Origin of the sequence: uncultured Methanobrevibacter sp. (assembly GCF_902788255.1) — an archaeon.
In the GTDB taxonomy this organism is placed as follows: domain Archaea; phylum Methanobacteriota; class Methanobacteria; order Methanobacteriales; family Methanobacteriaceae; genus Methanocatella.
Genome location: NZ_CADAJR010000006.1, coordinates 1 through 56,937 on the forward strand (window position 1 = coordinate 1; position 56,937 = coordinate 56,937).

At 36.8% G+C, this 56,937-nt stretch carries 65 protein-coding genes, 1 tRNA gene and 1 pseudogene (1 of these 67 only partly in view); 47 read left to right on the top strand and 20 right to left on the bottom strand.

Translation table 11 applies throughout. The features are described 5' to 3' along the window. The first annotated feature begins 227 nt into the window (after positions 1–227). On the top strand, positions 228–578 hold the full coding sequence (locus QZV03_RS02255) for a carboxymuconolactone decarboxylase family protein (RefSeq protein WP_296874087.1): 351 nt from the start codon (positions 228–230) through the stop codon (positions 576–578). Between the two features lie 41 nt (positions 579–619). Here QZV03_RS02255 and QZV03_RS02260 read toward each other — a convergent pair whose 3' ends face one another. After that, positions 620–1,516 carry a CPBP family intramembrane glutamic endopeptidase gene (locus QZV03_RS02260; protein WP_296874088.1) on the bottom strand — a complete coding sequence of 299 codons (897 nt, stop codon included), beginning with the start codon at positions 1,514–1,516 and terminating at the stop codon, positions 620–622. Between the two features lie 145 nt (positions 1,517–1,661). Here QZV03_RS02260 and QZV03_RS02265 point away from each other — a divergent pair, with 145 nt between their 5' ends. The 5 genes from QZV03_RS02265 to QZV03_RS02285 all read left to right on the top strand — a co-directional run bounded on the left by QZV03_RS02265 (position 1,662) and on the right by QZV03_RS02285 (position 6,593). Then, positions 1,662–1,940, top strand: a complete 279-nt coding sequence (locus tag QZV03_RS02265; protein ID WP_296874089.1) for a 4Fe-4S dicluster domain-containing protein — start codon at positions 1,662–1,664, stop codon at positions 1,938–1,940. Between the two features lie 357 nt (positions 1,941–2,297). After that, the gene (locus tag QZV03_RS02270) at positions 2,298–2,564 is read left to right on the top strand and encodes a DUF6110 family protein (RefSeq protein WP_296874090.1); all 267 of its coding nucleotides are present in this window, start codon (positions 2,298–2,300) and stop codon (positions 2,562–2,564) included. Between the two features lie 43 nt (positions 2,565–2,607). After that, positions 2,608–4,755, top strand: a complete 2,148-nt coding sequence (locus QZV03_RS02275; protein WP_296874091.1) for a heavy metal translocating P-type ATPase — start codon at positions 2,608–2,610, stop codon at positions 4,753–4,755. 327 nt (positions 4,756–5,082) lie between these two features. Further along, positions 5,083–5,832, top strand: coding sequence for an ABC transporter permease (locus QZV03_RS02280; RefSeq protein WP_296874092.1), 750 nt, complete (start codon positions 5,083–5,085; stop codon positions 5,830–5,832). An 8-nt stretch (positions 5,833–5,840) separates the two neighbouring features. Then, positions 5,841–6,593 (top strand): ABC transporter ATP-binding protein, encoded by a 753-nt coding sequence (locus tag QZV03_RS02285; protein WP_296874093.1) that lies wholly within the window; start codon positions 5,841–5,843, stop codon positions 6,591–6,593. A gap of 17 nt (positions 6,594–6,610) precedes the next feature. Here QZV03_RS02285 and QZV03_RS02290 read toward each other — a convergent pair whose 3' ends face one another. The 4 genes from QZV03_RS02290 to proS are packed head-to-tail and all read right to left on the bottom strand — an operon-like array spanning position 6,611 to position 9,814. Beyond that, complete coding sequence (locus QZV03_RS02290; protein ID WP_296874094.1) at positions 6,611–6,988, bottom strand: putative zinc-binding protein; 378 nt, start codon at positions 6,986–6,988, stop codon at positions 6,611–6,613. 7 nt (positions 6,989–6,995) lie between these two features. Continuing rightward, entirely contained in the window at positions 6,996–7,730 is a 735-nt protein-coding gene (gene thiD, locus QZV03_RS02295; protein ID WP_296874095.1) for a bifunctional hydroxymethylpyrimidine kinase/phosphomethylpyrimidine kinase, read from the bottom strand. A 1-nt stretch (position 7,731) separates the two neighbouring features. Next, complete coding sequence (gene cofC, locus QZV03_RS02300) at positions 7,732–8,403, bottom strand: 2-phospho-L-lactate guanylyltransferase (RefSeq protein ID WP_296874096.1); 672 nt, start codon at positions 8,401–8,403, stop codon at positions 7,732–7,734. 7 nt (positions 8,404–8,410) lie between these two features. Further along, positions 8,411–9,814 carry a proline--tRNA ligase gene (gene proS / locus QZV03_RS02305; protein ID WP_296874097.1) on the bottom strand — a complete coding sequence of 468 codons (1,404 nt, stop codon included), beginning with the start codon at positions 9,812–9,814 and terminating at the stop codon, positions 8,411–8,413. Positions 9,815–9,941: 127 nt separating this feature from the next. Here proS and QZV03_RS02310 point away from each other — a divergent pair, with 127 nt between their 5' ends. The 6 genes from QZV03_RS02310 to QZV03_RS02335 all read left to right on the top strand — a co-directional run bounded on the left by QZV03_RS02310 (position 9,942) and on the right by QZV03_RS02335 (position 13,144). Beyond that, on the top strand, positions 9,942–10,988 hold the full coding sequence (locus QZV03_RS02310) for an NAD(P)-dependent glycerol-1-phosphate dehydrogenase (protein ID WP_296874098.1): 1,047 nt from the start codon (positions 9,942–9,944) through the stop codon (positions 10,986–10,988). Further along, positions 10,985–11,422, top strand: a complete 438-nt coding sequence (locus QZV03_RS02315; protein ID WP_296874099.1) for a UPF0179 family protein — start codon at positions 10,985–10,987, stop codon at positions 11,420–11,422. The genes QZV03_RS02310 and QZV03_RS02315 overlap by 4 nt, the downstream gene beginning before the upstream one ends. A 1-nt stretch (position 11,423) precedes the next feature. After that, entirely contained in the window at positions 11,424–12,110 is a 687-nt protein-coding gene (gene rpiA / locus QZV03_RS02320) for a ribose-5-phosphate isomerase RpiA (RefSeq protein WP_296874100.1), read from the top strand. A 7-nt stretch (positions 12,111–12,117) separates the two neighbouring features. Further along, positions 12,118–12,333, top strand: a complete 216-nt coding sequence (locus tag QZV03_RS02325; RefSeq protein WP_296874101.1) for a hypothetical protein — start codon at positions 12,118–12,120, stop codon at positions 12,331–12,333. A 109-nt stretch (positions 12,334–12,442) separates the two neighbouring features. After that, positions 12,443–12,844: a secondary thiamine-phosphate synthase enzyme YjbQ gene (locus tag QZV03_RS02330; protein ID WP_296874102.1), complete on the top strand. Its 402-nt coding sequence runs from the start codon at positions 12,443–12,445 to the stop codon at positions 12,842–12,844. Between the two features lie 36 nt (positions 12,845–12,880). Beyond that, positions 12,881–13,144 (top strand): transcriptional regulator, encoded by a 264-nt coding sequence (locus QZV03_RS02335; RefSeq protein ID WP_296874103.1) that lies wholly within the window; start codon positions 12,881–12,883, stop codon positions 13,142–13,144. Positions 13,145–13,322: 178 nt separating this feature from the next. Here QZV03_RS02335 and pheT read toward each other — a convergent pair whose 3' ends face one another. Together pheT and QZV03_RS02345 are read right to left on the bottom strand one after the other, a co-directional pair. Further along, positions 13,323–14,981 carry a phenylalanine--tRNA ligase subunit beta gene (pheT, locus tag QZV03_RS02340; RefSeq protein ID WP_296874104.1) on the bottom strand — a complete coding sequence of 553 codons (1,659 nt, stop codon included), beginning with the start codon at positions 14,979–14,981 and terminating at the stop codon, positions 13,323–13,325. 17 nt (positions 14,982–14,998) lie between these two features. Beyond that, positions 14,999–15,355 carry a hypothetical protein gene (locus QZV03_RS02345; protein WP_296874105.1) on the bottom strand — a complete coding sequence of 119 codons (357 nt, stop codon included), beginning with the start codon at positions 15,353–15,355 and terminating at the stop codon, positions 14,999–15,001. A gap of 191 nt (positions 15,356–15,546) precedes the next feature. Here QZV03_RS02345 and QZV03_RS02350 point away from each other — a divergent pair, with 191 nt between their 5' ends. Beyond that, the gene (locus QZV03_RS02350; RefSeq protein ID WP_296874106.1) at positions 15,547–18,261 is read left to right on the top strand and encodes a valine--tRNA ligase; all 2,715 of its coding nucleotides are present in this window, start codon (positions 15,547–15,549) and stop codon (positions 18,259–18,261) included. A gap of 30 nt (positions 18,262–18,291) precedes the next feature. On the opposite strand, the gene QZV03_RS02355 is transcribed toward QZV03_RS02350, so the two are convergent. From QZV03_RS02355 to QZV03_RS02365, 3 genes are all read right to left on the bottom strand, one after another. After that, complete coding sequence (locus tag QZV03_RS02355) at positions 18,292–19,494, bottom strand: DUF7017 domain-containing protein (protein ID WP_296874107.1); 1,203 nt, start codon at positions 19,492–19,494, stop codon at positions 18,292–18,294. Positions 19,495–19,785: 291 nt separating this feature from the next. After that, positions 19,786–20,352, bottom strand: a complete 567-nt coding sequence (locus tag QZV03_RS02360) for a sugar O-acetyltransferase (protein WP_296874108.1) — start codon at positions 20,350–20,352, stop codon at positions 19,786–19,788. A gap of 55 nt (positions 20,353–20,407) precedes the next feature. After that, positions 20,408–20,830 carry a hypothetical protein gene (locus tag QZV03_RS02365; RefSeq protein ID WP_296874109.1) on the bottom strand — a complete coding sequence of 141 codons (423 nt, stop codon included), beginning with the start codon at positions 20,828–20,830 and terminating at the stop codon, positions 20,408–20,410. Between the two features lie 135 nt (positions 20,831–20,965). Here QZV03_RS02365 and aroA point away from each other — a divergent pair, with 135 nt between their 5' ends. From aroA to QZV03_RS02450, 17 genes are all read left to right on the top strand, one after another. Beyond that, a complete protein-coding gene (gene aroA, locus QZV03_RS02370) occupies positions 20,966–22,288 on the top strand; it encodes a 3-phosphoshikimate 1-carboxyvinyltransferase (protein ID WP_296874110.1) in 1,323 nt (440 codons plus the stop codon). Next, on the top strand, positions 22,281–22,910 hold the full coding sequence (nth, locus tag QZV03_RS02375; protein WP_296874111.1) for an endonuclease III: 630 nt from the start codon (positions 22,281–22,283) through the stop codon (positions 22,908–22,910). The genes aroA and nth overlap by 8 nt, the downstream gene beginning before the upstream one ends. 457 nt (positions 22,911–23,367) lie before the next feature. Then, positions 23,368–24,315, top strand: a complete 948-nt coding sequence (gene cysK / locus QZV03_RS02380; RefSeq protein WP_296874112.1) for a cysteine synthase A — start codon at positions 23,368–23,370, stop codon at positions 24,313–24,315. Positions 24,316–24,375: 60 nt separating this feature from the next. After that, positions 24,376–25,095, top strand: coding sequence for a serine O-acetyltransferase (gene cysE / locus QZV03_RS02385; RefSeq protein ID WP_342764220.1), 720 nt, complete (start codon positions 24,376–24,378; stop codon positions 25,093–25,095). Beyond that, positions 25,092–25,466: a transcriptional regulator gene (locus tag QZV03_RS02390; RefSeq protein WP_296874114.1), complete on the top strand. Its 375-nt coding sequence runs from the start codon at positions 25,092–25,094 to the stop codon at positions 25,464–25,466. The genes cysE and QZV03_RS02390 overlap by 4 nt, the downstream gene beginning before the upstream one ends. Before the next feature lie 73 nt (positions 25,467–25,539). Then, positions 25,540–25,610: transfer RNA gene (locus QZV03_RS02395), tRNA-Cys, on the top strand. A 31-nt stretch (positions 25,611–25,641) separates the two neighbouring features. Further along, on the top strand, positions 25,642–26,988 hold the full coding sequence (gene cysS / locus QZV03_RS02400; protein WP_296874115.1) for a cysteine--tRNA ligase: 1,347 nt from the start codon (positions 25,642–25,644) through the stop codon (positions 26,986–26,988). 270 nt (positions 26,989–27,258) lie between these two features. Then, positions 27,259–27,837: a hypothetical protein gene (locus QZV03_RS02405; protein ID WP_296874116.1), complete on the top strand. Its 579-nt coding sequence runs from the start codon at positions 27,259–27,261 to the stop codon at positions 27,835–27,837. Between the two features lie 13 nt (positions 27,838–27,850). After that, complete coding sequence (locus QZV03_RS02410) at positions 27,851–28,459, top strand: hypothetical protein (RefSeq protein WP_296874117.1); 609 nt, start codon at positions 27,851–27,853, stop codon at positions 28,457–28,459. A gap of 273 nt (positions 28,460–28,732) precedes the next feature. Then, a complete protein-coding gene (locus QZV03_RS02415; RefSeq protein ID WP_296874118.1) occupies positions 28,733–30,031 on the top strand; it encodes an O-acetylhomoserine aminocarboxypropyltransferase/cysteine synthase family protein in 1,299 nt (432 codons plus the stop codon). A gap of 50 nt (positions 30,032–30,081) precedes the next feature. After that, positions 30,082–31,290, top strand: coding sequence for a cysteine desulfurase family protein (locus tag QZV03_RS02420; protein WP_296874119.1), 1,209 nt, complete (start codon positions 30,082–30,084; stop codon positions 31,288–31,290). A gap of 1 nt (position 31,291) precedes the next feature. Further along, positions 31,292–31,663 carry a Fe-S cluster assembly scaffold protein NifU gene (nifU, locus tag QZV03_RS02425; RefSeq protein WP_394350672.1) on the top strand — a complete coding sequence of 124 codons (372 nt, stop codon included), beginning with the start codon at positions 31,292–31,294 and terminating at the stop codon, positions 31,661–31,663. A gap of 58 nt (positions 31,664–31,721) precedes the next feature. Then, a complete protein-coding gene (locus QZV03_RS02430; RefSeq protein ID WP_296874121.1) occupies positions 31,722–32,087 on the top strand; it encodes a desulfoferrodoxin family protein in 366 nt (121 codons plus the stop codon). 78 nt (positions 32,088–32,165) lie between these two features. Beyond that, the gene (locus tag QZV03_RS02435; protein WP_296874122.1) at positions 32,166–32,672 is read left to right on the top strand and encodes a hypothetical protein; all 507 of its coding nucleotides are present in this window, start codon (positions 32,166–32,168) and stop codon (positions 32,670–32,672) included. Positions 32,673–32,680: 8 nt separating this feature from the next. Beyond that, the gene (locus QZV03_RS02440) at positions 32,681–34,942 is read left to right on the top strand and encodes a DHH family phosphoesterase (RefSeq protein ID WP_296874123.1); all 2,262 of its coding nucleotides are present in this window, start codon (positions 32,681–32,683) and stop codon (positions 34,940–34,942) included. Continuing rightward, entirely contained in the window at positions 34,939–35,829 is an 891-nt protein-coding gene (locus QZV03_RS02445; protein ID WP_296874124.1) for a zinc ribbon domain-containing protein, read from the top strand. Before QZV03_RS02440 ends, QZV03_RS02445 begins: the two co-directional genes overlap by 4 nt. An 8-nt stretch (positions 35,830–35,837) precedes the next feature. Further along, complete coding sequence (locus QZV03_RS02450) at positions 35,838–36,815, top strand: zinc ribbon domain-containing protein (RefSeq protein WP_296874125.1); 978 nt, start codon at positions 35,838–35,840, stop codon at positions 36,813–36,815. Between the two features lie 4 nt (positions 36,816–36,819). Here QZV03_RS02450 and QZV03_RS02455 read toward each other — a convergent pair whose 3' ends face one another. Then, a complete protein-coding gene (locus tag QZV03_RS02455; protein ID WP_296874126.1) occupies positions 36,820–37,107 on the bottom strand; it encodes a winged helix-turn-helix domain-containing protein in 288 nt (95 codons plus the stop codon). 150 nt (positions 37,108–37,257) lie between these two features. Between QZV03_RS02455 and QZV03_RS02460 the strand changes: the two genes are divergently transcribed. From QZV03_RS02460 to rrp42, 8 genes are all read left to right on the top strand, one after another. After that, positions 37,258–37,902, top strand: a complete 645-nt coding sequence (locus QZV03_RS02460; RefSeq protein WP_296874127.1) for a zinc ribbon domain-containing protein — start codon at positions 37,258–37,260, stop codon at positions 37,900–37,902. 70 nt (positions 37,903–37,972) lie between these two features. Continuing rightward, on the top strand, positions 37,973–38,683 hold the full coding sequence (rnp3, locus tag QZV03_RS02465) for a ribonuclease P protein component 3 (RefSeq protein WP_296874128.1): 711 nt from the start codon (positions 37,973–37,975) through the stop codon (positions 38,681–38,683). Beyond that, entirely contained in the window at positions 38,673–39,029 is a 357-nt protein-coding gene (locus tag QZV03_RS02470; RefSeq protein ID WP_296874154.1) for an Rpp14/Pop5 family protein, read from the top strand. The genes rnp3 and QZV03_RS02470 overlap by 11 nt, the downstream gene beginning before the upstream one ends. A gap of 215 nt (positions 39,030–39,244) precedes the next feature. Continuing rightward, positions 39,245–40,021, top strand: a complete 777-nt coding sequence (psmA, locus tag QZV03_RS02475) for an archaeal proteasome endopeptidase complex subunit alpha (protein ID WP_296874129.1) — start codon at positions 39,245–39,247, stop codon at positions 40,019–40,021. Positions 40,022–40,054: 33 nt separating this feature from the next. Then, positions 40,055–40,756 carry a ribosome assembly factor SBDS gene (locus QZV03_RS02480; protein WP_296874130.1) on the top strand — a complete coding sequence of 234 codons (702 nt, stop codon included), beginning with the start codon at positions 40,055–40,057 and terminating at the stop codon, positions 40,754–40,756. Positions 40,757–40,781: 25 nt separating this feature from the next. Further along, positions 40,782–41,708 (top strand): exosome complex RNA-binding protein Rrp4, encoded by a 927-nt coding sequence (gene rrp4 / locus QZV03_RS02485; protein WP_296874131.1) that lies wholly within the window; start codon positions 40,782–40,784, stop codon positions 41,706–41,708. 22 nt (positions 41,709–41,730) lie between these two features. Continuing rightward, positions 41,731–42,426, top strand: a complete 696-nt coding sequence (gene rrp41, locus QZV03_RS02490) for an exosome complex exonuclease Rrp41 (protein ID WP_296874132.1) — start codon at positions 41,731–41,733, stop codon at positions 42,424–42,426. 12 nt (positions 42,427–42,438) lie between these two features. Beyond that, positions 42,439–43,224 carry an exosome complex protein Rrp42 gene (gene rrp42 / locus QZV03_RS02495; protein ID WP_296874133.1) on the top strand — a complete coding sequence of 262 codons (786 nt, stop codon included), beginning with the start codon at positions 42,439–42,441 and terminating at the stop codon, positions 43,222–43,224. Here the strand turns inward: rrp42 and QZV03_RS02500 are convergent. Genes QZV03_RS02500 through QZV03_RS02525 form a run of 6 tightly spaced genes read right to left on the bottom strand, consistent with a single transcriptional unit; the run spans position 43,221 to position 47,308 of the window. Continuing rightward, the gene (locus tag QZV03_RS02500; RefSeq protein WP_296874134.1) at positions 43,221–43,850 is read right to left on the bottom strand and encodes a molybdenum cofactor guanylyltransferase; all 630 of its coding nucleotides are present in this window, start codon (positions 43,848–43,850) and stop codon (positions 43,221–43,223) included. The two genes, rrp42 and QZV03_RS02500, sit on opposite strands and share 4 nt — an antisense overlap. 17 nt (positions 43,851–43,867) lie before the next feature. Beyond that, a complete protein-coding gene (locus tag QZV03_RS02505) occupies positions 43,868–44,626 on the bottom strand; it encodes a hypothetical protein (RefSeq protein WP_296874135.1) in 759 nt (252 codons plus the stop codon). A 14-nt stretch (positions 44,627–44,640) separates the two neighbouring features. After that, complete coding sequence (cbiT, locus tag QZV03_RS02510; protein ID WP_296874136.1) at positions 44,641–45,204, bottom strand: precorrin-6Y C5,15-methyltransferase (decarboxylating) subunit CbiT; 564 nt, start codon at positions 45,202–45,204, stop codon at positions 44,641–44,643. Next, positions 45,205–45,753: a UbiX family flavin prenyltransferase gene (locus QZV03_RS02515; protein ID WP_296874137.1), complete on the bottom strand. Its 549-nt coding sequence runs from the start codon at positions 45,751–45,753 to the stop codon at positions 45,205–45,207. 8 nt (positions 45,754–45,761) lie between these two features. Further along, positions 45,762–46,988 (bottom strand): HD domain-containing protein, encoded by a 1,227-nt coding sequence (locus QZV03_RS02520; protein ID WP_296874138.1) that lies wholly within the window; start codon positions 46,986–46,988, stop codon positions 45,762–45,764. Further along, positions 46,985–47,308 (bottom strand): hypothetical protein, encoded by a 324-nt coding sequence (locus QZV03_RS02525; protein WP_296874139.1) that lies wholly within the window; start codon positions 47,306–47,308, stop codon positions 46,985–46,987. The genes QZV03_RS02520 and QZV03_RS02525 overlap by 4 nt, the downstream gene beginning before the upstream one ends. A 226-nt stretch (positions 47,309–47,534) precedes the next feature. On the opposite strand from QZV03_RS02525, the gene QZV03_RS02530 reads away from it, so the two are divergent. The 4 genes from QZV03_RS02530 to QZV03_RS02545 all read left to right on the top strand — a co-directional run bounded on the left by QZV03_RS02530 (position 47,535) and on the right by QZV03_RS02545 (position 50,617). Continuing rightward, a complete protein-coding gene (locus tag QZV03_RS02530; protein WP_296874140.1) occupies positions 47,535–48,749 on the top strand; it encodes an ammonium transporter in 1,215 nt (404 codons plus the stop codon). A 15-nt stretch (positions 48,750–48,764) separates the two neighbouring features. Next, complete coding sequence (locus QZV03_RS02535; protein ID WP_296874141.1) at positions 48,765–49,103, top strand: P-II family nitrogen regulator; 339 nt, start codon at positions 48,765–48,767, stop codon at positions 49,101–49,103. A 163-nt stretch (positions 49,104–49,266) separates the two neighbouring features. Next, entirely contained in the window at positions 49,267–49,434 is a 168-nt protein-coding gene (locus QZV03_RS02540; RefSeq protein ID WP_296874142.1) for a 4Fe-4S binding protein, read from the top strand. 4 nt (positions 49,435–49,438) lie between these two features. Next, the gene (locus tag QZV03_RS02545; protein ID WP_296874143.1) at positions 49,439–50,617 is read left to right on the top strand and encodes an NAD(P)/FAD-dependent oxidoreductase; all 1,179 of its coding nucleotides are present in this window, start codon (positions 49,439–49,441) and stop codon (positions 50,615–50,617) included. 78 nt (positions 50,618–50,695) lie between these two features. Here the strand turns inward: QZV03_RS02545 and QZV03_RS02550 are convergent, their stop codons facing one another. Then, positions 50,696–51,298 carry a S24 family peptidase gene (locus QZV03_RS02550; RefSeq protein ID WP_296874144.1) on the bottom strand — a complete coding sequence of 201 codons (603 nt, stop codon included), beginning with the start codon at positions 51,296–51,298 and terminating at the stop codon, positions 50,696–50,698. Positions 51,299–51,302: 4 nt separating this feature from the next. After that, positions 51,303–51,980, bottom strand: coding sequence for a type I 3-dehydroquinate dehydratase (gene aroD / locus QZV03_RS02555; RefSeq protein WP_296874145.1), 678 nt, complete (start codon positions 51,978–51,980; stop codon positions 51,303–51,305). 127 nt (positions 51,981–52,107) lie between these two features. On the opposite strand from aroD, the gene QZV03_RS02560 reads away from it, so the two are divergent. The 5 genes and pseudogenes from QZV03_RS02560 to QZV03_RS02580 all read left to right on the top strand — a co-directional run bounded on the left by QZV03_RS02560 (position 52,108) and on the right by QZV03_RS02580 (position 56,344). After that, a complete protein-coding gene (locus tag QZV03_RS02560) occupies positions 52,108–52,833 on the top strand; it encodes a hypothetical protein (protein ID WP_296874146.1) in 726 nt (241 codons plus the stop codon). Positions 52,834–52,847: 14 nt separating this feature from the next. Beyond that, positions 52,848–53,711 (top strand): succinate--CoA ligase subunit alpha, encoded by an 864-nt coding sequence (gene sucD, locus QZV03_RS02565; protein ID WP_296874147.1) that lies wholly within the window; start codon positions 52,848–52,850, stop codon positions 53,709–53,711. After that, a complete protein-coding gene (gene hmgA / locus QZV03_RS02570; protein ID WP_296874148.1) occupies positions 53,712–54,914 on the top strand; it encodes a hydroxymethylglutaryl-CoA reductase (NADPH) in 1,203 nt (400 codons plus the stop codon). Position 54,915: 1 nt separating this feature from the next. After that, positions 54,916–55,119, top strand: a complete 204-nt coding sequence (locus QZV03_RS02575; RefSeq protein ID WP_292896029.1) for a hypothetical protein — start codon at positions 54,916–54,918, stop codon at positions 55,117–55,119. A gap of 442 nt (positions 55,120–55,561) precedes the next feature. Continuing rightward, positions 55,562–56,344, top strand: a pseudogene (locus tag QZV03_RS02580) (transposase). A gap of 145 nt (positions 56,345–56,489) precedes the next feature. On the opposite strand, the gene QZV03_RS02585 reads toward QZV03_RS02580, so the two are convergent. After that, positions 56,490–56,937 carry the 3' portion of a DUF116 domain-containing protein gene (locus QZV03_RS02585; protein ID WP_296874149.1) on the bottom strand. The gene runs 194 nt beyond the window's last position, so 448 of the gene's 642 nt are visible here — the last part of the coding sequence; its start codon lies off the right edge, out of view — the gene reads right to left on this strand; its stop codon occupies positions 56,490–56,492.

Here is a 56,937-nt window from a genome sequence, read left to right on the forward strand (position 1 = left end):
CATAAATGGTTGTTAAACCGATGTTTCCGCGGGGATAGCCTAGAAAATACTCAATAAACGATTGAGCAATAAAAATAAAACTCTAGGAATCCTCACCTTTTATAAGGCGAGGTTGTTCAAACAAATATTTTGAATTAATATTCATGAAAAGAAAAAGTAGCTATTAATTATATATAACTTAAAAATTAAATCATTAATTAATTAAAATTATTTTGGAGAGAGATTATATGAAAGGAGATGTATATTACGGAAAAGGAATTAGGGAACTTGAAGGAGAGTATCCTGATTTGTATAAACTGGTATCTGACTTGAACAATACTGTTTGGGACGGTAAGGTCATTGACTATAAAACCCAAAAATTGATCGCTATTGGAATTACAGCATCACGTGCAGATCCAAGGGCTACCAAAAAGCAAATGAGAAGTGCAATTGAAGTACTGGGCATCACAAAAGACGAAATCGTTGATGTTTTAAGAGTAGTTCTTCTAACTTCAGGTATGCCTGCATTTTCCAAATCACTTCAAATCTTGAATAGTGTTGTTGAGGCTATTGAAGAGGAAAGAGAAGATAAATCCTAGTTTTTCTCTTTTTTTTATCTTTTTTTTTACTTAAATAATATTTAGGCTAATATTTGACGCAATATCTCAAATATAAAGAATCCAATAAAACATACCATCCCATAATTTAGGAATATTGTCTTTAAGGGCAGTTCTGTTTTTTTCGGTCTGAATTTGGCGATACCGTAAAAACCGATTATTAATGTTATGAAAATTATCAGTAGGTAACCCATAATCAGTGATGCGTCTAAGAGTGTGCCTCCTGTTTGCAGGTGCATTGCGGATTGTCCAACAAATAGGCTCACAACCGAACCCATAAAATTCACGATTCCATGCAGTATAATTGAATATTTGATGTTTCCTGTTTGTGTATATACATATGCCAAAAATCCTCCAAGAAGCAATGCATAACAGAATTGGTTCAGGTTTCCATGGAAAAGTGCAAACAGCACTGCGGACAATACAATTGAAACATTTGCTCCGTATTTTATTGTTCTGTCAATCAGGATCTTTCTGAAAAACAGCTCTTCAAATATTGGGGCAATTATGCTTATTATTATTAGATTAAACCAGATGTTAGTATTGTTTATGAGATTTTGAACTGGATTTGCAATGTTATTGTGGATTGCACCACTTAACAGGTCTGTAATGAATAATCCCACGGTATTTCCAACCCACATCAGGCTCAATGCAATCCCTGCATATAATATGAATGTTTTTATGCTTAGGGTTTGTTTTTCCATATTTTGTACTTCTATCTTTTTCATTAGCCAGTAGAATATTGGAAACGGCAGTAGATAATTGCAGACTGATGTTATGGCGGTTAGGATGTTGATGTCCTGTAGGACAGTCGGATTTGTTAAATGTATGATGTTGACTATAATTATTTGACATATTATTGCAACTATTGCCATTGTCAGATAATTAAATCCTATTTTTGAGAAAACATTGTTGGTCATTTCCAATTTTTCACCTTTTGTTTTTTTAATCATTATTTTACATTAATCTATATAAAAGTGCCTATTAAATTTTTAGGCATACCAAAATATTTATATATCATATGGCATAAAGTTAGGTATACCTAAAAATTGGAGGATTGTATTTATGGGAAGACATGGTAGGGGACATGGATCTATCGGATTGGAATTGGGAATGCACTTGTTTTCTGAATTTTTGAAATCATCACATAAGTCTCGCTGGCGTATCGGCAATGATATAAAAAGATGCACATTGTGCGGTAAATGTGAATTTGTGTGTCCTGTAAATGCGATAACAGTCAGTGTACACAATAAAACATGGACTTTAAACAACAGAAGATGCACACAATGTCTGAAATGTGTAATGAAATGTCCGACCCGTTGTCTTGACCAGGTTCGACTATAATTATTTTTAATGAAATATTTTTTTGGCATCACTAAAAATTATTTTGATGCACGTAAATTATTTTTGTATTTAACTCCATAATTATTCTTTGATTTACCTAAAAATATCTTAAAAACGAATACTTTAAATATAATGAATTATTTAATACCTATTGTCTGATAACTAATGTAAATCGCAATTATTTTTTAGGTTTGCATAAGTTTTGAGATCAGGTTCAAATATCTTCTAGTTGAGCGGAAGTTTTTGTTTCCAGCAATAAAAATTTTTTAGGTATGCCTAAAATTATATATATATTTAAAAACAAATATTGAAGATGCTGAGTAATTCAATTTTAAAAAATTATTAGGAGAGTATAAAATGTTAAGAGACGATATTTTAAAAACTTGTACAGAACATAAACATGCTTTAATATTTGCAGCAGGAGTTGCAACCGCTTTAGTCGGAACCAAAATTATTAAATCCAAAGCTTTCAAAGATGCAACAACCAAAGGAATGGCTACTGTAATGTCTGCTAAAAAAGATGCTGAAGAATGCTTCCAGGACATGAAAGAAAACGCTGAAGACATTGTTGTTGATGCAAACGCTGAAACCAAAAAAGAAATCTACGTTGAATCAAAAGAATAGATAAGTTCTTTCATTAAATTTTATTTTTTCTTAAGTGGTAAGAATGAAATATAAAGTAATGCATGATAATGGCTCTCGTTTAAGAGTCCGTGCCGGCCAATGGGCCTTCACCAAGGAGGAAGGTTATGGTCTCGCTTCATTACTTTTAGACCAAGGTTTTATCCATGAGGTATTCACATCCCATAGGAATGGTAGTATCTTAATTTACTATGATGGAAGCATTGAAAACAAGCAAAAGATTTTTGATATCTTGGATTCAATCACTCTTGATGATTTGTTTGAATCCGAACCGACTCAAACTCAGGTTTCAAAGGAAATCAGTGAAGACTTCTATCTAAGGCTGACAAAAATGATCTTGCATAGGGGAGTATATAAGCTATTCCTGCCAATGCCTATCAGAAATGCTTTAACAATTTACCATGCTATGGAATATGTCTGGCACGGATTGGACAGCTTGACCAGTTTCCGTGTTGATGTGGCCTTACTTGATGGAGCAGCAGTTGCTGGTGCATTATTACATAAACAGTATCAACCGGCAAGTTCAATGATGTTCTTATTGTCCATCTCCGACGCTTTGGAAGATTATACAATACAAAAAGCCAAAAGCACATTGAAAGACAGTTTGGCTTTAAATATTGATGCTGTCTGGGTAGTCGGAGAAGATGGTGAGGAAAAACAATGCCCTGCTGTAGACATCGACAAGGGTGATAAAATCAAAGTCCATATGGGAGATGTAATTCCTGTGGATGGTAAAGTAGTTGAAGGAGACGGAATGGTTAATGAGGCTTCAATGACAGGAGAACCATTGGCAATCCATAAAAGCCCTGGTAAAACAGTTCACGCAGGAACTGTTATAGAAGAGGGTAATCTGATTATTGAAGTCTACTCAATGAACAAGGAAACAAGATTGAATAAAATCATCGACTTGATTGAAAATTCAGAGGAGCTCAAAGCTGAAACACAAAGTAAGGCTGAAAAACTCGCAGATTCAATCGTGCCGTACAGTTTCCTTGCAACAGCGCTGACCTATCTGATTACCAGAAACCCAACCAAGGCATTGTCTGTTCTGATGGTTGATTTCTCATGTGCAATCAAGTTGACAACTCCATTGTCAATCATATCTGCAATGCGTGAGGCATCAGACAACAGGATGATGATTAAGGGTGGTAAATTCCTTGAGGCATATGCAAATGCCGACACAATCGTATTCGATAAGACCGGAACATTGACCAATGCAACCCCTAAGGTTGTTGAAGTCATTCCAATGTCCAAAAGATATGACCGTGATGAAATCCTTAGAATGGCAGCATGTATCGAGGAGCATTTCGCACACAGTATTGCAACAGCAATCGTGAAACAGGCTGAAGAGGAAGGCCTCAAGCATGAGGAGGACCACAGTGAAGTACAATATATTGTGGCTCACGGTATTGCAACAGAATACGATGGAAAACGTGCCGTAATCGGATCCAAGCACTTCCTGTTCGATGACGAGAAAGTCAAGATGACCAAGACTCAAGAGAAGAAAGTCGAAAAAGAAGCAAAAGAACACTCTGTTGTTTACCTGGCAATTGACGGAAAACTTGAAGGACTCATCTGCATCGATGACCCTGTGCGTGAAGAGGCAAAATATGTCATCGAGGAGCTCAGGAGCTTGGGCATTGAAAATGTCATAATGCTTACAGGTGACAGTGAAAGCGGTGCCAAGGCCGGAGCTAAGGCATTAGGAATCACTGAATACAGATCACAGGTACTTCCTGAAGACAAATCAAGAATTGTTGAAGAGCTTAAGGCTGAGGGTAAAACTGTAATCATGGTTGGAGACGGTATCAATGATTCTCCTGCACTTGCAGCCGCTGATGTGTCAGTTTCAATGAAAAACTCATCAGACATTGCACGTGAAGTTGCAGACATATCCCTGCTTTCAGATGACTTATACGACCTTGTAACCTTAAGGAAACTAAGTACAGGAATGTTGGATAAGATCAACACCAACTACCGCAACATTGTGGCCGTTAACGGTTCACTTTTAGTGCTTGGTGTGGTAGGTTTGATTTCACCGTCAACATCATCAATGATACATAACCTGTCTACAATGATGTTCGGTGCATTGAGTACAAGATCTGTACTTAAGGACAGAGATTTTACAAATGACATTGAAGTAGAGGCCGTTGAAGTGGCTGACGCTTCATAATTTTTTTCTTTTTTTCAAAGTTTTCATACTTTCACAAAATACAAATTATATTTCTAATCTTAAATCACATATTTTAATCTATAAAAGATGCATGTAAGTGCTTACTTGCATAATTCTTTAATAAATAGTTTATTCAAAAAATAAGGTGCAAGCAAGTGCTTACTTGCAAAAATACTTACAAATTTTCCAAAAAAGCCATTATTTTTTTGATTTTCAATCCCATTTTTCTACAAGATGTGAATTTCAAATTATTACCTCACAACTATAAATTATAAAAAGCAGTAAGTCATAATTATTAATGTATAAAAATTTTAATTAAGTGATTAGATGTTAAAAAATTATAATAATAAGTTTATTCCATTAATTTTACCAATATGTTTAATCATTTTTTGGTATTTAATAACTGAAGGATTAGGCCTTGTCAATCCATATATTCTACCTGGTCCAATAACTGTTGTTGAATCAGCATGGACCCTAATATTAAATGGAAAGCTTCTCACAAATACCTTGGATACTTTATACAAAGTGTTTGGAGGTTTAATATTGGCATCTGTTGTAGCTATTCCGCTGGGTATACTGCTTGGTTGGTATAAGACTTTAGAGGATATTGCTACTTTGGTTATCAGTATTTTGAGACCGATTCCTCCTGTTGCATGGATTCCATTTTCAATTTTATGGTTTGGTATAGGAATGTTTCCTGCGGTATTCATTATTTTCATGGGTTGTGTATTCCCGATATTGGTTTATACAATTGATGGAGTTAAAAGAACAGATAAGGTTTTAATTGAATCTGCTCAGACACTGGGAGCAAGTGATTGGAATGTTTTAAGAAGGGTAATATTGCCTTCAACAGTTCCATACATCGTTTCAGGTTTGAAGGTTGGAATAGGTATTGCATTGATGTGTACAATTTCAGCTGAGATGGTTGGTTCAAGCAGTGGTTTGGGTTATATGATTTTAACAGCTACAAGTTTATTTGATCCAGGTACAACTGTAGTCGGTATGTTAGATATTGGTATAATTGGTATTGTATTTGATTATGTGTTTACCAAAGCACAAGATAGGATATTCTGGTAGGTGTTATAGTGTCAATTGAGGTAAAAAATATTAACAAATCATTCAAAAGTAAAAAAACCAATCAATTATCTGTTTTGGAAAATATTAATTTAACCATTGATGACGGCGAATTGGTCTGTCTTTTAGGTCCTTCCGGATGCGGTAAAACAACTCTTTTGAGACTTATTGCTGGTCTTGACCAGCCTACTTCCGGTGAGATCGTTGCAAATGGGGAAGTTGTTGAAAAGCCGTCCGGTGACAGGGCAGTTATTTTTCAGCAGTATTCACTATTCCCATGGCTTACTGTATTGCAGAATGTTACCTTCGGTTTGGAGATGACAAAGAAGGGTTCCAAGGAAGAAAACATTGCTGCCGCTGAAAGATATTTGACAAGTGTCGGTTTAATTGACTTTAAGGATAGCTATCCGCATGAACTTTCAGGTGGTATGAAGCAGAGGGTTGCAATTATTAGATCTTTGCTTAATCATTCACCAATCTTGCTCATGGATGAACCGTTTTCTGCATTGGATATGCAAAATAGACATAAGCTTCAGGAACAGCTTATAGGGGTTTGGAAAAGATTTGAAAACACAATCGTTTTTGTAACTCACGATGTCGATGAGGCGGTATTTCTTGCGGATAAGATTGTTATTCTTGACAGGAACCCTGGAAGAATAGCAAATATAATTGAAGTGGATATTGAAAGGCCAAGAAAAAGAGACTCTCCGGAGTTTATTGCCCTTCAGGAATCCATTGTTGAGAATTTGGATATGGGAGATTAGTTTTGTAACTAATTTTCTTAAATTTCTTTTTTTATTTTTAATATTTCATTTTTAACAATTTCAACGCATTTTTCATCGTTTTCATTTAGTCTTACAGTATTTTCGGCTTGCATATCATGCTTTTTTAATAATTCGAAAACATTTAAGTTGTATTCTACACTTGCATCCTTTGTTTTCAGTATTGTTTCGGGACAGCAGTTGTCACAACCGTTGACTGCAATAACTGTGTTTTGACGGGCCAAATCTATGAATTTCTTGAAGTTTCCGCCACTTGCAACAACACAGCAGTATTCAATGTCATCGTTTTCAACACTTAAATCGTAGACGCTTGCACGTGAAACCTCACCTCGTGGGTTCATTCCGCTGCATGCGCATAAAACTGTTTTTTCACTCATTCTATCACTATAATTTGGCTATTAATGTTCCATGATTTCCGTTTTTTATTCCTTCATAGACATAGTCAAGTGCCTTTTGAATGGATGTGTGCAAATCATTTTCTTTTGAAAGGTAGGCGACGATTGCAGCTGAGAGATTGCAGCCGGTACCATGGAGGTTATCGGTTTCAATAAGTTCCTGCTTTTTAAAGGTGGTTTTGCCGTTGATGTTGATGGTGTTCCATCCGTCTAGATGTCCTCCGGTAATCAGGCTGTCACATTTAATCATTTCGGATGCCTTTGCTGCATCCTCCTTATTTTCAATTTTTATTCCGCTTAGCTTTTCTGCTTCAGAAACGTTGGGTGTGGTAAGGATGGATTTTGGAAGAAGATATCTGTTGAATGCGTCGGCAATGTCCTCTTTTGTCAGGTTTCCTCCGGATGTTGCAACCATAACAGGATCAACAACTGCCTTCAGGTTGTATTCCTTGATCTTTTTTGACACTAACCTGATTATTTCAGGTGAGTAGAGCATTCCTGTTTTTATGAATTCAACATCATATGAATCGAGAACGGCATCAATCTGTTCTGAAATGTAATCCGAATGCACAGGTTCTGTTGAAAAGAATTTATAGGGATTCTGTGCAGTAAGGGCAGTTACAATGCCCGTACCGTAAACTCCTATTGCCTGGAATGTTTTCAAATCTGCAAAAACCCCTGCTCCTGCAGACGGGTCAACCCCTGCGATGCTCATCACAATCATATTATCCTCTTGTAACGTTTATTCTTGTGATTTCTCTTGAGGGTTCAAACTGCACCTTAAGCTCTTTAAGGTATTTTCTGGTGTGTGTTTTTTCACCATGAATCATGATTTCTCCCAGATCTTCAGCGGTATTGACATCCAATGCCATAAAGAATGAATCATGCACCTGAGGGTTTAATTTTTTCCTTTCGGCGGCCTGCACATGTTCCTTATAGCTGAAACCTTCATATCTTGTATGGATTGCCATAGGCTTCATGATTATCATGTTTGTTCCTCCCCCTTTGGCCGGAACAATGATGAAATCCAGATTTTTTGAAGCGTCAATCAGTATTTTTATATTTGTCTTGCCGATTAGCGGGATGTCTGACGGGACAATCATTATTTTTCTGGTCTTTCCCTTGCAGTATTTCATTGCCTGTGTCAATGCCTTGTTCAGGTTTGAATTTTCATTTTCAAGGATTGTGTCCACATTAAGCTTTTTGGCGTAATCCAGCACGTCCTCATCCCTGCTGATTATGAAAATTTTGTCAACATGTTTTTTCAGGGCATCAGTTACGTCCTGAAGCATTACCTTTAATAGTTTTTCCCTTTCATCGGGTGATAAGAATGGGGATAATCGAGTTTTAGCATTTTTGAACTGTGTTACTGGTATTATTGCATAAATGTTATCCATATTATCACTAGTAAGTTTTAGCTATCAGTGCAATGTATTTGGCATCCTTTCCGCTGGCTATACATTTGCCTTCAGAGACTTCCTCCTGAATACCCAATACGTCATATCCTGTTTTTTCCTCGATTTCATGGCCGACTTCCTCTTCACCGCACCAGTAGAATCTGACTACATTTCCTGATTCTACAAGTTCAGGAATTTCTTCAAGGGTGTTTGCGAATTTAACATGTTCCGCCTGGAAGTCCCATGATTGTTTGGAAAGGCTTTCGGATGATTGTTCTAATAAATCAATAACGTTGTCAGCGAGATTGTCATCCAATGCAAGTTCTATTTTCTCTTCAATGTCCCTTTGCATGGCAACTGTGATGTTGTTTTCCAAATCCCTTGGACCCAATTCAAGTTTGATTGGTGTTCCTTTAAGTTCCCAGTCATTGAATTTTTTACCAGGTCTGATGTCACGGTCATCGAGATTTACTCTCAGACCTTTTGCTTCAAGTTGCTCCTTGATTTCAGCGCATTTTGCAAGAACTTCCTCTTTTCCTTTTTTAAACAATATAGGAATGATTGTCACTTGATTTGGTGATACTTTAGGTGGCAGGCGCAATCCTTTATCGTCCCCGTGCATTCCGATGACTGATGCGATTACCCTGTCGGATACTCCTGCACAGGTTTGATAGACAAGTTTGTGCTCTCCGTCCTTGTCCTCAAAGGTTATGTCAAATGTTTTTGCAAAGGTTTGACCTAGATTGTGGATTGTACCAATCTGAAGTGTTTTACCGTTTGGCATGATTACATCAAAAGCCATGGTGTAGTCTGCACCTGGGAACTTGTCCCATTCAGGTCTTTTGGAAATCAGATATGCAATGCCCAAATCATCAAAGAATTCCTTGTAAATTTTAAGGAAGTCTTCAACTTGTTCGTCTGATTCCTCTTTTGTAGCATGAGCTGTATGCGCTTCCTTGAATGTTGTGATTTCACGGACCCTTATTAATGGTCTGGTGTGTTTTGTTTCGTATCTGAAAGTGTTGACGATTTGATACATTTTGATTGGCAAGTCAATGTGGGTTCTAATCCATAATGAGTACATAGGATAGATTGCTGTTTCACTGGTAGGTCTGAGTGCAAGGTGTTCGTTCAAGTCCCTTTGGCCTCCTTTGGTTACCCAGTATACCTCGTCTTCAAATCCCTTAACATGTATTCCCTCTTTTGCAAGTTCACTTTCAGGAACAAGCATTGGGAACAGCACTTCATCATGGTCCTTGTCCAATAATTTTTTTATAATGTTCATGGAATGTTTTCTTATCTGAAAACCGTATGGTCTCCAAACTGCCATTCCTTTAATAGGATATCTTGAATCTGTTATATCTGCTTGTTCTAAAATATCATGAAACCATTCATCAAAATTTTCCACCATATCACCTAAAATATTTTTATAATATTAAATATTCTGTTTTTAATAAGTATTAAAGTTATTTAAAGAAAAGTTATTTATAACTACTTTTTACATATATATTAATGTATAATTTTTTTTAGGAGATAATATGAGCAATAGGAAAATACAAATGCCTCGTGAAGTTTACATCGATCCGGGTATTATAAAGGATACCGCTGAGATTTGTAAGAATCTACGTTTGGATAAAAAGATTTTAATTGTTACAGGCAAGCATACCTATGATGTAGGGGCCATGCCTGTGATGGAAAGCCTTGAAAGGGCAGATATTGAATTTGATGTTACAACAGTGGACAGGGCAACCTATGAATCAATATCTGAAGTCGAAGAACTAATCACACCCGACACCACCGTTTTGGGAATTGGTGGCGGAAAGGTCATTGATGTGGCCAAGCTGTCTTCACACAATCAGGGCGTTTACTTCGTATCCATGCCTACAACCGCTTCACATGATGGAATTGTATCTCCTTTAGCTTCAATAAAAAATCCTAATACTTCAACTTCCGCCAAAGCTCAGTCTCCAATAGCGGTAATAGCAGATACCGAAATCATTGCACAGTCTCCTTTCAGACTGTTGTCTGCAGGATGTGCGGATTTGATTGCAAACTTTACTGCAATTAAGGATTGGGAATTGGCCCACAGGCTAAAGCATGAGCCGATAAGTGAATCCGCAGCCGCATTGTCAATAATGTCAGCTCATCTGATTACCGATAATGTTGCAAACATCAAGCCGAACCTGGAGGCCAGCGCAAGAATTGTCATGAAATCCCTTTTCAGCGGTGGAATGGCAATAAGCATCGCAGGTTCATCAAGGCCTGCAAGCGGATCCGAACATCTCTTTTCACATGCATTGGATAAGATTTTGGATAAGCCTGCCCTGCATGGTGAGCAATGTGGTATTGGTACCATACTGATGATGTACCTTCATGGCGGTGATTGGAAGGCAATAAAAAGGGCACTTGAAGCTGTACAGGCTCCAACTACTGCCAAAGAAGTTGGAATTAGTGATGAGGATATTATTGAGGCATTGGTGATGGCTCATAAAATCAGGCCTGAAAGATACACAATACTTGGAGACAATGGAATTTCAAAAGAAGCAGCATATGAATTGGCTCAAAAAACAGGGGTGATTGAATGATTACATTAATAGGAAAAGATTTAGCGAAAGAAGGTCAGGAATTTGTATTTCTGGGTCCTGCTGATGAGTGTGAAAACTGTAGATTCAAATCATCCTGTATTGGAAACTTGGAGCCTAACCGCAAATATGTCGTTAAGGAAGTTAAGGAAAACGAACAGAACTGCCCAATACACTCTCAGGGTAAAGTAATACCTGTAAGTGTGGATTTGGCACCAATCGATTTGCTTACAACCTCTAAAAATATTTTCGAAGGATCAACATTTACATATAATGCTCCAGATTGTGATGAAAAATGTGATTTTCACGATTTGTGTTTCCCTGATGGATTGATCGAAAACGACAAGTGCATCGTTTTGGACAATCTGGGAAAACATGAGGGTAAATGTAAAAAAGGATATAAACTCAATAAGCTTACTTTAGGATTTGTGATTTAAGATGAAAAATACCAGTAGTAATAGTTCCAGTAAGAAAAATGCAGGGTATAAGGCTGCAGAATATGTTGAAGATGGAATGGTTTTAGGTCTCGGTACCGGTTCAACCACACATTTTTTCATTGAAAAAGTCGGAATGCGTATTAAAGAGGAAGGCATAAAAGTAATGGGAATTCCAACATCTTTCCAGTCATTGTTAATCGCTAAGGAATGGAACATTCCAATTACCACTCTTGAAGAGCATGACATCGACCTTTCAGTTGACGGTGCAGACGAGGTTGACAGTGAATTCAACCTGATTAAAGGTGGAGGGGCAGCACATACCAAGGAAAAAATCGTTGATTATGCTGCAGATAAATTCATAGTCATTGTGGATGAGTCCAAAGTCGTTGATGAACTCGGAACATTCCCTGTGCCTGTAGAAGTATTGCCTGATGCGTCCCGTATGGTAATGAAGACTCTCGAGGATATGGGTGCCACTTGTGAGATAAGGATGGCTCAAAGAAAGGATGGTCCCGTAATCACCGATAACGGAAATTTCGTCATTGATGCCAAGTTTGATGAGATTGAATCACCTGCCCATTTGGAAATTGATTTGAATTCAATTCCAGGGGTTGTTGAAAACGGAATATTCTCACAGATGGTTGATAAGGTAATCGTTGGAACTGATGACGGCACAAAAGAGTTATAGTGATATCATGAACATGTTCATTCCTCCTGAATTGAAGGATATGTTATATAAAATCGCAATCGTCTTCGGTGCTTTGATAGTGCTTTATGGTGTGTTGTGGTTACTTGTTACATTGGGAATAATTCCAGCTCTTATTGCAGCCATATTTCCACAGATAGTTCTCATAATCATAGGATTATTCATAATCTATGCTGCAATGGAGAGAAAAAACAAATATTATTAATTATTTTTTAAAAAAAAATTTAAGAAGAGAATTGATCTCTTCTATTTTTTAACTAACTTTTTCCTTTTTTCTTTTTTTATTTATAATACTTTTTACAGATTATTAATTAATGATAATTCAAAAATCTTTAAAATTAAACACTTCTAAAAACTTTGAAATAATCGACATTACCTCCGCAATCAACGATCTAATAGATATAGACAACGGAATCATATCAATTTTTTCAAGGCATTCCACAACTGCCATTGTCGTAAATGAAAATGAAAGTGGCCTTTTAAGCGATTTTGAGTTCATGCTGGAGAATCTGGTGCAGGATAAGTTCACCTATGAGCATGACAGGATTGACAATAACGCACGTTCTCATCTGAAATCATTTCTTTTGTCATCAAGTGAGTGTCTGCCTATTAGAAATTCCAGACTTGATTTGGGCACCTGGCAGTCAGTGTTTTTCGTTGAACTTGACGGACCCAGAAGCAATCGAACATTAAGTTTAACTATTATAGGAGAGTAATATATTAATAATGTGTGAATAAATGGAAGTGGTATTATGGTAGATGATGATGTATTAAAGGTATATGGCTATATATTGAGCTCTTCTTATAGGAGCAAATCTGTAAAATCTCTCAGCAAATCCGATAAAATTCCAACGGAATTGGCTCATGATATTGGAATAAGATCCAATCATATATCTAAGGTTTTGCATGAACTGAAGGATTGTGGTGTTGCCGAGTGCATCAATGAGGAAAAACGCAAAAACAGAATATACAAGCTGACACCTAAGGGTGAAAGTATAGCTAAACTCATTGAATAACCTTGTTTTTTTCAAGTGGTGATGAGAAATTGAGGCGATGGACAATAATTCTAATACTTTTCATAGTATTTCTACTAATTCTGATATTTCTTTTCAATAATTATGATGCCTCGCCTACAGTTGACCATTACTCATATATGGATACCCAAATGAGAAAATTGTGGTATTGAAAAAGAATCTATTTGTTGATAAATTCAATTTCAAAAGCAATTACCGGATATTCCAATGTGAAATTGCTGATAACTTCAGGGGATACCTCACCAAAGAAACCTTCAATCCTACCGTTTAAGGCTTCACCTGCAACGTCGGCAGCTCTTCCTTCAATGAATGTCATGTTTTCACTGTCACTGATTTCCATACTGTATCCAAGATTGGACAATATGCTTGTAACGACAGACTTGATTTCAGTAAAGTTTGCAGTTGAGTGACAAATTAAACCTGCTAATTTTTTGGATGAAACGGTCTTGTTTTCTTTTGTTTCATCAAGATATAAGACATCTCCGATTTCAAATATCTTTTGAGGCAAGTCCTCATGCTTGTTGTCCTCTAAAAATTCCATAAGGCTATTGATCAGACTTGTTCTAATCATTGTTCTGTCGATAGTGATTGGTTTTGCAACCTGCACGTGAGGCTTTTCTTCCTGATTCATTTTGGTGTAGTGTGCATCCTCACTGGTAAGCATCAGACTCATTACTTCCTGGAATCCCATACCAATCATTACTTCACGGATTGTTGATTCTGCACTAAACCAGTTGTTTTCATAGGCTACTGTATTGATGTTTGGAAGTTCAGCTTCAATTGCATTGATGTGGTACTGAACCGCAATGTTTTCGACGATATCGACTTCATGAAGAATGTCTACCCTGTAGGCAGGTATGATTGCCTTTACCTCATTGTCGTTTAAGATTTCAGCATCGAAACGTGCCTTTTCAAGCAGTCCTTTTATGTCTTCTGCAGTCAATTCGGTTCCGCCAATCAATTCATTGGCTGTATCAACATGAACGTTCATCTCTTGAGGGGTCAAATCTGGACTTATGATTGTCTTGTCTTCATATTTGACTTCCATACTTTTTATCTGACCTCCAACTTCAGCAAATGATGAACAGATGATGTTTAAAGCCTGGTTGACTGCTCTTTCATCAGTACCGGTTACATCAACAATGATGTTATGGGTGTCTTCCTTGATTTTGGTAAGTTCACCGTTGATGATTGGTGGCATGGACAATACCTGATCGTCCTTGTCCAGAATTAATGGATACTTGTCAAAGTTTTCAATTAAATGAGCGTAATCCTTACCTTTGTCATGTTCGGTTAGGATTTCATCAGGAGTCATTTCGCTGTCCTTTTCTAATGGAACAAATGCATTTGCGTCTTTTGGAGTTGCAATGTATTTGAATGGAGCGTTAACAACATCTGCATTGTGGATACCGATTGCAACCTTTTTCCTGTCTCTTCCGATAACCCAATGGAGGTTTTCCTGGAAATCCATAATGTATTTTAATTTATCGCCAGTGAAGTCAACATTATCAATTTTTGCAAATGCAATATATGGTCTGATTTCGGCAACTTCCGCTTCAACAATCACTTCCTCATTGGAAGGCACTACCTTATAGTCTGGAAGTCCTGTTTCCTGACCGATAAAACCTTTAAAAGATCTAGCCACACCTTCAACGGACAGGTTGTCCGGACGGTTTGGGAAGAATTCGACCTTGATTTCCTCATCGTCGAAATCCTCGATATCACTTGACATCATAGGTAAAGTGTCTATCAGTTCATCTTTTTCCATATCTATTCCTAAATCTTTTAAATCTTCGTATTTGAATGTTATAACTGGCATTTAATAACTCCATTAATTTATAATCCATATATTAAAATGAAAAATAGAGATTCAACTACAAAATGAAGGGCTCTATGTTCCAACTCGCCCATGTCCCTTATGAGGATGGTGTGAGTTACATCTATAAAAAAGTGAATGAGAGCTGCAAGAATTCCTATGGTCGGATTGAGGAAAACTATGGATACAACTATGAAATGAAATCCTGCTTCCATCAATTCATGGGATACCCAAGTTTGCCATGTTGAATGGGTAGATTGCTGAATCAAACCACCTAGGATAATGTAGAAGTTATTGAAGACTTTCCACATTAGTGTGGTGTGCAATACATCACTTATAGCCAATACAATGGCAACATAAAACCATATTAAGTTCATTTTAAACAGTCCTCTATAGATTTATAATATTAGTATTATGATTTTGATATATAATATAGTTAACTATTCAATTTAAAATTGTTTTCATTTCATATAATTTCTCGATTTCTTGAATTTTCAATTAATCTTTTAAATAATAAAAGACATATCTAATAATATTATTTTTACTTACTTTAACTAGGAGAAAATACATGTCAAAAGAAGAAATTCCTAAAGACTATGACTTTAAAAAAGAAAAAGCATGGGAGCAAAAATGGGAAGATGAAGACATCTACAAATACATTGGAGATGGCTCTCGTCCTAGATACATTATTGACACTCCCCCACCATACCCAACAGGTTCCATTCACTTGGGACATGTCTTAAATTGGGTTTACATTGATATGAATGCAAGATACAGAAGACAAAAAGGTAATGATGTGCTGTTCACCCAGGGATGGGACTGCCACGGTCTTCCAACTGAAGTAAAGGTTGAAGAAACTCATGGAATTAAGAAAAATGATGTTTCAAGAGCAAAATTCAGAGAGTTATGTGTGGATTTGACCACAGAAAACATTGCAAAAATGAAATTCCAAATGAGGGCAATGGGTTATTCACAGGACTGGACCCGTGAGTTCGTAACAATGACTCCTGAGTACATGAGAAAAACTCAGTATTCCTTTTTGAAGATGTATGAGGAAGGACTTATTTATCAGGGAAAACACCCTGTAAACTGGTGTCCTCGTTGTCAGACCGCTATTGCATTTGCTGAAGTTGAATACTCAGACAATATCACATTCCTGAATTACGTTAATTTCCCTCCTGCTGTGGAGGATTCATATGATGATATTGCATCATCACAGGCATCAGGTAAACAGGCTGATCCTAAAGAGGAAGGAATTCTGATTGCAACAACAAGGCCAGAACTCATGTCTGCATGTGTGGCCGTTGTAATCCATCCTGAAGATGAAAGATACGCTCATCTTTTAGGAAAATACGTTGAAGTTCCTCTATCACATCAGAAGGTTAAAATCATTGCAGATGAAGAGGTTGACCCAGAATTCGGTACAGGTGCAGTAATGATTTGTACTTTTGGGGACAAGACTGACGTAAGCTGGGTTCAAAAGTATGACCTTGAAGTCATTGATGTCATGGATGATGCAGGACTCTTGACCGCAGCTGCCGGAAGATATGAAGGAATGGACCTGCAATCCTGTAAAAAACAGACAATCGAAGACCTGGATGAAGAAGGATACCTCTTAAAACAGGAACAGGTCGACCAAAATGTCGGTCAGTGCTGGAGATGTAAGACTCCTGTTGAAATTCTTTTAAAAGAGCAGTGGTTTGTAGCGGTACGTGATTTAATCGAAAAGACCAAAACTGCAGCTGATGAGATGAAATGGGTGCCTGAACACATGAAATCCCGTATGGTCAACTGGGCGGATTCAATGGAATGGGACTGGTGTATATCAAGACAAAGGATATTTGCAACACCGATACCTGTATGGTACTGTAAGGACTGCGGTAAAGTGATTTTGCCTGATGTGGAAGACCTGCCAATCGATCCAACTGTCGATAAGCCTAAACATGCATGTGAATGTGGCTGTGAAGAATTCATTGGCGAAGTGGACGTGCTGGATACCTGGATGGACTCATCAATTTCACCTCTATCAATTGCAGGATGGCCTGATGAGGATTACATTAATCATTTCCCATCAAATATCCGTCCGCAAGGACACGACATCATCCGTACATGGGCATTCTACACCACACTTAGATGTATAGCATTAACCGGTCAAAAACCGTTTGACGATATTGTAATCAACGGTATGGTATTCGGGGAAGACGGAAACAAGATGTCCAAGTCAAGACCTGAATTTGTTGTCGGACCTGAAGAGGTAATCGAAAAGTATGGTGCAGATCCTTTAAGAACATGGGCTGCAAACAGCGTACCTGGTTCTGACGTAATATTTGACTGGAAAGACATCAAGCACGGATACCGTTTCTTAAGAAAATTCTGGAACGCTTTCAGATTCATAAGCATGCAAATCTTTGATGAAGAGGTAAGCTATGAAGAGGTTAAGGACAATCTCGGACCATTGGACCATTGGATTTTGTCAAAATTGAACAACTTGAACAAAACAGTTGACAACGCATTTGCAGAATACAACTTTGCTCAAACAATCACTCCAATCGAAAGGTTCTTCTGGCACGATTTCTGTGACGAGTACATTGAAGCTGTAAAATACAGATTGTACACCGATGTTTCAGATGAGTCAAGACGTGCAGCTAAATATACCTTAAGGACAGTAGTGGAGACTTCTTTAAAATTGCTTGCTCCAATCGCACCGTTCTTTACAGAAGAGGTATACCAATACTTCTCAGATGAATCAATCCATACCACACTATGGCCTGAAGTGTATGAAGAGCTTATCAGTGAAGAGATGGAAACCAAAGGTGAAACAACCGTTGAGCTGATTGATGAGGTCAGAAGGTTCAAGTCAGCATCCAAAATCCCATTGAATGCAGAACTTGCAGAAGTGAACGTATACACTTCAGATGATGATTTGGTTGATGTATTCAATCAGTTTGATTCAGACATCAAAGGTACATTGAAGATTAATGATTTGAATATCAGCTCAGGAAAACCTGAAGTTCATGAAAAAATCATTGAAGTTGAACCTGACATGTCACAAATCGGACCAACATTCAAAGGCGATGCCGGTAAAATCATCGGATACTTAAAATCCACTGATATTGATGAAATCGGTTCCGTTTTGGATGAGAATCATGAACTTGCAATCGGTGATATTGTAGTTCCTGAAGATATGTTGAATATTAAAAAGGAGATTGTTGGAGCATCCGGTAAAAAGGTTGACATCCTACAATCCGAAAACTTAGATATGATCGTGGAAGTAATTAGATAATTACTTCACAAATTCTCTTTTTTTTTAAATTTAAATGTTGTAAATGTTTACTGCATTCATTTTAACTTCATCTTTCTTTTTGTCATATCCTTCCTCGAGATAGAAGCTAACTTTAATTCCTTCCCTATATTTATTTGGATCTCCCTTAAACTCAAAGCCGTTAAAGAAGAAGTCTTCACCATCGTCACGTTTGATGAATCCTGTTTTTCCATGAGGCATTATACGTTTAATGGTTCCGTAGTTTGGCTGTTGGGTTTTGAATTTCATTTCCTTCCAGAAACTTTTAAGTTCCTTTTCAATTTTCCAGTATTCTGTATTTTCCATGTCAAAACCTGCAGAGGAGATTTTTTCTTCCAAATCATCTTCAATTCCCCATTCGTTATGCAGTCTGATTGAATAGATTAGGTAGGAATGTTTGAGGGCAATTTCCGGATAGTCATCTTCAAGAAGATCCTCAAGAAGGGAATACAATTTGATTTTTTTGTCACTGTCGCCACGGCTTAAAGCAGCGGATATTGCATATTCGAGTGATTTTTCATTGTCTCCATTGAAGAAGTAGTTTTCAGCAATTTCCCATTGGATATACCAGTCTTTTTTGGTTTTGAATATGTCTTTGAGGCATGATATTGCTTCATCATATTCTCCGATTTCCCTTAATGACCTTGCAATTCTCCATTTAAACCAGATGTCGCTGTTGTTGGTGAAGTTTGTAAGTTCCTCAAGTGCCCTTTTGGAAATTTCAAGGCATTCATCAAAGTCTTCAACTTCATAATATGATTTTGAAACCCAGTTGTAATATTTTTCCCTGTTTGAGGCCATTGTAACTTCACGGCCGTCAGCAGTGGTGAATTTTGATGTTTTTGTACTTAAAAAGTTGGGATTTAATCTGTCCGCCCATACCAGGAGGTTTGCATAATCATTTTTCTTGTACAGGTAATCCATGAGTTTCATCATGGACATTGTATATGCACATACTCCGTCTTTTTTAGAGTGGTCTTCTTGCGGCACCAGTTCTGTAATTAGATCCACAGCTTCGAACAAATCTGTTTCATCTTCAGGAGTCTTAACGTATAATTGGTATAATGCCCAGCTGTAGAATCGCTTGTCCCAGATTGTAAATGCCTCTGGCTTTTCATCGTAGACTTTTTCATATGTCTCTTTTGCATCCACATAATTTTTGCTTTGATAGTTCTTTTTTGCTTGAGCCAAATCCTTTTTGATGTCTTCACTCATTTTCATCACCATGAACTCTATGTGTATAAGTTGTTATGACAATTATTTAAATGTTTATATTGTTTTTTATTATCTTAAAGCAATATTGTAATGGCTTTGTTTTTATTTAAACTCAAGTAAATATTGTTATTTGCTTATTAAAACTATATATATGACTAGTTAGATAATTAGTAAGTGGAGATGAGAAAAAGTTTTTTTTCAGTTCATTTTAGGAATTTAATGTTGGTTTTCATAGGTTGTTTTTAAAATTAGATTCCTTCATCACTTCTTTATCATTATCTCATCTTCATTTTATTCCAAATCATTTTCAATTTCCCTTATCACCTTTGCCGGAACTCCAACGGCCAGGCTATTGTCTGGAATGTCCTTTGTAACCACCGCACCGGCACCAACGACGACATTGTTTCCTATAGTAACTCCAGGTAAAATCACAACGTTGGCTCCCAGCCAAACATCGTTGCCGATTCTTATTTCGCTTGCTTGTCCTAGATGTTGTCTTCTTTTTTTGGGGGATAATGGATGGCCGACAGTTGTGATGGTGGTGTTTGGACCGATCATGACATTGTCTCCGATATGGACTTCATTAATGTCAAGAATGGTCAGGTTAAAGTTTCCTGTAAAATTGTTTCCAATGAAAATGTTTTTTCCGTTATCAAAGCAGAATCGTTTGGCAATCCAAACCTTTTCACCAATTGAACCTAAAATTTCACTTAAAACCTCATGCTGTTTGTCCAAATCATCTTCGGGAAGAGAATTGAATATGTTGGCATTTTCAATTGCATCTAGTTTCATCAGTGAGATTTCTTCATCGTCATAGCAGTATTCAAGTCCTGCCAGCATTTTGTCAAATTCTTTCATAATTAATTATTTGTTTTATATTTAAAAAATATTTGATGATAATGTGGCATGTTCTTCAGTCAATCAGATTATCAATCTTGTCGAATATTTCCTTGTAGTTTTTGAATATAACTCTGTTTTCATCCTCATTTTTTGACATCAATGTCATTTTAAGCTGATTGTCGCTTTCAGTGATTTTCACAAGATCGTCTTCGGATGAATTCTTAATCAATGATTTGATTTCATTGTAGTTGTCTTCGGTTAGATTGTATCTTCTGAGATGGTTAAAAACATCCATTGCATGAATGAGTCCATTTTCCGGTCTGTCAATGCATGATGAGAGTTTGATTTTTGTTACCATATAATACGGAGCTTCGATTTTGTCCCTGCGAAGCACGATTGAAATTTTTGAAATCACATGGTCATCACTGCAGTTTTCATTAATGAATTTAAGCAGTTGAAACTGTTTTATATTTGCATCATCGTTCATGAAAGTCATGATATTATATTCTTTTTGAAAATATTTAAGTGTTGAATTTTTTAATTTCCATAAATTTAATTAACTAAGGAATTTAAATCTTATTACATAAAAGTTAGAAGAGAAAGGATAAGTCATAATCTTTGGTAGGATAAAATGATTCTTAAGGTAAAAAATATTTCAGAAATCGGTGGGGTTGTTAAGGCGCCACCGTCTAAAAGCTATTCTCACAGAGCAGTAATTCTAGCCAGTTTGGCTAATGGAACATCAAAATTATATGATATGCTATTTTCAGAAGATACCTTGGCATCAATTAGGGTATGTGAAGCGTTAGGTGCTAAAATCAATAGAACTGATGATTATCTTGAGGTAATTGGAACCGGAGGTAAGTTGCATAACTCCTGCGATGGTCCGATTGATCTTGCAAACTCAGGAACAACATTGAGACTGATGACCAGTGTTTCCGCATTGTCTGACAATGAGGTAATTTTAACAGGTGATGATTCTCTTCAAACCCGTCCAATGGGGCTTTTAATGGACGCTTTAATACCTTTGGGTGTGGAAACGGAATCATTGAAGGATAATGAAAAAGCACCAATATTGATTAAAACGGGTTATTCTGGTGGGGAAACAAACATTATGGGAAATGTGAGTTCACAGTTCATCTCATCAATCATTATATCTTCACCATTGTCCGATAAGGGTGTTACATTATATGTCTTGCCGGAATTCAAATCAAAGCCTTATGTTAATATGACTTTGGACATCATGAGGAAATTTGGAGTCAAGGTGCTGAAAGGTTATTATTTGAAGCATGAGTCCTGTGATAAGACACATCAGAGTTGCCGAATTGATGAGTTTAAGATTTTAAAACAGAATTATGATGCATGTGATTATACTGTTGAAGGAGATTATTCCTCCGCTTCATATCTGTTGGCATTGATAGCAATTAATGGGGGACAGGCCAAAATCAGGAATCTGTTCCGTGATTCAAAACAGGGTGATAAGGTCATTTTGGATATTCTGCAGAAAATGGGTGCTACAATTGTTCGTGGAGATGACTACGTTGAAATTGCATCAGAAGGTAATCTCAAGGCCATTGATGTTGACTTGTCAAATGCACCGGATTTATTGATTACAGTTGCGGTTTTGGCAGCAATGGCTGAAGGAACTACAAATATCACTGGTGTTGCCCATGCAAGGGTTAAGGAAACCGACAGGATTGATACCACTTGCCGTGAATTGGAAAAATTGGGATGTAAACTCATAGAAAAAGAAGATGGAATGAGCATCACTGGTGGTGTAACATCAGGTACTGTGGATTCCCATGGCGATCACAGGTTGTCTATGGCATTTAGTCTTATCGGCCTTAAACATGACATTAAGATAACAAATGGGGAAGTATTTGATGTGTCCTTCCCTAATTTTATTGAAGCGATGAGCGAACTTGGATTTGAATTGGAGCTAGAAGATGAATAAGGAAGAACGTGTAATTAAGCTGATTGAAGAGTTGGAAAGTGTTTTTACAATCAGGGTCTTTCATGACCATGACCCTTACAAGGTGCTGATTAGGACAATACTGTCCCAAAGAACCAGGGATGAAAATACCGATCAGGCAGCCAACAATCTCTTTGACAAGTATCCTGATATTTATGCAGTTGTTGATGCCCCGATTGAGGATGTAAAAAAGCTCATCAAACCTGCTGGTTTTTATAATGTTAAGGCTTCCCGTATTCAGGAGGTTTCACGAATCTTAATTGACCAGTATGGTGGTGAGGTGCCTGATACCGTTGAGGAAATGATTAAGCTTCCGGGTGTAGGCAGAAAGACTGCAAATTGCGTCATGGTTTTTGCCTTTGAGCTTCCGGCTATTCCTGTTGACACTCATGTTCACAGGATTTCCAACCGTCTGGGACTGGTTGATACTAAAAATCCTGATGATACTGAAGTTGAATTGTGTAAAATTGCTCCAAAGGATTTGTGGATTAAATTGAATGATTTGATGGTTCAGTTTGGTCAAAACATCTGCAAACCAACATCTCCTCAGTGTGAAGTTTGCCCATGCACAGAAATTTGTGATTATTTTGGTGAAAATGTTTAATTAATTATTTTAAGGAGATTTGATTGAATTATGGTGGTTTAATGAGATCTCAAAATTCTAATTTAAGATTGGATATAGGAAATCATGTTAAATTCTATAAGACATGACCATTCCAGTGTAGCAGCATATCAAAATATGATTGACCAGTTTAAGATGATTGGGAATCTTTTGCCAATAATATTTTTTAATATTTGTTGTGTCAGTTGCTGTAAATCTGTATTTCTATTTCAAGATCCGGAAATTGGATATGGTTGACACGCTTAAGGTATTGGAATAATTTTATTCCAATTTTTTTTCTTTTTTGGTATTGGTATTATGAGTTTTTAGGATACCAAAACATTTATAAATAAAAACATTGTTATATAACAATAGTTATTATAACATATGTTATTTTAACTTTAAAATTAACCCCTTTAAATATGCCTAAAAACAAATTAAATAATAAGGAGAAAAAATCATGGCAAATATTCCAGAATTAAAAAGAGGAGTACTTGATAGCATTACCGATGCTATTGGAAACACTCCAATCGTAAGATTAAATAATTTGACTGAAGGTTTAGAGGCTGAAGTGGATGTAAAAATCGAATCATTCAACCCAACCGGAAGTGTAAAAGATAGAGTTGCAGTAGCAATGATCGAAGATGCAGAAGAAAAAGGTTTATTAAACGAAAATTCCGTTATCATCGAACCGACCAGTGGAAACACCGGAATTGGACTTGCATTTGCATCAGCCGCAAAAGGCTACAGGTTAATCTTGACCATGCCTGAAACAATGTCCGTTGAAAGAAGAAAATTCCTAAGTGTTCTTGGAGCCGAACTGGTATTGACTCCTGGTGCTGATGGAATGGGTGGAGCTATTGCAAAGGCAAAAGAACTAGAAGAAACAACTGATGATGCAATCATTTTAGGGCAATTCGACAACCCTGCAAATGTAAAAATCCATGCAGAAACCACCGCTCAGGAAATATTGAGGGATACTGATGGTAATGTGGATATAGTTATTGCGGGTGTTGGAACCGGAGGAACCATTACAGGAATCGGTAAGGTTTTGAAGGAAGCTGTTCCTGATGTTAAAATAGTGGCAGTTGAACCGAAAGATTCCCAAACATTGGCAAAAGGTGAAAAAGGACCTCACAAAATCCAGGGTATCGGTGCAGGATTTGTTCCATCAATCTATGATGCTGACGTCATTGATGAGATTATTCCTGTCGAAAATGAGGATGCGGGCAATACATTAATTGCACTTGCAACTAAGGAAGGTATTTTTTCCGGTATCTCATCAGGTGCAGCAACTTGGGCGGCCTTGGAATTAGCTAAAAAAGAAGAAAATAAAGGTAAAAGGATAATTGCAATATTGCCTGATAACGGTGAGAGATATCTCTCTGTTGACTGGTTATTTGATTAAGAATAATTATATATACATAGTGTTATATAATTACTATATAACACTGGTGATTAAATGAGTATGATTAGTAGGTTGAAAAATGAGATAAACACTATCAAAGAAAAGGATCCTGCTTTAAGGTCAACAATTGAAGTTTTCTTTTGTTATCCTGGGTTTTATGCCATTGTATTTCATAGAATAAATCATTACTTATGGAATCATTCTTTGAAGTTTTTTGCTCGTTTACTTTCAACTATTAGTCGTTTTCTCACAGGTATTGAAATACATCCCGGAGCCCAATTGGGTGATAGGGTATTCATCGACCATGGTATGGGTATTGTTATTGGAGAAACCGCCATTGTCGGCGATGATGTATTGATTTATCAGGGAGTGATCCTTGGAGGTACAACAACCAAAAAAGTCAAAAGACATCCGACCGTTGAAAAGGGTGTTGTCATTGGCGCAGGCGCTAAAGTTATGGGTAATATCACAATTGGTGAATACTCTAAAATTGGTACCGGTGCCGTTGTGCTTAAGGATGTCCCTCCTGAATCAACTTGTGTAGGAGTTCCTGGAAGAATTGTTAGATGTAAAAATCAAAGTCATGTTGTTGATTTAGAACATAATAAATTGCCGGACCCTGTTGCAGCAGCAATAAGACGTTTAGAAAAACAAATTGAAGACAATGAAAAACTTATTGAAATTCTTCTTGATAAGAATGGAATATGTTTGACAGATGACCAAATTGAAGATGAACTTCGTTTTGGAGGTCTATTAGGACGTGATGGTGATAAAAAATGAAACCACCTTGTGAAATTGTAGTTTGGTATGTTATACCTGCTATTAGATCAGAATTAGCAAAAGAACTATTAAACTTGGGTATGAAACAGAAAGATGTTTCTGAACTTATGGATATAACTCAGCCTGCTGTTTCTCAGTACATCACTGATAAACGTGGAAGCGGAATAAAACTTGATGATGATGTTAGGGCAATGATACATGAGTTTGCTCGTCAATTATCTGAAGGGGAAGCTACCAAAGCTGATTTGATTCCGAGAACCTGTGCAATCTGTAAAAATGTCAGAACAGTTGATGTTTTAGAACAGCTTAATATTGATAAGTCTGACCTTGGAGATGATTGTCAATCATGTTTGGGTTCCGAAGCGGAATAGTAAAATATTGGAAAAAATAGTAAAGTATTTAAACTATAAATGACCAATATTTTATTATACTTTTAATTTTAGTGGCAAGTTTACCGAGTGGCTAGGTGTGTGGCTGCAGACCATAATACGGGGGTTCAAGTCCCTCACTTGCCTTTTTAATTACTTTTTTTCGAGGTTTTTATTTATGGACGTTTATTCAACTTTAACTCGTAGTAAAGAGAATTTTGTGACTATTAATAATAACAGAGTTAATTTATTCGTATGTGGTCCAACTGTATATGATGATGCACACATTGGACATGGAAGGACATACATTTCTTTTGATACCATAAAAAGATATCTGGAATATAAGGGGTATGCTGTATTTTATATCCAAAACATTACAGATATTGATGATAAGATTATCAACAGGTCAAAGGAAAGCGGAATTCCCGCACATGATCTGGCTCGCAAGTATGAAAAACGTTATCAGGAGGACATGCATAAATTAAATGTCAATGGCGTTAATTTATTTGCAAGAGCAACCGACCATGTTGATGAAATATTGGACCAAATTCAAAGATTAATAGATAAAGGTTTTGCTTATGAAACCGAAGATGGAGTTTACTTTGAAATAGACAAATTCCCTGAATTCGGTAAGCTATCAAACAGAAACATTGAAGAGCTTGAATCCCACAGGGACTTGGCCGATACAACAAAGAAAAATCCACAGGACTTTGCGCTTTGGAAAAAACGTGAAGGTGTAGATGAACCTACATGGCCATCTCCATGGGGAGACGGAAGGCCTGGATGGCACATAGAAGATACTGCAATAACCGAATACTACTTCGGACCTCAGTATGATGCCCACGGTGGAGGTTTGGATTTGATATTCCCTCACCACGAAGCGGAAATTACTCAGATGGAAGCGGTATCAGGAAAAGCTCCAATGGTCAAATTCTGGTTGCACACTGGATTTTTAAATGTTAACGGGGAAAAGATGTCAAAATCCCTTCATAACTTCATTACAATCCGTGAACTGCTTGAGGATTGGGATGCTGAAACTTTCAGATTCTTTGTATTGTCAACTCATTACAGAAGCCCTATTGACTTTTCAAAAGATTCACTTCACCAGTCTGAAAAAAGCCTGGACAGAATCAGGAAATATTACGAGCTTTTAGATGTTGATGTTGATGAGGAAAAATACGAATCAGATGTATTGGCACCTCATAAGGAAGAATTCTTCAACAGTATGGATGATGACTTCAATACTCCAAAGGCTATTGCGGCAATCTTTGGATTAATCAATGACACCAAAAACGATTTGGATAATTTATCCGATCAGGATAAGATTGCCATCAAGGCATTTCTTGATGATGCGGCACATATTTTTGGTGTTAGCTTTGAAATTCAGGAAGTTAATGCAGGTTCAGATGACTTGCTTGACTTGATTGGTGAAGTCAGATCAGAGCTAAGAGCCAACAAGCAATATGACTTATCCGATAAAATCCGTGATAGTTTACAGGCTTTAGGATACGAAATCAACGATTAAGGGAATTAATTTCTCTTCTTTTTTTTATTATTTTTTTGCTGTTTTTTTACATTTTTTAATTGTTAATGTAATATATTTTTAACAAATTTAACAAACTAAAAACAATATTGATTTGAGCTTATTTTTTTCTAAACCGACCTAAATATTGTTTTAGACTCATATAGAAAGATTTATATTCTTTTTTAATCTAATTGAATATTGCAAAATAAAATTTTTAGAAAATACTTGATTTAAGGGATTTTGTATTTTTCAAAAATTGGAGGAAAAATAATGTTTGGCATATATTCTAATCAAAGATTAAGTGAAAATGAAAGACGCTTGCTGAATTCCAATCCTGATGATTTAAACTGGTATTGTGTAATTGTGCAGACAATATTCAAGGACCGCAGAGTTTTCCAGATCAGACAGGACATTGAACTTCCGCAAGATGATGATGACAACGGTGTTGTTTTGATGTTTGAAGATTCTGACGTGGTTTACTTGAAAAGCATTGAAGGGGAAGTTACTCAGGATGATTTTCAGTCTATTACGAAAGTTTGCACTTTTTTGGCTGATAAATTCAAACGTCCCATAAGTGCTTATATTCCATGTGCCCCTTTTAAGAATCTGGATTTTGATGTGGAAAAAAATGGCAGGGAAATTACGATGTTTTTCAGCTGTTTGGATGTGGATGATGGTGAGGAAATAATCGACAGATTGGAAACCAAACTTAAAAATCATGAGGAGTTCACAATTCATGATTCAATCGAACATATGCTTCTTCCCTACAGGGGCTACAAGGATAGGGATGTCTTTTATGAAAAGCTTCACCATTACAGGCAACTAATAGAGGAATTTGATTTTGATTGATTGGAGTGATTGTATGTTTAAATATGAAAAGGAAAACTATGAAGTAAAAGATTTGGAAGACCGGCTATACTATGAGGTAATGTTCGGTAAGGTTTGTGGGGTGTACTCACCTTTTGAAATAGATAATGATGTTGAATTTCCACACAAGGAAAAATTAGGAGGCATCATATTGAAGTTCATTGGAGGGGGAGCAGGATTTTTTAAGGTACAGCGTGAAATGCCTTGTGAAGATGAAGTTGAGAACATATATGAGGTCTGTAAGTTCCTGCAAGAATCCTTCGGACAATATGTCGTTGCACATATAGTGTGTGAACCCCATATTGAAATCAGGGATATTGAAGTTCCTGGTGATGAGAATATCAGCATTACATTTTCTTCATCAAGAAAAAATGACGGTGACGCATTGCTGGACGATTTGACTAGAAAGATTGAAATGGGTAAAAAGTTCACCATTGATGATTTTCTTTTGAAGTTCACTCTCCCGTTCATGTCCCGCAGCAACAATGATGAATTTCAGTCAAGATTCAACCGGTTGGTTGATTTGTACAATAGAAGTGGCATGGAAGTTCCAAGCTATAAGGATATCTCCAAGTCCAATACCACTTTTAATCGTATATATTAGGAGAGTTTACTCTCTTATTATTTTTTTTAGAGATTCAAAGTGATGTAATATAATTTGATATTTTTCAACCGTTTTTTCATTATTTTCAAGAAAATATAACAATGTTTATATACTATTATAACTTATGTTATATTTGTATAACAGTGTTTTATCTCAATGTTATATTTTATTTTTGGGTAGACCAAAACATTTATATATAAAAAATAACTATTGTTATATAGTAATATAACACGTGATATATTTACTAAATTCAATAATAAAGGTGATTATAAAATGACAAATAATAAGAATTACGGATTAGCAACACTAGGTGTTCGTGCAGGACAAAGTCCTGATCCAGCAACCGGTGCTCAAGCAGTACCAATTTATCAGACTACTTCATATGTATTTAAAGACTCAGATGAAGCTGCAAGGAGATTCGCCCTTCAAGAGTTTGGACAAATATATTCCAGACTCACAAACCCTACCAGTGATGTATTTGAAGCAAGAATTGCTGCTATCGAAGGCGGTAACTCAGGAATTTCAACATCAAGTGGTCTTGCGGCTATTACATATGCAATTTTGAATGTAACTGAACCTGGAGACAATATTGTATCTGCAGACAACCTTTATGGAGGAACATATCAGCTCTTCAACTACACATTTAAGGATCTTGCACGTGAGGTCAAGTTTGTGGACTCACAGGACCTTGAAGCATTTGAAGCGGCTATTGACGATAAAACCAAAGCAATATATGTTGAATCAATCGGAAATCCAAAACTCGACGTACCAGACTTTGAGGCACTCTCTGAAATTGCACACTCTCATGACATACCATTGATTGTGGACAACACCGTCGGTGTCGGACTTGTAAGACCTCTCGAGCATGGTGCAGATGTCATTGCGTCATCAGCAACAAAATATGTGGGAGGACATGGTACAGCAATCGGAGGATACATTGTTGATTCAGGTAAATTCAACTGGGGAAACGGAAAGTTCCCAAACTTCACAAAACCTGATCCAAGTTACCATGGACTGGTATTTTGGGACACATTCGGAGATGTGCCTGAACTTGGAAACCTTGCATTCACATTAAGAATCAGAGCAAGACTTTTAAGAGATATTGGAGCGACTCTGGCACCAGTACACAGTTTCCTATTCCTACAAGGACTTGAAAGCCTTGATGTACGTGTCAAAAGACACTCCGAAAATGCATTGAAGGTTGCAAAGTTCCTGGAATCACACCCAAAAGTTAAATGGGTAAACTATCCTGGACTCGAATCCCACCCAACCTATGAAACCAATAAGAAATACCTCAAAGACCACTTTGCAGGAATCTTAGGTTTCGGTGTTGAAGGAGGAGAGGAAGCTGGAAGAAAGGTAATTGAAAAACTTGAACTGTTCTCAATACTTGCAAACATCGGTGATGCAAAAAGTTTGGCAATACATCCTGCAAGTACAACACACCAGCAGTTGACTCCGGAAGAACAGGAAGCAACAGGTGTAACACCTGACTTCATCAGATTGTCCATCGGACTTGAAGATGTGGATGATTTGATTGAAGATTTAAGTCAAGCTTTAGATAGTATCTAATTACTATCTAATTTTTATATTTAAAATTAAAAGACAATTGGGAGATAAAAATGTATTTAGATAACTCAGCAACTACTCAAGTTAGCCAAGAAGTTTACAAAGAAATGGAACCATATTTCATTGAGGAGTTCGGTAATCCGTCAACTCTTTATGGAATTGGCCGTGAATCTAAAAAGGCATTAAATCTAGCTCGTCAAAGAGTGGCGGATGCAATTAATGCAAAACCGGATGAAATAATCTTTACAAGCGGAGGGTCAGAATCTGATAATCTTGCCATTAAGGGTATTGCATTCAAATTAGCTAAAAAGGGCAAACATATTATTACCACCAATATTGAACACCCTGCAGTTAAAAATACATTGGGATTTTTAGAATCACTTGATTTTAAGGTAACCTACCTGCCAGTCAATGAGGATGGTGTAATTGAAATCGAAGATTTAAAAGAGGCAATCACCGATGAAACCATATTGATTACTGTAATGCATGCTAACAATGAAATCGGAACCATTCAGCCTATCGGGGAAATCGGTAAAATTGCACGTGAAAAAGGAATCAAATTCCATGTTGATGCTGTACAGAGTTTCGGTAAAATTGAAGTGGATGTTGAGAAATTAAACATCGATTTGCTCTCATTGTCTTCACATAAAATCAATGGTCCAAAAGGTGTTGGAGCACTTTACATTAAAAAAGGAACTCGTGTCGTGCCACTCATTCATGGTGGTGGTCAGGAAAAAGGAATTAGGGGAGGAACTGAAAACGTTCCAGGAATTGTCGGATTTGGTAAGGCATGTGAAATTGCAGCTGCCAAATTGGATGAACATTACAAAAAACTATCCTCAATTCGTGATGAACTCATTGACAAGGTATTGTCCACCATTCCTGAAGCATATCTGAACGGTGGTCTTGAAAACAGATTGCCTAACCTTGTTAACTTCCGCTTCAAAGCTATTGAAGGTGAATCCTTAATTCTGTTGCTTGATGCTAAAGGTTATCAGGCTTCAACCGGTTCCGCCTGTTCCTCAAATACCTTGGAGGCATCACCGGTACTTACCGCTTTAGGACTTGATCCTGTTGATGTTCACGGATCACTTAGGATATCACTAGCACCTGAAAGTGATACTTTCGATGTTGATGAATTCGTAAATACCATAGCGGAAGCCGTTAAAAGGCTAAGGCAGATGTCACCATTATGGAATCAGGAACTAGATTATGACAATATAATGTGTAAAAAACATGAAGACGGATGTAGGAAGTGTTAAAATGGATTATTCAGAAAAAGTTATGGATCATTTCGCAAATCCAAGAAACTGCAGAATGATGGAAGATGCAAATGGAGTGGGAACCGTTGGTAATCCGACCTGTGGTGACCTTATGACAATATACATTAAAGTTGAGGACAATGTCATCCAGGACATTTCTTTTCAGACTTTCGGTTGTGGAGCCGCAATTGCAACAAGCAGTATGATTACTGAAATTGCAGTTGGTAAAACTCTTGAAGAGGCATTGGAAATCTCCCGTAATGATGTTGCAGAGGAATTGGATGGTCTTCCACCAATCAAGATGCACTGTTCCAACCTTGCAGCTGACGGACTTCAAGCGGCAATACAAAATTATTATGAAAATAATCAATAGTAATAAATACTTTGATGGATAAAATATCTTTAACCTAAATATTAGGAGATGTTTTATTATGGCAAAAATTTTAAAATGTGATGACTGCGGAAGCATCATTCAAGTATTGTCTGAAGGCGACGGAAAAGTATGCTCAGACCACATGCTTGAATTCCCAGTCCAAACCGAAGGAGAAAAAGCTCCAAAACACAAACCCGTAGTTGAAATCGATGGTGACAAAGTAACCGTAAAAGTCGGTGAAGCAGCTCACCCAATGGATGATGACCATTACATTGAATTTGTCATCGTTGAAGCAGGCGCTGAACAATATGCAAAATGCTTCAAACCAGGAGATGTTGCAGAAGCAACTTTTACAGTAAACTCAACTGATGATGTAAAAGCATTAGCATTCTGTAACCTACACGGACTATGGTCCAGTGAATAAGTTTAAAAATATTTTTTTTAAACTTTCTTCTTTTTTTCATAATAACTTTTAATAATATCTTTTTATATAATTTAATACGTGTCTAATTATATTAAATTGATAATTTTTATTGTAGTTTTACTTTTGATTTCTGTCGCTGTCGTTTATATTGACAGTTCTGTAGAAAATATTAATCAATCAATGCCACAAATCAGTGATAGCATTCATCAAGGGGATATAGATTACAATGAATCCGTTGAATTATTGAATGAGCGGTCCTTTGATGAGGCCAGCCAGAAGGCTCAGTCTGCTGGAGATAACTATAATAACAGTTTAAATAAGCTTTCAAGAATCAAGGAAAAATATAATAAGGATCTCCATGAGGTTCACAAAAACTACATTGACACAACAAGAAAGGAATTGGAATACAAATTAAAAGCCGTAGAGGAGCTTAAAGAGTCAATATACTATTTGGGAATGTATTATAATTATACCGGATCAACTCACGGAACAGAGGCCAATGATTTAATGGCCGATGCGGTAAGAATCCAGAATGAAAGAAATGAGATTATAAGTGAGAATCCGAATTTATTCACGATAACATAGGTGATTTAATGAAAACAAAATGTCCAAAATGTAATGGAATAGGTTCAGTTGTAGTGGACTATAAGGAATGTGAAGCCTGTGGAGGAACAGGCTATGAAGATGATGTTTTTGATATAGGAAATCATTTTAAAGGAGTCAACAGCAAGGCACGTGACAAATTTGACCTTGGAGGAGAAGAAGATATTCCATGTGAAGCATGTAACGGTAAGGGACAGGTGGAAGTATATGAAGAATGCCCTCATTGTCATGGAACAGGTCAAATAAACGTTTGCCGTGACTGTGGAAAAATTTTAGATGAGAAATATGATTTATGTCATGAATGTGGTGAGAAAAGAAAGGCGGAAAAGGCAAAGCATGATGAATATGAAGCACGCCGAAAACAGGTTCGTGACGTTTATGTATTGGATTCCCTGTGCAAAATGAAGGATATAGACAGGGACAAGTTATATAAGGGTAAAATCACAAGGATTGAAAGATATGGTGCATTCGTTTCACTCAACAATAACGTTTGGGGTCTCATGAGGGGAGATGTCTCCGAATATAATGTGGGTGAAGAAATTGTCGTGTTTGTAACATCAATCAAGTCAAGGGAAGGAAAAATCGATTTTGCTCCTGCTTACGTTGAAACATATAACCTCAAAAGGCTTACCAAGTCAGTTCCACGTACTCTAATTGGTGAGCTTGAAGAGAAGAAGGGTAAAATGGTTAGAATTGATGGTATGGTGCAGCAAATTCAGCAGACTTCAGGCCCTACTATCTTCATCATAAGTGATGAGAGCGGAACAACCGAAATTGCCGCCTTTGACAAGGCCGGTGAAAGGGCATATCCTGAAGTCGAGCTTGACGATGCCGTTCAGGTAATCGGTGAGGTCAACGAACACGGTGGAAAGACACAGATTGAGTCATCATCAATGGTAAAACTTGACAGCGAAAGCACTGCCAAATTAAATAAATTAATTGACGATGCATTAAACAGGAAAGCTCAACCTCAAGATGTTGATTTCTTGGTCAAGAGTGATGTTTTAAACAGGTTAAGACCTAAGATGTATGAAGCTGCACAAAAAATCAGAAGGGCAATACTTGACGGAAGGACAATTCTTTTAAGACACCACAACGATGCGGACGGTATCGTGTCAGGTGTTGCAATGGAAAAGGCAATTGTTCCTCTTATACAGAAACACAATCCAAGCAATGACGCTGAATACTACTACTTCAAAAGATCACCAAGTAAGGCACCATTCTATGAGCTGGAAGACGTGGTAAAGGATTTGTCATTTGCCCTTGAGGACCAGGAAAGACACGGTCAGAAACTTCCTCTTATAGTTCTTTTGGACAACGGTTCAACAGAAGAGGACATCGTTGCACTTATGCAGGCTAAAATCTATGATATAGAGGTTGTTGTTATTGACCATCACTCCCCTGGAGAATTATTGACAAAAGTCGAGGAGGATGGTGTAATATATGGTGCAACAGTGGCTGTTGATGAATATGTTGACACACATGTAAATCCATACCTTGTCGGAGGGGATTCACAGCTTACAGCAGGCTGTCTTGCAACTGAAGTGGCCCATATCATAAACCCTGAAGTGGAGGAATTAATCAAGCATCTTCCGGCAATAGCCGCACTTGGAGACCGTGCCGAATGTGGTGAAGTGTACCAGTACCTTAAACTTGCTGCTCAAAAGGGATTCACACAGGAACATCTCGCAAAAGTTGCCGAATGTGTGGACTTTGAAGCATACTTCCTAAGATTCATGAACGGTAGAGGAATAATGGATACTATACTTGCGGTAGACAATTTCGATAAGCACAGAAAGATGATTGATGCATTATACAAGGAATATCAGAAAAGAATCGACACTCAACTCAGGGCTGTTCTTCCTAACATAAAACAGACCAAGCTTGAAAATGGAATATACTTCAATCTTTTGGATGTTGAGAAATTTGCACACAAATTCACTTTCCCTGCACCTGGAAAGACCTGTGGATTTGTGCATGATCATGTAATAAACGAATTGGGACCGGACAAGCCTATTGTGACCCTTGGTCATGGACCTGACTTTGGTGTGTTCAGGGCAACAGATGCCGTAAACGAACAGTATGGATTCAATGTCAATGAGATAGTGACAAAAATGATTGAAAGAGTTCCACAGGCAGGTGTTGATGGTGGTGGGCATGAATGTGCGGGATCCATCAAATACATTGAAGGACTGGGTCAGGACGTTCTTTTCAAGGTTGTAGAGGAAATACAATCATTATCTAAAAAATGATGCAAATGGATGCGGGCAATTATTGTAGGAAATGCGGTCATAGAATACTTCCAAATGAACCGTATTGTACAGGATGCGGTGCTAAAACAGGTCGTGATGCGAGCAGTGACACTTGTGTTTTAACACCACCAATCCATAATATTGGTTTTTTCAACTTTTTAATAGACTTTTCACCATATATAAACAGAAATATCGATTTCAAATATGAGTTATGCTCCTGCGGATACATTAATGATGTAAACAATGAATACTGCTATATGTGTGGAGCAAAGAGATCCCAAAGCAAGCTGGCTAAAATTTTAAAAAGAAAATCCAAACCGAAGTTTTCCGTTGACAATGTCCTGTGTGAGTGCGGGGCCGTCAACTCACGTGAAAACATTTATTGTGAGATGTGTGGAAGGCAGCTTAAGGAGGAAGCTGAAAGATTTGACAACTACAGCAACTTTAATATTGAGTTTGGGGATTCCATATTTTGCTTTTGCGGCGAGGAAAACGAAAAGTTCTCACAGTTCTGCAGAAACTGTGGCCTTCCATTGACCAAGTATGGAAACATTGGTCAGATGGCAATACTGTGCACATGTTCAACTCTCAATGAGGTCACCTCTGATTTTTGCATTGAATGCGGGAACAATCTGAAAAGAGAGGATATAAAAATCGTTTGCGTTTGCGGACATAAGAATTCGAAACATCTCAAGTTCTGTGAAGAATGTGACAGGCCGTTGAACCCTCAAAGAATGATTAAAACAAGGGTAGTGTGTTCATGCGGTGAGGTGTTGTCATGGGACACTGAATACTGTCCGCACTGCGGCAAAAATGTTAAAAAAAGAATCGTTCAGAAAAATTCGATTAATAAGACAGTAAAAAGCCTTAAGGACAGGTTTAGGTAGGGATTTTGATGAGACCATGTGATATTTGCGGAACACTTAACTTCAAGGAGAATAACTATTGCACACACTGCGGAAATAAGTTGATATTGGAGCATATCTGTCCTTTTTGTGGTGAGAGCAATGGAGACCTTGCAACATACTGCATCAAATGCGGAAACCAGATGAATCCTGTAACTATAGATGATTTCGATACACTTTTTAGTGAGTTCAACCAGAACCTTCTGGAAAATGCCCATATATCTAATGAGGATTATCTTCAGATTTTATCAAACATTTTCATTCGGGCCGATTATATTGATGTATGGGGAGATTCAATCAAAAACAAGATTTTAAACCTTGCAAGCATATTTACCGTATGCAAGCCAAAGGCAAGGGGTTATGAAAGGGGATATATATTCCTTGGAAATGGGATATATTATGATGACAGACTTGATGATTCAGTACAGGTTGCCACTATAATCCATGAATTGGGGCATTTTTTCATGTTCAGCATCATTGAAAGTTTATTATGTCATGTTTTCAAAGTAAGACCCTCATCAACCCTTCAAAGTTTTGTCTGGTTTTTTTTAAAGCTTCCCGAATTTGAAATAATGAGCGAATACTGTGCCCATACCGTTGAGGGCAGATTCATACCATACGGCTATCAGAATTATGGATCTTTCAATCTATTGGTTGAAAACACACCAATTGATGATGAGTCATTGAATATAATGATTAAATTGGGCAATTCCTTTGCAAATGAGATAATTGTATATCTGGAAAAATATATTGATGATGAGTTAAGAAATGAAATAAAGTTACAGTACAGAAAGGATCTGACTCCGCCAACGCATGAATCAATATTTACGGAAACTGATAAATGTGTATCAATAGAAATTAAAAATGAGCTTTTATTAAAAATGTTGTCTGAAATTTTAAAAGAAGTTCCAACCACTGATGATTTGGAAGAATTGGAAAGTATAAAAGAAGGAATTGAATTAAGTTAGATTCCTACTCCTCGCTATCTTTCTCATTGATGTTTTCTAATACATCTTTGCCTGTATCAGTTAATCTGTATAACCTGCCTTTACGGGCTTCTTCATTAATACATTCAACAATGTCTTTACTTTTTAATTCGCTTAGGACTTTTGAAATATGATTGGTTCTGATTCCACTGTCTTGAGCAATTTTTGTTGGTATTTTAACATCGTCTCCAATTGATTTCAACGTTTTCTCCCTATATTTGGAAATTTGAACATATGAAGTTAATTTCAAAAGTTCATCGTTCTCTTTTACCATGATTACTTATATGGTTGTTTATAATATAAAATAGTTTATAACATTATATAATTAAATTATGCACCTGTTAGGTAATTAATTTAAAACGATTAAATACATATATATCTTGTGTTAAACATAGTATTGATTAATTATAATTAATTGATTGTTATGAAATGTAGTAAATGTGGTTTTGAAAATAAAGACAAGGCAAAGTTCTGTACAAAATGTGGGAATTCATTGGCTGTGGAAGAGCCTCAACCTACCGCCAGCAGTTCTGGCAATTCAAAGATGATTATTTTTGCACTTATTGCCATTATAATCATTTTGGCAGGTACAATTGGCTACTTTGCATTGAGTTCAAACTCAGGCAATGTTCAAAGCGATGATGCTTCACAAAGTGCAGGTTCCAGCGAAAACAAGTCTGTAGACAATTCTGATGACAAGGATGATGAATCTGATTCAGCAAAGACAACTACTGTATCATCATCAAAATCTTCATCATCTTCCAGTGATTCAAAGGATTGGGTGTCAATAGGAAGCTATTCCGGTTCAGGATCAGGTTCTCAAACTATTAATGTTCCTGCAGGAAAGATTATGGTAAAACTTTCAGCATATCCGATTAAAAACTATGCAACTAACCATTTGTACGTTTCAGGTTCCAATGGTCAGTCTGGTGGAGTTGATTGGGGATCCAAAAGTGCAGTTGAAACCAGATCTGATTCATTTACATTCACCTCATCATCTGAAGAGGTATTTACTATAGACTATTATGAAACAGTAAGCTGGGAAGTTGAATTCTTTAGATATCAGTAAGTGATTTAATATCACTTATCTTATTTTTTTTTGCATAATTATTAATACATAAAATTATAGATTAATTACTATGTTTTTTGATTTAAACGTTAAGGGTAGTGGCCTTGAAAATAATATAAAAATGGCCAAACAGGCTTCTGATTACGGTTGGGAGCATATTAACTTTTCTTATGGTCAAAATGATTTTCGTGATGCCCTGGATTTAAAGGATGAATTAAATGATAATTTGGATGGTATCATCGATTTTGACTATACTCTGGAGGTTAAATCAACAAACATTAATGAAATCAGAAAGGCTGTAAACAAATTCAGGGACAAGGCATTGTGCATATCTGTTGTTGGAGGCGATTTGAAGGTCAACAGGGCCGTTTTGGAAAACATCAGAATTGACGTGCTCTCACGCCCGTATCTTAAAAGACACGATTCCGGTTTGAATCATGTGCTGGCTAAGGAGGCCCTTAACAATAATGTTGCAGTTGAGGTGTGCTTCAATGATATTTTGAAAAGTTATCTGACTCCAAGGGCCAAGGTTATTTCAAACTTTAGGGATATCTACACATTATACAGGAAATTCGATTTTCCACTAGTTTTATCCTCAGGTGCACGGTCCATTTTTGATATTAGAACCACCCATGATTTTATGGCGGTATTCAGACAGACAGGATTGTCTGATGATGAGATTGAAAAGTCATTCAACACCTCTCATGATATTCTAAAAAACAATAAAAACAGGTCTGATCTTATTTTCAGAGGTGTCAGGAGGGTTGATGATGAAGCTTAAGGTCCTTCCACCTACACTGAGAAAAAACAATAGATATCTGACACTGGATATCAAATGCGATTCAGAAATTAACAAGGATGAACTTGTCGGCCTTGTGTGGGACACCTGTGTTCGATTTCAGGGTGAATGCATGACTTCCAATTTTAATTTATGGGTGATGAGATTCTATGAATTTGAAAAGAATGATGATTATATCCATTACAAATCAATTATCAGATGCCAAAGGGATATCACTGATGAGGTCCGATCTTCACTAGCATTGGTTAGGAAATACAACGGCAAACTGATTTCCATCACTACCATAGGAATGTCCGGAACAATAAATGCATCACAAAAATTCATTTAATTACTTTTAGTTAGAAAAAAATAGAAAACTTTATTAATTAATATCTTTATAAATACTATTGGATTTATGGAAAAAAGAATAAAATAATAATTTTAATATTCTTTCTTCAAGAAATTAAAATTAAAAATTTGCCTTTTCATGGAAGATTTGGGTTTATTTTTTTTAAGTTGTCGAAATTAAATTATGATATTTATAAAAAAATATGAGGTATAAATATGCAACCTTTACAAAATGCTGGATATGATAGGGCTATTACTGTATTTAGCCCAGATGGAAGACTTTTCCAAGTAGAATATGCAAGAGAAGCTGTAAAAAGAGGAACAACATCAATAGGTGTTAAAAGTTCAGAGGGTATTGTTTTAGCTGTCGACAAAAGAACCACCTCTAAACTGGTGGAAGCATCATCTATCGAAAAGATTTTCAAAATAGATGAACATATTGGAGCAGCTACTTCTGGTCTTGTTGCAGATGCAAGAGCATTAGTTGAAAGGGCAAGAGTTGAAGCACAAATCAATAAAATTACCTACTCAGAACCAATTCGCGTAACAAGCCTGTCCAAGAAGTTATGTGACATGCTTCAGTTATATACTCAAAATGGTGGAGTAAGGCCATTCGGTTCCGCTTTAATCATTGGTGGAATATATAACGGAAAATGCAAACTCTTTGAAACCGATCCAAGTGGAGCATTAATTGAATATAAGGCAACTGCAATCGGTTCAGGAAGATCCGCTGCAATGGACATCTTTGAAGAAAAATATGAAGATGACCTTTCATTAGAGGATGCTATCAAATTAGCATTGACCGCTATCAATGAAGCAACCGACCATGAAACCACTTCAAACAATGTGGAAATTGCAGTAATTAAACTTGAAGATGAAAAATACGAAAAACTCGCTCAAGATGAAGTTCAAAAATTCATCGATGAAGTAATTCCTAAAGAAGAGGAAGAAGAAAGCGAAGAAGAATCTGAAGAGGATTCCGAAGAAGAATAATTATTTTCTAATTAATTGTTGGGAGATGCTTTGATGGTAAATGTTGATGAAGCTATTATCGCTAAATATGAGTACATGGGTGAACACTTTGAAATATTGGTTGACCCGGACTTAGCAGCAGATTTTCGTAATCCTGATGGCCCAGATGTTGCCATCGAAGATCTTTTGGCTGTTGAAGAAATTTTCAAAGATTCCAAAAAAGGAGATAAGGCTTCCGATGAAGCTATGAATAAGATATTCGAAACTACAGATCCTATTGAAGTTTCTAAAATCATACTTGAAAAGGGAACTGTACAACTGACTGCCGACCAGAAAAGAAAGATGCAGGAGGATAAAAGAAAACTTGTTATTAATAAGATTGCCCGTGAAGCAATCAATCCTCAAAATGGACTACCTCATCCGGTTCAAAGAATTGAAAATGCCTGTGATGAGGCCAAGGTAAAATTTGATCCATTCACATCAGTAGACCAGCAAGTTCAGTCAGCGCTAAAAGCCATCAAACCACTTATTCCAATCCGTTTTGAAAGAGTTAAAGTTGCCGTAAGACTTCCGGGTTCAGCAGCAGGAAGCGCTTATAATGTAATCCATGGATTTGGAGAAATCATCAATGAGGAATGGCAACAGGACGGCTCATGGATAGGTATTATTGAAATGCCTGGTGGTCTTCAAAATAATTTTGCTGCAAAGATGGCTGAAATTTCAGGCGGAGAGGCAGAAACCAAAACAATTAATTAAATCAATTTCATTTTAATGGGATATTATGATACATGTGGAAAATAAAGATTTAGTTATTCCAGGTCAAATATTGGCCGATGACGAATACTATTCAGGAAGAGGTACCTTTAAGGAGAATGGTAAAGTTTGCTCTTCTTTATTAGGTCGTGTTTCTTTAAGGAATAAGAAAATTAGAGTTATTCCTTTAAAAAGCAAATATGTTCCTAAGAAAGGAGATGTCGTAATCGGTAAGATTAAAGATGTAAGATTTTCAATGTGGGATGTAGACATCAATTCACCATATTCCGGAATTTTACCTGCCTTTGAAGTGTTTGGACGTGAGAAAAAAGAACTCAACAAAGTATTTGATGTTGGGGATGTTCTATTTTTAAGAGTTGTCGAAGTTGATGAAATCAAAAAGGCAAAACTCGGTTTGAAAGGTAGAGGAATGGGTAAATTCAAAGGAGGAATAATCGTAGACATTGCTCCAACCAAAGTTCCTAGATTAATCGGTAAGAAAGGCTCCATGATCAACATGATTAAAGACAAGACAAAATGTAAAATCGTTGTTGGTCAAAATGGACTTGTTTGGGTTAAAGGAAATGAAGATATGGAACAACTTACCCGTGATATAATTCATTTAATTGAAGCTGAAGCTCATACTTCCGGTTTAACTAATAAAATTAAGAACAAATTGTACTTAGCTATTGATGGAGAATTGCCTCCTGAAGAGGTTGAAGAAGCTGAAGAAGAATTTGTTTTAGAAAAACCTACACTTCAAAATTTTAAAGAAGAATTAGAACAAGAAGAAAGAGAAGCTGAAGAAAAAGCTGCGGAAGAGAAAAAAGAGAAAAAAGAAAAACCAGATATTGGTGAAGTTATAGAAGAATTTAAAAGAAAAAATAAAAGCAAAGATGGCTCATTATCCTATGGGGATAACTCCAATAACTCTTTTATATTAAACAATAAATGATTCTTCAAAAATAGAGGTTGATATGATGTCAGATTTAATAAGAGATGATGGTAGGAAATTTGATGAATTACGTCCTATTAAGATTGAAGCTGGAGTTTTAGAACGTGCAGATGGTTCAGCTTACTTGGAAGTTGGTGGAAATAAAATATTAGTTGCAGTTTATGGTCCTAGAGAATCATACATTAGAAGATTACTTGAACCAAATACCGGTGTTATCAGATGCAGATATAACATGGCACCGTTTTCTGTAGATGACAGAAAAAGACCTGGTCCTGACAGAAGGTCTTCTGAAATTTCCAAAATCACCGCTGATGCATTAAGGCCAGCTTTAATGTTGGAAAATTATCCAAGATCAATGATTGACGTTTATATTGAAGTAATTGAAGCGGAAGGTGGAACCCGTTGTGCAGGTATTACCGCTGCTTCCGTTGCGCTTGTCGATGCAGGAGTGCCTATGAAAGATATCGTAGTGGGCTGTGCTGCAGGTAAAGTTTATGATGAAATTGTTCTTGACTTATCTGAAAAAGAAGATAAGGAAGGTCAGGCTGATGTTCCAATAGCTATGATGCCAAGAACCGGTGAAATCACATTACTGCAAAGTGACGGTGACTTGACTGAAGAGGAATTTGCAAAAGCAATCGATTTGGCTATGGAAGGATGTCGTAAAGTAAACGAGATTCAAAAAGAAGCCTTAATGAAAAAATATTCTATTGAATAGGGGGTGGAAGATATGGAGATAGTACCAGAAATTACAAGAAGAAGTATTGTAAATCTTGTCCGCAATGATAAAAGAGAAGATGGCAGAGCACTTGATGAATATAGGGACATTTCTATTGAAACTAATGTTATTTCTAAAGCTGAAGGTTCCGCTCGTGTAAAACTTGGAGGAACTCAAGTTATTGTAGGTATTAAACCACAAATTGGAAGTCCCTTCCCAGACACTCCGGATGTAGGGGTATTAATGACCAACTGTGAAATGTTGCCAATGGCTGACCCTACCTTTGAACCAGGACCACCTAGTGAAGATTCAATCGAACTTGCGCGTGTAGTCGACAGGGGTATTCGTGAAAGTGAATTGGTGGAATTGGACAAATTATGTATTGAAGAAGGAAAACACGTCTGGATGTTATTCATTGATTTACACATTATCGACAACTGCGGTAACCTTTTCGATGCATGTGAATTGGCTGTAATGGCTGCTTTAAAATCCACAAAATTGCCTGTTGCAACTATTGTCGATGAAGAAGTTGTCGTCAGTGAAGAAGAAACCTTCGACTTACCGATCAATAATGAATTGGCTTTATGTACTTTCGTTAAAATCGGTGATAAGATGGTAATCGACCCAACATTATCCGAAGAAAGAGTAGCTAGTGCACGTTTAAATGTTGGTGTCACAAAAGATGGTCACATCTGTTCCATGCAGAAAGGTGGACAGGAACCATTAACCAAAGACGATATTTTATTCGCTGTCAATAAGGCAGTAACAAAAACAAAAGAGTTAATAGAACATCTTTAAATGTCCTCTGGACGATTAAGATTTCTAAATTCTTTTTTTTCTATTTTTTTATTATCAATCAAGACAAATTTTGTATCTATTTTTTCAATGAGTCCCTTTATGTGAAGAATGTCCTGTGATATCAGACCTTCAATTTCGGGAATGATGTTTTTGCTGTAGATTGAATGCAGTGGCTCGGATGTTTTCAATTTGTTTTCGCTGTCGTGGTATGGCACAACTGCATCGAAGGATTCATCGATTTCATTAAAAATAGTGCTTATATAGGATGCTGATACATATGGGCTGTCACATGGAAGTACCAGTGAATATTTTCCGGTGATTTGGGCGAGTCCGGTAAGTATTCCAGGCATGGGGCCCTTATCTTTGATTTTGTCCTCAACAAATCTGATGGTATAGGTGTAATCTGAAGGGTCAATAAACTTACTATATTTCGCAATCCTTTCAGGGTTGTTTAAAACGATGATGGCTTCAGAAATTTGATGGTTTAAAGTAGTAAGAATATGTTTAATCATAGGTTTATTTTGAATAATCATAGATCCCTTGTCCTGACCCATTCTACTACTTTTACCTCCACATAATATTATGCAAGATTTAATATTTTCACCATTTTCAATATCGTTACTCATATTAAATCCTCCAAAATCTATTTTACGTATACATCTGCGTCTTCGTCAAACGGATTTGTACGAATGATTAATGCAATCATGTATGGATGATGTTTATACAGGTATCTTAAATAATAAACCCATTCATAAACCAGTTTGTTGTATACTCTTTGCATATCTCCATTTAAATGACCAAAATCGGCATCATTGACCAATGCAAGATCGGTTCTGTGTTCCAATTCTTCATCAAGGTGAAGAATGGCATTTATTAAACCAGTAAACTCTTCTTTTTCAAGCAGGTTTGGATTGTTGATTAGATTGATGATGAATTCTCTTTTGCCAACAAGCAGGGTTCTTAAGTTTTCCAAAAACTCTTCCCTTTCTTCAGGTGCAATGTCTGCCTGGAAATCAATGGAAGCGTTTTTAAGTTCATCCAGTTTTGCATCAAAGTCCTTTTCATCCCAATTTTTAATGGATTTCAGGGTTTGGGTATCTGCATTATATTTGTTGACAGCACTTAACTGTCCAATCAAATCGTTTCCAAGTTCTGAAAAGAAAGTGCTCATAAGCATGTCCAATTTTTCAAGCATGGCTTCTTTTTCTTTTCTTTCAATAATTTCATCAAGTAGGAACGCTACAATAAGTATGTCCACAGGAATGAATCCCAAATGTGTCCATATATATGAAATAATATGTTCCGCATCACCTAATACAAGGTAATTTGACCCATATATGATTATTATCAGTATAACCATCAGTATGGAAAATTTTGCTTTCCAGCTTAAACGTTTGCTCATTTTATTGTCTCCAATTATCTTTTTTTAGCAGTAATGATAGCTATTGGGTTTTCACTGATCATTAGAACTCCTCTGTCAAGAATTCTTCCGTTTGAAACATTAACTTCCATTAATTTAGGGTTATAACCTAAACTTTTGAGCTTGTTGACTGCTTCAACCTTTGTGTCAACCAGAATAGCTGTTATGAGTATTCTGCCCTTTGAATTTAGTTTTTCATCAACGATATCGAGAATATTTTCAAGCTGCTTGCCGCTGCCTCCAACAATGGCAATGTCAATATCGTCTATATCTTTAAGAGCATTTGCCCCATCATCGTTGATTAGTGTGACATTGTCTCCAAGTCCGAATTTCTTAAGATTTTTACCGGTCACTTCAATCGCTTCCGGATTGGTGTCGATTGAAATCACTTCACGGGCTCTCTGTGAAAATTCACAGGTAATGCCTCCGGTTCCACATCCGCAATCCACAACCTTGTCGCTTGAAGTCACTTCTGATTTGTATAAAAGTATGGCTCTTATGGCCTCTTTTGTTGGCCCTGGAACGTCACAGGATTTGATAAAGTCCTTATCATCTAACATTTACTCCCACCTTTTAAATAAATCATTTTCGATTTTCAAGGAGTCTAAAATCTTTCCGACAATGAAGTTTATCTGGTCGTCAACTGTATCGTGTGTTGAGTAAAATCCTGGCATTGCAGGTAAAATTATAGCTCCTTCTTGTGATAATGTTAGCATATTCTGTAAATGGATACTTCTCAGAGGGGTTTCACGTGGCACAATAACGGTAGGTCTTCTCTCTTTTAAACTTACATCCGCCACTCTTGTTATCGTATTTGCACCATAGCCGTTTGCTATTGATGATAATGTCTTCATTGAACATGGTGCAATTACCAGTGCCTCTGCCTTAAATGATCCGCTGTTGATGGATGATGTCAGGTCATTGAAGTCATAATATTTGTCTGCAATCGCTATGACATCTTCCACTTTGTATTCTGTTTCTGATTCAATAACTATCTTTGCGGTATCGCTTATTACCAATCCGCTTTCTATATTTAATTTCTTTAGGGTTTCAAGGAGTCTTATTCCATATATTACTCCACTTGCTCCGGTTATTCCAACTACTATCATTTTATCTCCTAGAACAATTTGATTTGGTCATAGTGTATTCCGTGGAATTTTTCACGGTCAATTTCAGGTAAATCAAGATAGTGCTCTATTTTGAATTTCTCGAATTTTGATTTTTCATCTTCCGGAACATATACGCTGATGTCTGGTATGTTGAATCTTGCTTTGCTCAATGCTCCTATGATATTTGATATTTCAGTCAATGGGTATAGCTTGCCATCTACGCTTACCTGTGTTTTCATCTCATCGAAACGTGGGTATTCCGCAATGTTTATGAATACATAATCCTTGTCAATTTCGTAATCTTCACTTATTTCCTCTTCGGCTTTTCTGAGTTCTTCAGGATTGATTTTATACATTTTTTCCGGGAACTTGAAATTGTCCAGTCTGATGGTTTTGACTCTTTTTGGAATGATTCTGTTGTCAAGTCTGTGCATTATGTCATTTGCATATTCATTTTCACAATGCCTGAATGTTGCGATGATGTCGGAATCGTCATACTTGTATATTTCATTCTCGTTGATTACTCCCTCATTGATTATCTTTTTAAGTGCTCTTCTAAACATTGTGTTGACGATTCTTGTTGTGTGGTGCTGATATACGCTCGGATACATGAAGTATCTTGATACCAATGCCCCCTCAGCTGCCTGAACACCTTTAATGTCTAGAATCAGTCCATCGTCCAATGTCAAATTTGAAATCAGCCTTTCATAATCAATCTTACCGTAGGACACTCCGGTATTGTGGGAATCCCTTAACAGATAATCCATCCTGTCGACATCCAGCTCTCCGGATACGATCGGTCCGAGATATCCTTTTCCGTTGATTATGTCCACGATTTCATTTACATCGAATTTCTCTTCAAGCAAGTCTCTCATGGAGGTTTTGGTAATGACGTATTTTGAAAGTTCCTCATGGGGAACACTCAACACTCCCTCGGATACATGTGAGAACGGTCCGTGGCCGACATCGTGCAGGAGGGCTGAAGCCCTGACCAGTTCAATTTCATCAGATGTCAGTTCAAGCTCTTCGGAAAGCTTTGATCCCAGATTCATTGTTCCTATACAATGTTCAAATCTTGTATGGGTCGCTCCAGGATAAATAAGGCTTATTAATCCAAGCTGTTTTATGCGTCTTAAGCGTTGGAATTGAGGCATGTCCATAATTCTTAATTCAAAGCCGTCAAGGGTGATGTCTCCATAAACGCTGTCTCTGATAAACTTCTTTTTGCTTTTCATAGTCCGTCCTCGATGAATTCTTCTATATTTTCCCATCCGTAGTCAGTATCATTTGAGTCTACCGTATCTTCAATGTCATAAGTTATATTGTCATTTGAAGTGCTATTGGTGGCATTGGTGGTATTTGTGTCATTTTTTGGAATAATTGTTGGCACATAGTCCACTTCTGCAGGTTCAAAACTTTCATTGCTTAATGCGATTAGCTTATATGAATCATAATCATCGTGTATTGTCATAGAAGCAACTGCAGTGCTTACACAGAATGCAGCAACTGCAATTATTAGGAAAACTATCAAATTCGCTTTTTGTGAACCTCTCATAATAACACTTTCATATTTATACTATTATTATTTATATAAAAGGTTAATATTTAATTGTTTCTTTGAAATTAGGGTTTTTTTAAGTTTTTTTTCAATTTTTCTTACATTTCTTCAAAACGTTTATATAGGAGTTTGACAAATTATTATATATCGGAAGTATACTTCCGACATATCATTGCCGACAAGATGGTGATGTTATGAAATAAATTATTATGAGTTAGATAAAATGGTTATGTTCAATGCAGGTGACACCGCATGGATACTTGTATGTACCTTACTGGTGCTTTTGATGAGTATTCCGGCTGTCGCATTTTTTTATGGAGGATTAAGCAAACGTAAAAACGTATTAAATACAATATTTCTAACTTTCATTGCATTTTCAATAATCAGTGTAATATGGGTAATATTTGGTTATCAATTTGCTTTTGGAAGTGATATTCACGGATTGATAGGATCACCGACCAATTTCTTCTTGCAGGGAATCGGTCTGGATGATTTGAAGGGAACAATTCCAACATTGCTGTTTGTAATGTTTCAGTGTGCATTTGCAGGTCTGACCTGTGCAATCATGTCTGGTGCTTTGGTTGGAAGGATGAAAACAAAAGCATGGGTAATATTTGTTCCTTTATGGGCAGTTTTGGTCTACATCCCTGTCGCCCACTGGGTATGGGGTGGAGGATGGTTGATGCAGATGGGTGCACTTGACTTTGCTGGTGGTGCGGTTGTACACATTAATTCAGGTATCTCAGCACTTGCAGTGGCATTGGTTTTAGGAAAAAGGAAAGATACCTCATTAATCCCTCACAACCTGGGTTATGCAGTACTTGGGGCAGCATTACTATGGTTTGGATGGATGGGATTCAATGGAGGATCAGGTCTTGCAGCAGACGGTCTTGCTGCTAATGCAATAATCGTTTCAAATGTCTCAGCAGCTACCGGGCTGATAGTGTGGACAATAATAGATACAATGGTTGTGGGAAAACCGACAGTTCTCGGTGCAATATCCGGTGCAGTTGCGGGTTTGGTAGGAATTACTCCGGCTGCAGGTTTTGTTGATGTGCTGGGAGCATTGGCAATAGGTGTTGTGGCTCCATTGATTTCATACTTCGCAATCTATTATCTAAAACCGAAACTTGGCTATGACGATGCTCTGGATGTATGGGGAATTCACGGAATGTCAGGAGTATGGGGAGCAATAGCAACAGGAATATTTGCAGTGCCTGCTGTCGGTGGTGTTGCAGGACTATTCTATGGAAATCCTAACCAGGTGATAATCCAGATAATCAGTGTAATCGCAACAATAATATACTCATTTGCAATAAGCTATATATTGGCTAAGGTATTAGACAAGGCTATGAATGGAATAAGAGTCGAAGATCATGAAGAGATTGGTGGACTTGACAGCAATCTTCACAAGGAATCCGCATATAACTTGAATTAATGGAGGTAGATATTCATGAAACGTATAATTGCCATTATAAGGCCGGAAAAATTTGAAGATGTCAAAAAGGCTTTGGTTGAAGTAGGCTGTGAGGGGATGACCGTTTCCGAAGTAAAGGGACGGGGAAGTCAACAGGGAATCAGAGAATCCTACAGGGGTTCAAGCTATTGTATAGATTTGATTCCAAAAACCCGTATTGAAATAGTTGTCAAGGATGAAGGCCTTGACCTGCTTGTCGAAGCAATCAAAAAAGGCGCTCACACCGGAAACATCGGGGATGGAAAAATATTCATCCAGCCGGTTGAAAACGTGATAAGAATAAGGACCGGCGAAGACGGTGATGATGCAGTTTAGACTAAATATTTGATAACTCCCTGGAAAATGATGCTTATGCATCATTTTCCTATTTTTTTTACAGACTCTATTTTTATGATATTTTTAGCATTTTTAACAAACTTTTAAATATTACAAAATACTACTGATTTTTAACTAATTATTTGGCACTTAAGAGATTTTTATGATAGTAAAAGATTGGTGCTCATTCTGCGGAGAATGTGCAGGAGTATGTCCAAGAAATTTGATTCAAGTTAGAGAATATTCATTAGTCTTTAACGATGGCGACTGTAAAGATTGTGATACATGCATTAAAGCATGCCCTATTGATGCTTTAGAAAAAGAGGAATGATTATATGATTGAAACTGATGTAATAGTTGTTGGTTCTGGACCTGCAGGTTCCAGTGCAGCAAAACACGCTGCATTAGGTGGAGCAAAAGTTATTTTAATGGATAAAAAATCTGAAATAGGTTCACCGAAAAGATGTGCTGAAGATATACCTGTTAAAGGTCTAGAAAAATTGGGAATCGAACTTTCCCCTCTTTGGATTGCCAAAATAATAGGCGGTATAAGAATTCAGACACCTGACGGAACAGACCTCTGGTTACCAAAAGATATAACAAATCTTTCTGAAGCAGATTGTGTCCTTGAAAGAAAAGTATTCGATAAACACATGGCTATGGATGCCGCAAGAGCAGGTGCCGAAATCAGAATTAAAACTTTAGTGACTGATATTGAAAAAATTGAAAACGGTTTTATTGTTGAAACAGAATCCATGGGTAAAAAACAGGATTTCAAATGTAAAATACTGGTTGCAGCTGACGGTGTTGAAGGACATGTCGCAAGATGGGCAGGTCTTAGACCCGCTGCAAAAGCAAAAGAAATGGGATCCTGTGTACAATATGAAATGTGTAATGTTGAATTTGAAAAACAGGGTTTTATTGAATTTTATTTTGGGTCATGTGCTCCTGGTGGATACGCATGGATTTTCCCTAAAGGAGATGACATTGCAAATGTCGGTTTAGGGCTTTTTTCTCACAAAGCAGAAAAATCAGCTAAAGAATACCTGGATGATTTTGTCGCCAAGTCTCCATACTTAAAAAATGCTCAAGCTGTTGAATTAAATGTTGGAGGAGACCCTGCTGGGGGAATGATTGAAAAACTTTATGACGACAATATTATGGTTGTCGGAGATGCAGCAGGTCAGGTAAACCCATTAACTGGTGAAGGAATTATTCCTGGTATGATTGGTGGAATGTGTGCAGGTCAGGTAGCCGCTCAGGCTATTAAAGAGGATTGCTCTAAAAAATTCTTAAAATTATATGATGAAATGGCTCGTAAAGAACTTGACTATGAAGATAAAGGATATAAAAAAGTGCAGGAATATGTATATTCCCTGTCTGATGAAGAATTGGATGAGATTGGTCATGCACTTGAAAAAGAAAGCTTTGATGAGGCTTCATCTGCTGAAGTGGTTAAAAAATTAATTGAAATATCTCCAAAAGCTTCACGTTATTTAGGAAAACTCGTATAGAGTTTTTGATTGGGATGGTTAATTGAAGTCATGGCAATTTCAATTTCTCCAGTTAAAAAGTTTCGGTATTGATTATAATCAGTAACTGATTACAACCCCACCAATATCTGAGGTGTCAACCCATGTGGTAATGCCTGAGATTTCATATAAATCACCATTGATGTATTCATAGGAGATTTCCTTGTTGTCGCTTACCAAATGAATCTGGTTTTCGTTGATCTCATCAACCCTTTTGATGATTCCGCCATATTCGTCACTCTCTGCAATGACTATGTCACCAACTTTAACGTCATGTGTCTTGTTTACAAGGACTTTCTGTCCGTCAAGCAATGTTGGAAGCATTGATGTTCCGTCAACATTAACGATGAGGGGAATTTGGTCAGGTCCGATTGATGAGTCAAGATTGATTTTAGGATCCTTCAAACCGTACTGCATACAGATGTTTTTAACGTTCTGTTTGTATTTTGGGATGTCTGTGGTTGTATCGTTCATGACTTTCAGTGTATAATCGCATATATCTCTGGTCAGACCTGTTCTGTCGATATCTGAAAATGTGGTTGTTTCAACGGTAACGTTTTCCCCATCAATGTAGATGTCAATGGTATCTCCACCGAATAGGGCGATTCCACAGATTATGATTAAAATAAGAATAAGCAATGCTAAAATTATTTTTTTAGCCATAAAATCACTCTTCCATGATGTTTAAATCCATGTTGAGAAGTGCCTTCATTGTTTCAATGTCAATCTGGCCCGGTGCTGTAACATCGGTTCCGGCGGCAAATGTAATTGGTGAGTCGAATTTTGACGCCATGACACGTGTATAGCTTCCCAAATCACCCATGGAAATTGCAATGGTGTTTTCACAGTGGGACAATACTGCAAGTATGGTCAGTGTGTCCTCCAAATCCTGCGGCATGAATGCAACCTTTGCAATGTCTCCCAATTCCTGTTCCTTGGAAACGATATACATTATTTCGTTCAAATCCGGTGTCTTTTCAAAGTCATGGTATGAAACGATGGTTTTGACTCCAGTATCATGAATCTTTTTTATGTACTCGTCATCGCATTGAAGCTCAATATCCACGTAGTCAACCAAATCGCAGCATTCATAGAGTATGTTGAATCTTTCCTCTTCAGTTCCCTTAAATGATCCTCCTTCTGAGGTGATTCTGTTGGTTGCAATCATTGGAAAATTGATTTCGGCAATTGTATCCTTGATTTCTGTGATGTTTGGGTTTTTAAGCGCATCTATTCTGAACTCCAATACGTCCGCACCCTTGTCGATACAATCTTTTGCAACTTCAATAACGTCTTTGCAATTTTCCTGAAAAATTGGAATTGCAATCTTTGTTTGTGAATACATTATTTAAATATATAAATTAGGTTATTTATTAAGCTTTCTTAATGTTTATATAAATTGAAAAACATAATATATACCAATAAAATTTAAAATTTTATTAGTTTATTAATTGATTATACAAGGTGTTAATTTGAAAATTACAGCTATAGGTGCGGATATATCAAAAAATGATGTGTCATGCAGTTCTAAGCTAGTAGCAACTATTGAAAAGAACCTTCAAAGTGTAAAAGAATTAGGTGCAAGGGATGTTGGTCTTACAAATGTGACAGGTGACGATGTTGTTGTCAGTGCATTTGTAGAGGACGATTTACTTGAAACTGTCAATGAAGGTTTGGTTAATGTTTTAAAGATGAGTGCAGAAAATTTCGGCGATTTGTCTGGAATTTCCGATAATCCTGATGATGCGGGGGAAGGAATTTCATATGCCGAAGCAAGCATAAGAAAAGATTTCTATCCTGATGCAATTGTTTTGGGATTTGATACATATGGCGGTGAGCCGTTTGTTGGTGATGTTGCAAACTCTGCAATCGAGGCGGCACGTGGAATGAAAAACTGTACCGATGTGTCAGACTACATTGAGCCTAAAACAAGAAAGATACCTGGTGTCGGATATGTTTCACCTGAAACCGATGATCCTGTGGTCGTTGCAACTGTTGAAAACATTGAGTCAGTTGGAGTAATTGCAGGGGCAATGATTGGAGCTGCACTTGGAAATAAGAACGTTTATCTAGTTAAAAGAGGAACAACTTGTAATGTATTGCCCGGTAGTGTAATATTCTCAGCTACCGCATTCATGAATGGGAATATAATAGATTTAGCTGTTCCATTTGAAAATAAAACTCGAATATTAAGGTAATAGGGGGTAATTTTATGATTTTATTAAATGAGGATACAAAATGTTTAGTTCAGGGAATAACCGGTAAGCAAGGTTCATTCCATACAGAACAGATGCTTAAATATAATACAAATATTGTTGCAGGTCTAACACCTGGAAAAGGAGGTCAAAAGTTCCTTGATCAGGTACCTATTTTCAATTCAATGGAAGAGGCTGTAGAAGAGGTAGACATCAACGCTTCCATAATATTTGTGCCTGCAAGATTTGCAAAGGATGCTGCATTTGAGGCAATAAGACACTTGGATTTGGTTGTTATTATTTCAGAGCACATTCCAGTACATGACAGTATGAAAATCATGGCATATGCAAAACAGATGGGAACCACAATTATAGGTCCTAACACTCCGGGAATCATATCTCCTGGTGTCGGTAAATTAGGAATCATGCCTACACATATCTTTTCTGAAGGAAATGTGGGTGTAATTTCAAGAAGTGGTACATTAACCTATGAAATTGCAAGCGAACTTACAAATGCAGGAATAGGTCAAAGTACTGCAGTAGGTATTGGTGGAGACCCTGTAACCGGTGACAATTACGTTGACATTCTTAAAAGGTTTGAAAAAGATGATCAAACCGAAGCTGTTGTCTTAATCGGTGAGATTGGAGGAACCGCTGAAGAAAGAGCAGGTAAATACATTGCTGATGAGATGTCAAAACCAGTTGTATCATACATTGCAGGAAGGACAGCACCTCCGGGCAAAAGAATGGGACACGCTGGAGCTATCATTCAAGGATCATCCGGTACTGTAGCAAGTAAAACCAAAGCCCTGAATGATGCTGGTGTGGAAGTGGCTAAAAAACCATCTGAAATTGTAGACTTACTTAAAAAGGTTATGTAGATGACAAATCAGGAAATTATTGATAAATTATTGAACGGCGAAATGAAGCTTTATCAGGTTGACAAGGAAGTTGATGCAAAGACTGCAACCGATATAAGAAGGGAATTTCTCGAACAGAAGTATGATTTGCAATTGCCGAACATCTCCAATTACACTTTGGACATGGAAAGGGCATCAGCAAGAAACATTGAAAATTCAATCGGAGTGCTGCAGTTGCCTATGGGTATTGCAGGACCATTGAAAATCAATGGTGAATACTGTCAAAGGGAAGTTTTCGTTCCGCTTGCAACCTCAGAAGGGGCACTTGTAGCATCAATTAACCGTGGAGCATCAACAATTACCGCATCCGGCGGTGCAAATGCAAGGGTTGTTTCCGATTGCATGACCCGTGCACCGGCAATCAAATGTGAAAATGCAGTTGATGCCATTAAAATCAAACAATGGTTTGTTGATAATTTCGATGAGTTAAAAGAGCTTGCAGAAAGCACAACCTCTCATGGTAAACTGATTAAAATCGATCCTATATTAATTGTTGGAAGCTATGTGTATCCTAGATTTGTATTTTCAACAGGAGACAGTATGGGAATGAATATGGTAACAATAGCTTCTGAAAAAATCTTAGATAAACTTGCAGAAGAGACCACTGCAACCCATATTGCATTAAGCGGAAACGTATGTGTGGATAAAAAGCCTGCAGCTATAAACATTGTTGAAGGAAGAGGAAAAAGTGTAGTTGCAGATATACTGATACCTGAAGAAATCGTTGAAAAGAAACTCAAGACCACAGCTGATGCAATCGTTGAAGTAAACACTGCCAAAAACCTAATCGGTTCAGCTGCAAGTGGAGCAATGGCATACAATGCCCATTATGCAAACATGGTTGCTGCAATATTCTTGGCAACCGGCCAGGATGCTGCACATGTCGTTGAAGGATCCCTCGGTATCACAACAGCGGAAAACAGAAACGGCGACTTATATTTTTCAGTGAACTTGCCTGACCTTCCGGTTGCAACCGTAGGTGGAGGAACAAGTCTTGAAGTTGCTCAGGAAGGATTGAGCATATTGGGTGTTGCTGGCTCAAATCATGCTAAGGAATACGCAGAAATTGTTGCTTCAACCGTTTTAGCAGGTGAATTGTCACTTGTAGGTGCATTGGCTGCAGGACACCTTGCAAGAGCTCACCAGGAACTTGGAAGAGGATAAAATGGATGATTTAGATAATTTATTATATCCTGAAATCACTCTTGAAACTGATGATATTGTAATGACAATTTCCGTTAAGAAAGATTATTCCCAAATTGAAGATTTGGATGAGCGAAAAGAAGAATTCATTAATGATTTGAACGATTTCATTAAGGAATTCAGTGAAACACCTGAATCTCAGGAATTCATGGAATATTTTGATTAGTATTAAATCTAAATCAAAATATTATTCATTCTATTTTTTTTAGTTCACTGATTTTATTTTTATTTCTATTTTTACTTATAATCTATTAAAATTGTCTAATTATTGTGTATTAAGATTTACACTTGAAATTTCACATCGATTAGAAAAAATAAGCAATATATAATTATATATAGTAAAATGGAGAATAAATATTAATATGAAATGCGAAAATACCTATTCTCCAATTAGTTGTTTGTTTTCAAAGCAATTAAATCTTTAGGATTTTGGTTTTGAAAAGCCTGCACTCAAAAAAATCAAAGAAATTAACAAGGACATTAAGCCAAATAAACTGTTGAAATTCATTAAATATGTGTTTAAATACTCAAAAATCGTGTTAAATAAGTATTCAAGCCATTTTTCAAAGCATGATTTCACACAACCTGCATTATTCACACTTTTAGCAGTGAAAATATATACTCGAAGCACCTGCAGACAAATAACAGATTTATTGGAGTTATCTGATACCATACAGAAATATTTACACTTAAAAAAGATTCCACACTACACAACACTCCAGAAATTCTTTCAAAGACTTCCAACATCAATATTGCAAGAATTAAATAAACAAATATTATTAAATCATGAAATAAATGGCGAAATAATTGCTTTAGATGGAAGTGGATTCACTAACGACTGCGCAGACAAATATTACGCAATAATCAGACGAAAAGAAAGAAAAAGCTACGTAAAAAACCATATTTCAATCGATGTAGACAGCAGATTAATACTTCATTATGCAGCCCAAAGAGGTCCAAAATTCGATACACGCTTTGCATTAGCAACAATAAGAAATATAAAGAAATATAAACCAAAATACATCTTAGCAGACAGAGCATATGATACAGAACCCATCAGAAAATGAATAAACGAAGAAGCAAAAGCAGAAGATCAAATACCACTAAAAACCAGAGCAAAAACAGGACATTATCGACTAAAAAGTAAAAAACAATTCAACCAGGAAATATATTCAAGAAGAAATAACGTTGAATCAATATTTAGTGTAATAAAAAGAATATTCAACGGAACAAACCGAAGTAGAAGCCTACAATTATCAAATAAAGAAACAAAACTCAAAAATACAATCTACAACATCTATATCGATCAACTCAAATTCAATAAAAATGAGGATTTCTACAAAGCCAAGATTTATATAAATGGTGAATATATTATACATTGGAGGGTTTAGTTTAATTTAAAATTTTCAATGATAAATTTTGAAGGATGCATCTTATTTTTGCGACAATTGAAGTGTTGGTCTCACATCATATGTTTTTGGTGATAGCGTTCACTATAGTAAGAAAAATATCTCAAAAAGATTATATTAGGTTAGGCTAGTATTTTGAATCAATTTTTTCAATTACCTTTTTAACATTCACTTTTGTTTCAAAACAGCCTGTTTTTTCAAGCAATACTCCTTGAGGGTAAAAATCAGACAGTAACATCATCATCTGGTTTAGGTCCTCATGACAGGCAACGCCAAGAACAGTCTGGAACTTGTTTTCCATCACTATTTTTTTAACGAAACTGGAACCTGGAACGATGTACATTTTATATCCTAAAGGTTCTGCTTTTTTCTTTATTACACCGATTGAGCATAATCCGCATTCAGTGCAGTTCAATCCTTCCTTTTGAAGTGTTGCAGGACAATCTTTATGCCTGAGACAATGTGGTAGGAATATCAATGTCTTTTCAGCGGGGATTCTGTTGTACTGCTCCTTGTTCAAATCGTTTCTCACCTTGATTGCAATGTCGTCAATCAGATTGTCGTCAAGTTTTAGA

Bases quoted from the DNA above. Each gene is read 5' to 3' on its own strand.
- QZV03_RS02445 (WP_296874124.1), top strand. From the start codon at position 34,939: ATGATGCAAATGGATGCGGGCAATTATTGTAGGAAATGCGGTCATAGA.
- cysE (WP_342764220.1), top strand. From the start codon at position 24,376: ATGATTAGTAGGTTGAAAAATGAGATAAACACTATCAAAGAAAAGGAT.
- QZV03_RS02335 (WP_296874103.1), top strand. From the start codon at position 12,881: ATGGTAGATGATGATGTATTAAAGGTATATGGCTATATATTGAGCTCT.
- aroD (WP_296874145.1), bottom strand. From the start codon at position 51,980: ATGTATTCACAAACAAAGATTGCAATTCCAATTTTTCAGGAAAATTGC.
- QZV03_RS02520 (WP_296874138.1), bottom strand. From the start codon at position 46,988: ATGAAAAGCAAAAAGAAGTTTATCAGAGACAGCGTTTATGGAGACATC.
- nth (WP_296874111.1), top strand. From the start codon at position 22,281: ATGAATAAGGAAGAACGTGTAATTAAGCTGATTGAAGAGTTGGAAAGT.
- QZV03_RS02545 (WP_296874143.1), top strand. From the start codon at position 49,439: ATGATTGAAACTGATGTAATAGTTGTTGGTTCTGGACCTGCAGGTTCC.
- QZV03_RS02255 (WP_296874087.1), top strand. From the start codon at position 228: ATGAAAGGAGATGTATATTACGGAAAAGGAATTAGGGAACTTGAAGGA.
- nifU (WP_394350672.1), top strand. From the start codon at position 31,292: ATGGATTATTCAGAAAAAGTTATGGATCATTTCGCAAATCCAAGAAAC.
- QZV03_RS02440 (WP_296874123.1), top strand. From the start codon at position 32,681: ATGAAAACAAAATGTCCAAAATGTAATGGAATAGGTTCAGTTGTAGTG.
- thiD (WP_296874095.1), bottom strand. From the start codon at position 7,730: ATGATTGTGATGAGCATCGCAGGGGTTGACCCGTCTGCAGGAGCAGGG.
- QZV03_RS02525 (WP_296874139.1), bottom strand. From the start codon at position 47,308: ATGAGAGGTTCACAAAAAGCGAATTTGATAGTTTTCCTAATAATTGCA.
- QZV03_RS02430 (WP_296874121.1), top strand. From the start codon at position 31,722: ATGGCAAAAATTTTAAAATGTGATGACTGCGGAAGCATCATTCAAGTA.
- rrp41 (WP_296874132.1), top strand. From the start codon at position 41,731: ATGATGTCAGATTTAATAAGAGATGATGGTAGGAAATTTGATGAATTA.
- QZV03_RS02390 (WP_296874114.1), top strand. From the start codon at position 25,092: ATGAAACCACCTTGTGAAATTGTAGTTTGGTATGTTATACCTGCTATT.
- QZV03_RS02505 (WP_296874135.1), bottom strand. From the start codon at position 44,626: ATGAGCAAACGTTTAAGCTGGAAAGCAAAATTTTCCATACTGATGGTT.
- QZV03_RS02270 (WP_296874090.1), top strand. From the start codon at position 2,298: ATGTTAAGAGACGATATTTTAAAAACTTGTACAGAACATAAACATGCT.
- QZV03_RS02315 (WP_296874099.1), top strand. From the start codon at position 10,985: ATGATTACATTAATAGGAAAAGATTTAGCGAAAGAAGGTCAGGAATTT.
- sucD (WP_296874147.1), top strand. From the start codon at position 52,848: ATGATTTTATTAAATGAGGATACAAAATGTTTAGTTCAGGGAATAACC.
- hmgA (WP_296874148.1), top strand. From the start codon at position 53,712: ATGACAAATCAGGAAATTATTGATAAATTATTGAACGGCGAAATGAAG.
- QZV03_RS02290 (WP_296874094.1), bottom strand. From the start codon at position 6,988: ATGAGTGAAAAAACAGTTTTATGCGCATGCAGCGGAATGAACCCACGA.
- QZV03_RS02415 (WP_296874118.1), top strand. From the start codon at position 28,733: ATGACAAATAATAAGAATTACGGATTAGCAACACTAGGTGTTCGTGCA.
- psmA (WP_296874129.1), top strand. From the start codon at position 39,245: ATGCAACCTTTACAAAATGCTGGATATGATAGGGCTATTACTGTATTT.
- QZV03_RS02420 (WP_296874119.1), top strand. From the start codon at position 30,082: ATGTATTTAGATAACTCAGCAACTACTCAAGTTAGCCAAGAAGTTTAC.
- QZV03_RS02280 (WP_296874092.1), top strand. From the start codon at position 5,083: ATGTTAAAAAATTATAATAATAAGTTTATTCCATTAATTTTACCAATA.
- QZV03_RS02480 (WP_296874130.1), top strand. From the start codon at position 40,055: ATGGTAAATGTTGATGAAGCTATTATCGCTAAATATGAGTACATGGGT.
- QZV03_RS02410 (WP_296874117.1), top strand. From the start codon at position 27,851: ATGTTTAAATATGAAAAGGAAAACTATGAAGTAAAAGATTTGGAAGAC.
- rrp4 (WP_296874131.1), top strand. From the start codon at position 40,782: ATGATACATGTGGAAAATAAAGATTTAGTTATTCCAGGTCAAATATTG.
- cbiT (WP_296874136.1), bottom strand. From the start codon at position 45,204: ATGTTAGATGATAAGGACTTTATCAAATCCTGTGACGTTCCAGGGCCA.
- proS (WP_296874097.1), bottom strand. From the start codon at position 9,814: ATGGTGGAAAATTTTGATGAATGGTTTCATGATATTTTAGAACAAGCA.
- cysK (WP_296874112.1), top strand. From the start codon at position 23,368: ATGGCAAATATTCCAGAATTAAAAAGAGGAGTACTTGATAGCATTACC.
- QZV03_RS02260 (WP_296874088.1), bottom strand. From the start codon at position 1,516: ATGACCAACAATGTTTTCTCAAAAATAGGATTTAATTATCTGACAATG.
- QZV03_RS02310 (WP_296874098.1), top strand. From the start codon at position 9,942: ATGAGCAATAGGAAAATACAAATGCCTCGTGAAGTTTACATCGATCCG.
- QZV03_RS02550 (WP_296874144.1), bottom strand. From the start codon at position 51,298: ATGGCTAAAAAAATAATTTTAGCATTGCTTATTCTTATTTTAATCATA.
- QZV03_RS02275 (WP_296874091.1), top strand. From the start codon at position 2,608: ATGAAATATAAAGTAATGCATGATAATGGCTCTCGTTTAAGAGTCCGT.
- QZV03_RS02330 (WP_296874102.1), top strand. From the start codon at position 12,443: ATGATAATTCAAAAATCTTTAAAATTAAACACTTCTAAAAACTTTGAA.
- QZV03_RS02470 (WP_296874154.1), top strand. From the start codon at position 38,673: ATGAAGCTTAAGGTCCTTCCACCTACACTGAGAAAAAACAATAGATAT.
- QZV03_RS02575 (WP_292896029.1), top strand. From the start codon at position 54,916: ATGGATGATTTAGATAATTTATTATATCCTGAAATCACTCTTGAAACT.
- QZV03_RS02460 (WP_296874127.1), top strand. From the start codon at position 37,258: ATGAAATGTAGTAAATGTGGTTTTGAAAATAAAGACAAGGCAAAGTTC.
- QZV03_RS02325 (WP_296874101.1), top strand. From the start codon at position 12,118: ATGAACATGTTCATTCCTCCTGAATTGAAGGATATGTTATATAAAATC.
- rpiA (WP_296874100.1), top strand. From the start codon at position 11,424: ATGAAAAATACCAGTAGTAATAGTTCCAGTAAGAAAAATGCAGGGTAT.
- QZV03_RS02455 (WP_296874126.1), bottom strand. From the start codon at position 37,107: ATGGTAAAAGAGAACGATGAACTTTTGAAATTAACTTCATATGTTCAA.
- QZV03_RS02360 (WP_296874108.1), bottom strand. From the start codon at position 20,352: ATGAAAGAATTTGACAAAATGCTGGCAGGACTTGAATACTGCTATGAC.
- QZV03_RS02535 (WP_296874141.1), top strand. From the start codon at position 48,765: ATGAAACGTATAATTGCCATTATAAGGCCGGAAAAATTTGAAGATGTC.
- QZV03_RS02365 (WP_296874109.1), bottom strand. From the start codon at position 20,830: ATGACTTTCATGAACGATGATGCAAATATAAAACAGTTTCAACTGCTT.
- QZV03_RS02345 (WP_296874105.1), bottom strand. From the start codon at position 15,355: ATGAACTTAATATGGTTTTATGTTGCCATTGTATTGGCTATAAGTGAT.
- QZV03_RS02350 (WP_296874106.1), top strand. From the start codon at position 15,547: ATGTCAAAAGAAGAAATTCCTAAAGACTATGACTTTAAAAAAGAAAAA.
- rrp42 (WP_296874133.1), top strand. From the start codon at position 42,439: ATGGAGATAGTACCAGAAATTACAAGAAGAAGTATTGTAAATCTTGTC.
- QZV03_RS02355 (WP_296874107.1), bottom strand. From the start codon at position 19,494: ATGAGTGAAGACATCAAAAAGGATTTGGCTCAAGCAAAAAAGAACTAT.
- QZV03_RS02405 (WP_296874116.1), top strand. From the start codon at position 27,259: ATGTTTGGCATATATTCTAATCAAAGATTAAGTGAAAATGAAAGACGC.
- cysS (WP_296874115.1), top strand. From the start codon at position 25,642: ATGGACGTTTATTCAACTTTAACTCGTAGTAAAGAGAATTTTGTGACT.
- cofC (WP_296874096.1), bottom strand. From the start codon at position 8,403: ATGGATAACATTTATGCAATAATACCAGTAACACAGTTCAAAAATGCT.
- QZV03_RS02540 (WP_296874142.1), top strand. From the start codon at position 49,267: ATGATAGTAAAAGATTGGTGCTCATTCTGCGGAGAATGTGCAGGAGTA.
- QZV03_RS02265 (WP_296874089.1), top strand. From the start codon at position 1,662: ATGGGAAGACATGGTAGGGGACATGGATCTATCGGATTGGAATTGGGA.
- rnp3 (WP_296874128.1), top strand. From the start codon at position 37,973: ATGTTTTTTGATTTAAACGTTAAGGGTAGTGGCCTTGAAAATAATATA.
- pheT (WP_296874104.1), bottom strand. From the start codon at position 14,981: ATGCCAGTTATAACATTCAAATACGAAGATTTAAAAGATTTAGGAATA.
- aroA (WP_296874110.1), top strand. From the start codon at position 20,966: ATGATTCTTAAGGTAAAAAATATTTCAGAAATCGGTGGGGTTGTTAAG.
- QZV03_RS02500 (WP_296874134.1), bottom strand. From the start codon at position 43,850: ATGAGTAACGATATTGAAAATGGTGAAAATATTAAATCTTGCATAATA.
- QZV03_RS02515 (WP_296874137.1), bottom strand. From the start codon at position 45,753: ATGATAGTAGTTGGAATAACCGGAGCAAGTGGAGTAATATATGGAATA.
- QZV03_RS02450 (WP_296874125.1), top strand. From the start codon at position 35,838: ATGAGACCATGTGATATTTGCGGAACACTTAACTTCAAGGAGAATAAC.
- QZV03_RS02530 (WP_296874140.1), top strand. From the start codon at position 47,535: ATGGTTATGTTCAATGCAGGTGACACCGCATGGATACTTGTATGTACC.